The sequence below is a fragment of the Paraburkholderia sp. UCT31 genome (genome assembly GCF_014397655.1).
Taxonomy (GTDB): Bacteria; Pseudomonadota; Gammaproteobacteria; order Burkholderiales; family Burkholderiaceae; genus Paraburkholderia; species Paraburkholderia tuberum.
Genome location: NZ_VZQP01000055.1, coordinates 1 through 54,036, shown reverse-complemented (window position 1 = coordinate 54,036; position 54,036 = coordinate 1). Strand labels below are relative to the sequence as shown.

The window sequence follows — 54,036 nt, the reverse complement described above, 5'->3', positions numbered from 1 at the left end:
ATCCTCGCCCACCACCAGCCCCAACCTCACGAAGCCGGTCGCCGTCTCCCCGAACGCACTCGCGTCGAGCACGGCCACGCCTTGTGCGCGAAACAGCTGCCATGTGAACCCGGTCGTATCGAGCCCGGTCCCGCTGACGTCGACCATCATGAACATGCCCGCTTCGGGCAACAGGCACCGCAAGCCCGGCACACGATGCAAGCGCTCGAACACGACGTCGCGCCGCCGCCGGTAGATCTCGCGAATATCGGCGACGATCTCCGCCCTGTTCTCCAAAGCCGTCAACGCGGCCTGCTGGATGAAACCCGGCAGGCCGTACAGCATCGCGAGCGCGAGCCGCGCCATGTGCTCGATCAGCGTCGCGGGCCCGATTGTCCAGCCGACACGCCACCCCGCCATCGCATGCGACTTCGACAGGCTGCCGAGCGTGACCGTGCGCTCCGCCATGCCGGACAACGACGCAATGCTCACGTGATCGCGTTCGAACGTGAGTTCCGCATAGACCTCGTCGGACAGCACCCACAGGTCGTGCTTGCACGCGAGCCGCGCGATGCGTTCCAGATCGGCGCGCTGCATCACCACGCCGGTCGGGTTGCACGGCGTCGCGAAGAATATCGCCCTCGTGCGCGGCGTGATCGCCGCTTCGAGCGCGTCGCAGTCGACGTGAAACGCGCGCGCCGGATCGACCGGCACCGCGACGAGCGTCGCACCCGCCGCGCGCACGCAGGCCTCGTAGGTCAGGTACATCGGCTCGGGAACGATCACTTCGTCGCCCGCTTCGAGCAGGCACAGCGACACCGCGAACACGCCGTTTTGCGCGCCGGCGGTCAGCACCACGTTGGCGGCGCTCACGTCGCAGCCCGTCGTGCGCGCGTGCTCGGCGGCAATCGCGGCGCGCAGCGGCTCGCGACCGGCCATCGCCGTATAGTGCGTGTCGCCGGCCCGCAACGCATCGATGGCGCGCTCGACGATCGGCGCGGGCGTCGAGAACTCGGGATCGCCGACGCTCAGCACGATCACGTCTTCGCCCCTGGCAGCCGCCTGCTGCGCGACCCGATGAATTTCCCACGCCGACGTGCGCCGCCCTTGCAGTCGCTCGACCAGATTCGAATACTTCATTGCGCTCACCCGTTGTTGTGCGATCCGTTCCGCCGATCTCTTTCCAATTGACCCGCCAATGTAAAGGCACACCGGCGAAACGTCCAGATACGAAAAAGGGTCATGCGAGTGGATAACCTCGCATGACCCTGTGCGCAATGTACTGCTGTTTGAATGACTGTTGTGCTTCAAACCCCCGTTAAAACTTCGGCGCGTCAAAGCTGCCGGCGCAGTTCAGCCGGCGGTACCTTCATCAGATGCCGGTATTTCGCCACCGTGCGTCGCGCGACCAGCACGCCCTGATCCGCGAGCATCTTCGCGAGCGTCACGTCCGACAGTGGATCGCGTGTATTTTCCGCGGCGATCATCTCCTTGAGCAGCGCGCGCACCGCGGCGGCCGAGCAGGTTCCGCCGCTTTCGGTGCCGAGCTCGCGCGGGAAGAAATGCTTGAACTCGAAGATGCCGCGCGGCGTCGCCATATATTTGTTGCCCGTCGCGCGCGAGATCGTGGATTCGTGCAGGCCCAGCTCGTCAGCCACGTCACGCAGCACCATCGGCTTCAGCGCGATCTCGCCGTACAGGAAGAACGCCTTCTGATGCGCGACGATGCATTCGGCAACCCGCTGGATCGTATCGAAGCGCTGTTGCGCGTTGCGGATCAGCCAGCGCGCCTCCTGCAGCTGCTGCGCGAGCGGCGAACGGCTCGCGCCGGCCGACTGCGCGAACAGCTGCGCATACATGCGATGGATTCGCGCCCGCGGCTGCACCGCCGGATTGATCGACACGACCCACTTGTTGCGCACCTGACGCACGATCACGTCGGGCACGACATAGTTGTCCTCGGTGCGGCCGTAGCAATTGCCGGGCTTCGGATCGAGCTTGCGCACCAACGCGCAAGCCACACGCAATTCCTCCGCGCTGCAGCCGATCTGTTTTTGCAACTCGGCCTGCTCGCGGCGCGCGAGCCTTTCCAGATGATGCTCGGCGATCTGCCGCGCGACGTCACGTCCCGGCGTATTGGCGGGTAGCGCATTGATCTGCAGCGCGAGGCATTCCGATAGCGAACGCGCGCCGAGCCCCGGACGATCGAGCGCCTGCACGAGGCGCAACGCCACCAGCAGTTCTTCCTCGGTTAGCGTGGGTTCCAGATCGACGCTATCGGCCAGGTCGGCCAGCGATTGCCGCAGATAGCCGTCGTCGTCGAGCGCCTCGATGATGAAACGGGCCACCGCGCGATCGCGGTCGTCTAGCCGGTACAGGCGCAACGCGTCGTGCAACTGCTCGCGCAGCGTGGGTTGCGAGCGAGCCCAATCGCCCGGGTCGCTGCCGTCCGCGTCGCCGTTCTGGCGCGTCGAGTTGCGCGAACCGTAGTCGCCGGAAAAATCGGCGGGCATGTCGTCCTGGCCCGCGCTTTCGAGCGTATCGCTACCGGCGCTTTCCGCCGGCAGTCCGTCCGGCTCGGCGGCGGCAAGCGTATCGACGGCGGGCGGCGCGTTGGCGTCTTCACCTTCGCCTGGCGTCGTGCCGGCGAGCGCGACGTCTTCCGCTTCGGATGAGTCGTATTCGAGGAACGGATTGGTATCGAGCGCCGTGCGCAATTCCTGCTGGAACTCGAGAGCCGACAATTGCAAGAGCCGCACCGACTGCTGAAGACGAGGCGTCAGTGCGAGAGACTGCCTTGTACGTAGTTCGATTGAAGGCATTGGAGTGATCCCGTTCGTTAGTAGCCTCAGACTCAACGAGCCGAGTTCACTGACCAACGCAACGTCCGTACCAGTTCGCGCAAGACGCTGTTTTGATTGCGCTTTGTTTATTCAGGAGGATGAATTGCCCTGATCGGGCGCGCCGGTTTTTACAAACGGCAGGCAATTTCCGGTCCCTTTCTTCTCCTCTCCGGCGGCCTCGCGCATGGCCGCACTGCAACCGTATTCGTCAGTCGAAACTCCCCGGTGCATGCGGCTTTCGCGAGCGGCACGGATTGGCTCGCAGCCGGCAGGCACGATGGTTGCGGAGCAACGGTGTGTGGACGGACGCAGCCCTTCGCAAACGCCTCGATCGAGCGCGGATGCGAGTACAGCGTCCGGTGTCGAGAAACGGGCCCCTGACGGTACCGTAGCGGCGACGACCCCACGTGTCTCATCAGCGGCTTCGGCCGCGATCGGCCACCGGCCAACAAGACCGCCATTTTCATTACCACCTGATGGAGAGAACCATGAAGACGATCCAGCTTCTGAAGACCGCAGGCAGCATCGCCGTCGTCGCGTTCGCGCTGAACGCGAACGCCCAGACCAGCGCTTCGGCCCCGCCCGCGGCGTCGGAAAGCGTCGGCCAGCATATCGACGATGGCACCATCACGACCAAGGTCAAGGCTGATCTGCTTGCCGCGAAGAACGTCAAATCGACGCATATCCACGTGAAGACCCGCAAGGGCGTCGTGTGGCTCACGGGTTCGGTGCCTTCGGCCGACGACAAGTCCGCCGCCGAAGATGTCGTGCAAAGCGTGAAGGGCGTGACCAGTGTGAAGAACCATCTGAAGGTCGCGGCTGACTGATATCCGCGCGATCGGGTCGCACCGATTCGACTGAACAGAACGTAACAGAGCCGGCTGGCAGAGCCGGCTCTTCCTTATTGCACTGACGCGTCGATCAGCGCTTCATCGCCGCATACTGGTCGCGCAGATCGCGCACGCGGTCGTGCGTTTGCAGCACGCCCTGGTACTGCCGCTCGACGATTGCCCGCACGTCCGCCGGCAAATCCTTCTCCAGCGCGTCGTGATAGCGTTTCTTCGCGACGTCCTCGCCTTTTTCGCACTCGGCAAGAATCGCATGGTCGCTGCGATTCGCTACCGCCGATTTCACGTCGACCCAGCCGCGATGCAGCGCACCGCTCATGCTGCCGCCGGTTTCGGGCTTGCCGCCCAGAGTCTGAACGGCATCCTGCAACTCACGCGCGCCGCGCGAGCAGTCCTCGGCACTCGAACGGAACAGCATCTTCAGCTGGTCGTCGTGCGCATCCTCGGCTGCCTTCATAAAGCCCTTTTCGCCATCCTTCGACGTTTCGACCAGATCATTCAATACGGAAACAACGTTGGTAGCCATTCAATACCTCCAAGGGTTTCGTTCATCGCGGAATCCGCCGCGCGGGCCTTTTTATGTGCCTCGCGATGAAGCGGTTCGACGCGCGGCGGGCTGCATTCGATAGCACGCATCACGCGTGCCCGGCACCTCGCGCGAGCCGATGCGTAGCGAAAGGCAGCTCGAACGATCGCAGCCGCCGCGCGATGCGCGGCAACCGCGGGTGTCGCGCGACGTGGAAACAGCGCGGAAAACGGAAAACGGAAAACGGCCCGATGATCGTCATCGGGCCGTTTTTTGTTGGTCTGCCGAGTCGCTCATATCACGCGCGCTTCTCCGCGAATTCCTTGATCGGCTCGGGCGTCTTCAGCGGATCGAAATCGGCCCAGCGTCCCTGCTGCCAGCGGCCGGTCGCCTTCTCGATCGACACGCCGCCCGCCTCACGCAGCACGCGCGCGGCGTCCAGCTGATTGTCGGGCGACACGTGCACGGCGACGAGCACGCCCGAATCGCGCGCCTCCTCGTGATACGGCACGCGATGGTCCGATTTGCCGCGCTCCCTGGTGCGCGACATCGCGCCGACCAGCGAGCCGACATACGCGCCGACGCCGGCCGCGATCAGCGACACCAGCAGCGGCGCGGAAAACACCGCGAAGATCGCCACGCCAATCACCGCGCCAATCACCGCGCCGATCGTCACGCCCATGCCCGCACCTTTAGGCGCTTCTCGCGCGCCGGGGTCGGTATCGGTGTCGCCGCCGATCGGGAAACGCGCATGCTGGCCGCGCGGATTGACGAAAAACAGCGTGACGTCCTCTTCCACGAAACCCGCATCGAACAGTTTTTGCGCCGCGCTTTCCGCAGCGGGAAAAGTCGTGAAGCGTGCTGCGACGATGAGTGACATACGGCCTCCTTATCGTTAATTGCCGCTCGCGGACCATCCTGTCGCCGGTGGCGCGAGTCGGAAGCAGCGCGCCCAGTCAATGCGACACGCAGCGGCGCTACGCCGCGGCGCCGCGATCCGGTTCCATGCCTTCCACTCTGAACAGTCCGCTATGCAACACTACGCTTTCTCCGTCGTTCTGGTCGAGCGCTTCCGCGCAGACCGAGCGGATGCGCTGACGGCCTCTGTCGAAAGCGGCCATCAACGCCGCTTCAAGCGCGGACTCCGCGCCGAAATGATCTTCCAGAGCCTCGGCAGTGATCGCGCAAACCACGGGCTCGCCATCGACGCGCGCACGAAAGCGCACGGTCAGATTGGCGCCGTCGAAGGCCGCTTCGTCATCGGGGAAAGTGATCTGCATCAGAGAGTCCTCATAAGCAGGCCGTGGCAGGATCGCGTTCATGACGAGCCCTTCAATTTGCCGGCCAGTTGCTCCGCCATCTCGAGGTGATGCTTGATGGTCGGCAGCGCTTGCGCGGCCGCGGCCTTCAGTTGCGAGTCGGTGCCGCTCTCGCTTTGCTGCTGGAACAGGTCGACCGCGCGCTGATGCGCTTCCACGCCGACCTGCTCGACATAGGCCTGATCGAACTCGGTGCCCTTCAACGTCTGCAGTTTGCCGACCAGCGCGGAATCCGCGGACGGCGTCGGCTTGAAGCCCTTCTTCGCGACCAGCCCGGCCATTGCGTGCGACAGCTTCGTGTGGTCGGCGATCATCTGTTGAGCGAACTTCCTGACATGCGGATCGTTGGAGTTCTTCAGCGCGACCTTGCCAGCGGCGATTTCAGTGGCGTCCGACTTCGACGCTTCGAGCACGAACTGCTGATCCGCGGGTGACAGCGTCGTGCCGCCGGTCGGCGCTGCGCTCGCGGGCGCATCGCTCGCCTGCGCGCGGGCCGTGTCGATCGATGCCGCGCTCACGCCCAACACGGCCAGCGCGGCAGTCAACACTTGTAGGGAATACCGGAATTTCATGCATTTTCTCCCTGTCGAATCACCGATGCGCAGGCTCCGAAGCCAACCGGCCGCCCGCTATCAAGCCGCCTTGCGCTTCGTCAGTTGCGCGATCAGCGCCTTGTTGAACGCGGGAAGGTCGTCGGGTTTGCGGCTCGAAATAAGATTGCCGTCCTCGACCACTTCCTGATCGACCCACGTGCCGCCCGCGTTGCGAATATCGTCCTGCAGGCTAGGCCAGCTCGTCACCGTGCGCCCCTTGATGATCCCCGCCGATACCGGCAGCCACGCGCCGTGACAGATCACCGCGATCGGCTTCTTCGCGTTGTCGACCGCTTTGACGAACGCCTGCGCCTGCGGCAGCAGTCGCAGCGCGTCGCCGTTCACGACGCCGCCCGGCAACACCAGCGCGTCGTAGTCGTCGGGACTGGCCTTGTCGAAGGTCGCATCGACGTCGACGGAATCGCCCTTGTCGATGTGTTTGAAGCCCTGGATCTTGCCCGGCTTCGCCGAGATCACATGGACCGTCGCGCCCGCCTCGGTGAGCGCGCGTTTCGGCTCCATGAGTTCTGCCTGCTCGAAACCATCTACGGCGAGTACCGCTACCTTGTAGCCATTCAGTGCATCAGTCATGCGTGCTCTCCTTCGTGCGGCGCCGCGCTCATGCACTTGCCCGTGATGCATGTGCATAGGTCTGCGCCTTCGCTAAGCGTGGTTCAGCAAAAAACGTGCCTGCTTGAGGCAGTGTTCAGCGGGCTGACAGTTGGCGGTGCACCGACGCTGCGGTTGCACCGTTCAGCTCGAGCCGCCGCGCGTGCAAAAGCACCGTGGTCAGACGTCGTTTTCGTCTTCGTCGGAGCGTTCCGCGCCCGGCGGCACTTGCGGATCGACGACGTGGTCGGTGTCGATATCGCGGTCCATCTCCAACGTCGAATCGCCATCGGCCGACGCGCGCTCGCCCGTACCTGAGCGATCGGTATCGCTGCCGAGTGCGGCGTCGCCGGCTTCGAGCGCGTGATTGTCGAGCTCCGTATCGACGTCGAAATCGTGACGCTTTGCGCCCGCCACGTCGCTGCCGCTATCGGACGAGTCGCTGGGACCCAGCGCGCCCGTCGTGCCGGACGTTTGCTTGACGGTCTGCTGCGGCTCTTCATCGGGGTTGAGTGTGCTGCTCATGAAAGCTCCCTTTCCGGTTGGTCACGTCGACCTTTCCGCAAGGACCGTTCCGCCTCAGCGCGCTGGGTCACCTGTCGATGGCATCCCCCTTGCTTCCCGCCGATCACACGGCACACATCGCACCTACCCGGCGAACCGGTTCGAACCGGGTTTGAAACTTCTACCTGCAACAATGGCTACCGCGACTCATTCCACGACCGCATCACGCAGCCCGACCACCGCGAACGGCAACACCGCACCCCAACCGATGCCGCCGGGACTGCGCCACGCCGACGACACGAGGCCCGGCTACACACGCAAGCGCGACCGGAACGGCTTCATCTATTTCGACGTCGACGGCAAGCGCATCGTCGATGAGGACGAGATTCAACGCATCAATTCGCTCGCGATTCCACCCGCGTACGAAAACGTGTGGATCTGCCCCGATCCGCGCGGTCATCTGCAGGCGACCGGCCGCGACGCGCGCGGCCGCAAGCAGTACCGCTATCACCCCCGCTGGCGCGAAACGCGCGACGCCGACAAGTACGAACGGATGGCCGAGTTCGGCCGCGCATTGCCCAAAATCCGCGCGTGCGTGGCGCGTGATCTGAAGCTGCCCGGCATGCCGCTCGACAAGGTCGTCGCGGCCATCGTGCAGTTGCTCGACACGACGCTGATCCGCATCGGCAGCGCAGAATACGCGCGCGATAACCACTCGTACGGATTGACGACGCTGCGCAAGAAGCATGTGAAGATCAGGGCCGGTCAATTGCGCTTCCAGTTTCGCGGCAAGAGCGGCATCGAGCACGACGTGACAGTGGACAATCCGAACATCAAGCGCATCGTGCGACGTTGCGCGGAGCTGCCCGGTCACGACCTGTTCCAGTATCTCGACGAAGACGGCACGCGCCACAGCGTCGGCTCGACGGATATCAACGACTACCTGCGCCGCGTAAGCGGCGCGGACTTCACCGCCAAGGACTACCGCACGTGGGCCGGCAGCGTGTACGCGCTGGCGGCATTGCGCCGCTTGATGTGCAGCAGCGCGGCCGAAGCGCGTCGTCATATCGTCGCGACCGTGAAAGAAGTGGCGACGCTGCTACGCAATACGCCCGCCGTCTGCCGGCGCTGCTATATCCACCCGGCGATCATCGGCGCGTTCGAGGCGGACGAGTTGCAGAGCCTCGCGCCAGGCCAATCGCGCAGCGGACTCAAGGTAGATGAAGTGGCCTTTGCGGTGCTGCTCGCGCAGGCGGAAAAGCGTGCGGCGAAACTCGCGCGCGCATCCGGTGGCAAAGGACGCAAGACGCGGGAGTCGTCGGTCGACGACAGTATCAACGGTTCGTTGACGAGTCTGCTAAAAAAGTCGCGCGTGGTGCGCAAGAATGCCTCCGCCGCGAAAGACAAAAGCGCCGCGGCACATTTGCGAGCCACGGCACGCGTTCGTACGCGGCGCGCTGCGCGGCAAATGGCATCCGAACCGAAACCAAGGGCCCAGTGACGGGCTCAGCGCTGAATCGACGCCGGCGCGTTACGACGAACGCACAGGTGCATGGCCGCGCCCGCATCGATCCAGCGTTACTGTCCCTTCGTATCGCTGCTGGCATTGGCGCCGGGCGTGTTCGTCGTATCGGTCATCGGCTTGTTTGCGTTCGACTTCTTGTGATGATGTTTCATCGACGAAGTCGATCCCATGGTGCTGCCCGTGACATTCGACGCGGGCTCGTTGCCCGCCGTCGGCGCCGCGGTCGCCGCGCCATGCGCGTTGCCGCCGCCGGTGCCGCTATTGCCGTTACCGCCGCCCGCCTGCGCGAACGCGGCGCCCGACGCGACGGCGCCAGACGCGACCACACATGCCGCGAACAGCCATGCCTTCGGATACTTGCTCATCTGGGTTCTCCCTGAAGTAAAAGGACGGGTGCGATCCTTCGGTTCCCTGCTGCCATCACTGAGAGTCGAGCAAGGCCTATGCCGCGCTTCGCTGATCAGCGCTAGCGTCGGCACGGACGAAATAATTGCAAACGCGCTTGCATCCTTTACGTACGCGGTGCCTCGTCGCGCGGATGCGCCGCGCGCCACGGCGTAACGGCGCCGCATGGCTAGATGGAACGGCCGTTGCTAAATGCCTCGGTACATTCACCCCTTCAAAAGGAGCCCATCATGGTGATGCAGACCCAGACACAAGGTGCGAACATCGTCGGTAAAGGCGCCGCGACCGCGGAAGGCCCAGGTCCGGATGTAATGGCCGCGGCTACGCTCGACGGCAACAAGGTTATCAGCAGCGACGGCGAGCACATCGGCAAGATCAAGGACATCATGCTAGACGTGCGTTCGGGCCGCGTCGCGTATGCGGTGCTGTCGAGCGGAGGTTTTCTCGGCATCGGCGACAAGCTGCTCGCGATTCCGTGGAGTGCGCTGACACTCGATACGCAGGAAAAATGCTTCGTGCTGAACATGGTGGCCGAGCGCGTAAAGAACGCACCGGGATTTGATAAGGATCACTGGCCATCGATGGCGGATCAGACGTGGGCCACCACCGTGCATCAGTACTACGGCAGCGAACCGTACTGGGGCGGCGACGTCTATACGAGGCGCGACGACCTCGGCGCCGATGACATTCCCACGGGTTCGTCGGATGCGCCCGAGGCCGGTGGCGTGAAGCTCTGATCGCCAAATCGACCATTTTCGACGCGTGGCGAGTCCGACATTCCGCTTCAGGAGACCACACAATGGCGACCCGAAAGACCAGCAGCAAATCGAAATGCCCTGTGTCTCGTGGCAAGTCGGGACGGCCACCGCGTCAGCGCCACGCGCGGGCGCATGCCGCGCATCGCGCCAAAACCTCGAAGTCGAACGGCGCGTCCGGCGCGAAGAGATGGTCGCATCACGTAATGGAAACGAGCGACGCGATGGACATCCGGAAGGATATTTTCAAAACCGGCAGCGCGGAGTCCATCGCGCAATCGTTGAAGCACTCGTCGACGGTGAGCCGTCGACGCAAGGGCACGCCGTTTCAATCGGCGATGTCGATGCTCAATTTCTACACCAATCGAGCGGGCCGAAACCTGCCGAAGGAGCGGCGCGATACGTTGCAGCGGGCCAAGCGCAAGCTGCGCGAAGCGTTTGGACGAGAGCCGCGGTGAGGTGACCGGATGACGGCGCCATCACGCGGCACGGCGCTTCAGTCGGCTCCAGGCTGAATGCCGAAGACACTCTGCACGGCCTCGTACCGCGAATTGACGTTCAGTTTTTCGAACACGTTCTTCATGTGCCATTTGACCGTCTCGGGTGCCAGATTCAATGATCGTCCGATTTCCTTGTTGGACAGCCCGCGAGCGACGTAGCCCAGTATTTCGAGTTCTCGCGCGCTCAGTGTGCCCGGCGTTATCTTCGTGTCGGCATAGCTCGACGAAGAAGATGGCGTGTTATCCGCCTCGTCGAAAGCCGACAGCACCGTGCCGATAGACGTGGCGTGCCCGGTCGCGATTTCCGATGGCGTGCGGCGAAAGCGTTCCAGTAACGCACGCATCGGCGGCCCCTCGTCCACGAAGCTATTGATCATCCCCATCGCGCCGCCGATCCGCAGCGCGTTTCCCAGCGCGGCGAACGCCTGTTCCGAAGCACCGTTCTGCTCATGCGCGAGAGAAAGCAGCAGCGAAACGACGGCCTCGGCATAGCGCCAGCCCAGTGCAACCAGATTGTCGAGTGAGCGCGAGAGAAAACCAACGGCGTCGCCGGCGGCATTTTCAGCGAGCAGAACGCGGGCTTGCAGCACGCAGTAGCTTGCCCACGTTTCCATCGCCGAGCCCCGTCGCCCTTCGCACATCATCGGTACACTCGCGCTCAGTTCGTCGGTGACCTGTCGCGCCTCGACCACCCTTCCGTCGGCAAGCAGCTGTCTGACGGTTTCCGCATCGCACGCGAGCTTCAGACGCAACCATCGACGGGTTATCGCGAGCTGTCGACCGTCCTCGAGAACGGCGAGCGCCGGCCCTTTTTTGCCATCCCGCCACAGCAGGCGCGACGCGGTGAGCATATAGCGCATCAATGCGGCGAGCGGCGAAGTCTCCAGCGCGATGGTCATGCGACCGTCGATCAACTTCCGCGCCTTGGACAGCTCGTTGCACTCGTAGTAAATCGACGCAAGGCAACCGGCTACCGCGGCCGCGCCCGCCGACCACTCTCCTAGCTTGTCTTCGGAGTACCGCATCGCGACCTCCATCACCCGCCTCGCATCGGGAAGTTCGCCGTGTATCAGCGCGGCGATGCCGTACACCGCGTCGCGCAACATATCCGCGCTGTTCGGTTTCCGGCTGAGTCCCACCTGATCGACCCGCGCTCTCCATACGCGGGAGATGTAGGCGAACTGCCCTCTATACATCAAGCCGAAAATCTCCGCGCTTTGCCCGTAATGGCGTACCCACGGTTCCGCAGGCGCCGTCGATGCCTCAACGGCACGCCCGAGTTCCAGCGCATGTTCGCTGTCGTCGTTCACGCAAGCGATCATCGCGTGGATCGCGTTGATCTCCGCCCATGCGACCTCGTCGGCTACCGACCGATCATCACGGGCCATTCGTTCGAACTCGTCGGCAATCTCGCCGATCTCCTTCGACGCGCGCGCGGTCTCAAGCGACATCGCGAGAGCCCAGGCTTTCGCCAGACGCAAGCGCAGTCGACCCGCGATCACGTCCGGCGGCAGTTTGCGAATCCAGCCCGGCAGCCTGAACGGGTCGCCGCGTTGGAGCATCTCCATCGCACAGTTTTCGGCCCACTGCGCCGCCTGCCCGATGTCGCCCGCGGCCAGCGCATGTCGCACGGCTTCGCGCCACAGGCGAGCCCGCGCGAACCACAGGCTGGCCCGGCGATGCAGCAACGGAACCTGTCCTGGCGTCTGACGCATGAGACGGCGGCGAAGCGCATCGCTCAGCAATGCGTGATAGCGATACCAGTTCTGCGTCTCATCGAGCGGCCGGATGAACACGTTATGCCGCTCGAGCCAGTCCAGCTTTTCTCCGCTTTCCTCACCGCCCATGACATCGTCGCACAGCGTCGCCGTAAGCCGCTCGAGAATCGACGTGTAAAGCAAAAACGTCAGCATGGGCGGCGGCAAATGCGCAAACACCGTATCGTTCAGGTAGCGATCGATGCCGAAGCGGGAACCGGCGAGATGACTGGCGAGCGCGGCCACGTCATCGATCCGGTTCAGTCCGAGCGAAGCCAGTTGCAAACCGGCCACCCAGCCTTCCGTCGCGCTGTTCAACAACTCGACGCTGTTGCGGTTGAGCAGCGCGTTACCGGTGTGGTCGAAAAACGCCTGAGCATCGTCGAGCGAAAAGCGCAGATCGTCGACATTCACACGCGAAAGTTTGTCGGGCGAGCGCAGCCCGCTCAGCGACAGCGCCGGTTCGCCGCGCGCGCCGAGCAGCACGTGCAGGTTGTCGGGCGCGTAGCGCAGCAGGCGCGACACGATCGCGAGAACGGGTTTCGCGCTCAGACGGTCGACGTCGTCGAGCACCAGGAAAACACCGCGGCCGTATGCGGCGATGCCATTGAGCAGCACTGAAATGACCGTTCTGACCGGCGTGTGTGCATCGTTATCGAGAAGTTGCTGTGCCTGCCACGCGATCTCCTTCGACGCGCGACAAAGCGCCGTCACCAGATAGGCCCCGAGTTGCTGCGGATCGTCGTCTTCTTCATCGAGACTGAGCCACGCAACGGGACGCTTCTTTCTCGTTTGCGCGTCGCTCCACGCGGCAAGCAAGGTCGTTTTGCCGAAACCCGCGGGCGCGCTCACGAGCGTAATGTGACGCGGACGTCGTTCATCGAGTCGCCGGAGCAATCCCGGCCGTTGCACGCAACCCGCGGGAAGACGCGGCGGCATCATCTTGGTCTGGATCAGCGACACGATCCATTCACGCTCGAAACTATCAGCGGTTGTATTCATGAGGTGTCCTCTCACCGGCTATCCGTGAGAGGCATGGAGGGTCGTTGTGAATTTGCTTTCAAGATACGCCGAACCGTATGACGACTCAATGAGGATCCGCGCAACGAGGCGCGACCAGCGCAATCCGCTTCAGGTCGCTCATGGTCTCGTGTCGGATCGCTAGCGGAGATCGTTTTGCGCGCCCTGCTCGGACCTGTCCTTCTCCGCGACAGCGTCTTCCGGCTCGGCGCTCGCCGGCGCTTGCGCTTCCGCGCTGCCAGCAGCGACCTCGTCGAGCCGGTAGCCGTGCGTATAGACGGTCGTCAATCGCACGCCGTTGTCCGGATGCAGGGTCAGCTTGCGTCGCAGCCGGTAGATATGCGTGTCGATCGTGCGCGACGTACTATCCAGCTCGCGGCCCCACGCAAGCTTCGCCAGAAGCCGCTTGGAAACGACCCGTCCGAGGTTCGCGAAGAAATAGGCCGCCACGTCGAATTCCTTTTCCGTCAACAAGATCGATTCGCCGTGCAGAAAAACACTGCGCTGCGTGACGTCGAAGACATACGGCCCAACCGCGATTGCACTTTCCACCTTGATGCTGCGTCGTGTGCGACGCAACAGCGCGCCTACCCGTGCCCCCAGCTCTTTGGCCCGGAACGGCTTGACGACGTAGTCATCCGCGCCGGCGTCCAGCGCCTGCACGATGTCGACTTCCAGAAGCCGGCTGGTCACGAACAGCACCGCGGGTTCGCGGCCCAGGTGACGGCGTATCCAGTACAGCACCTCGAAGCCGCTCATGCCCGGCAATTCCCAGTCGAGCACCACGAGATCGACCTCGTTGGCCTGAAGAAAACTGATTGCGTCCTTGCCCCGCTCGACCTTGTTTATTCGATGCCCGGATTGCCCGATTTCCCTTTCGACCGAATCAGCTTGCGCGGGATTGTCTTCCACCAGCAGGATATTCATCTATCACCTTTTTTCTTTCGCCCTGGCGACTTGAAGACCGGCCCGCTCGACAGATGCGGCGAAAGACATTTGCATCTGGAATTTCACTCACACGAGCAACCAGTTCAAACAGGACGAAAAAGCCAACATAGAAAATCGCAGACGGCACCAGGTCGGCGTGAGCGGCCAGCGGCGCCGGCCCCGTATGCATTGTGAATTTCGAGAAGAACGATAGAGCCAGTCGCCTTTCAAATCGCCCCCCTTTGGGAGGGGGGGATGGTGTTTTCGAAGGGGGGGTCATATTGCACGATCCCCCCCCTTATCAGTGATTCGATCTGGCGCGCGAGCATCCGGCCGCGCGTCGGCGGCGGTAATGGATCGGGATCGTCGCGGACATACAGCCGGTTTCCCCGTCGCGCTCGTACCGACGCCGCCCTTGACCTTCAGGTTGGCGGTCACCCGCGCGGAAAAGCCGATTGCAACGGCCGTGTAGCCCTTGTAGTTGCCCGAGCCGATTCCAACCGAGAGGGTCTTGCCGGGGTCGACGTCCGGGATCATCGTCAACGCGGTCGCGCCGGCGATGCCTGAATAGGCCTGGCGCGCCACCGCGTTCACCCCCTGCTGAACCGAGTCCAACTGCTGCATGTTGACCGCGTCGGTCGGACTGACGCCCGGCGCGACGTTCGAGATCGTCCGTTCGTGACCGAGCGAGCCGATCGACACCGAGTTCGCGTCGCTGGCGGCGGAGCCCGCACCGAGCGCGACCGAGTTGGGCGCGGCCGCAACCGCATTCGCGCCGAGCGCCGACGAACCCGCGCCGCTCGCCTGTGCGCCCGACCCCAGCGCAACGCTGGCGCCGACACCGCCGAGCGTCACGCTTGCATGGGACGCGTTGTCGTACAGCACCGCGTCGTTGTCGATCGAGGTCACCGCCTGCAACTGGCTCACGTTGACCGCATCGGTCGGCGCTGTGCCCGCGGCGACGCCGGTCAGTTGGCTCGCGCCCGCGGTGCCCACGAAGTCGACGACGTTGCCGCCCGTGTTCGCGCCGACCGTTACCGTGCCATTGCCCGGCGCGCCGCCGACCTGCTGCACGAGGCCGACGGTGCCGTTGGCGATGCCTGTCGACAGTGCCGTCACACTGCTCGACGCCGTGGTGAGGCCGGTGGACAACGACGCGAGATTGCTGTTGGTGGTGTTGAGCCCGGTCGACAGTGACGCTACGCCGCTTTCTGCGGCGCTGATCGCCGTTGAAGTCGAGGTCGACAGCTGGCTCAGGTTGCTGTTGGTCGTGCTCAGTCCGGTCGATAGCAACGTAACGCAGCTTTGTGCGGTGCTGAAGCCGGTCGCGGTCGAGGTCGACAGCGAGGTCAACTGACCGGAGAGCGACCCCGCATGCATGTTCGTGTGGTTGCGCGTGCCGCCGCCGTGGCGCTCGGACGACTTCGCGGCAAACGCGCTCGCGCGCGGGGTCAACACGATGCCCGCTTCCGCGTTCGCGGTCGATCGCTCGACGGTCGAGCACGGCGTGCGCATCAACCTCGCTTGCGCCGAGTCGCGCGAGCAGTTGACGCGTGGCCTGCAGATTCTCGCGCACACGCTACGCGACCGGCCGCGCGCGCTGTTCGGCAAGATCTAGCTCGCGGTGAAAGCGTGAAGCGGAGCCGCTAGAATACGGGACCTCCTGCCCCGCCGAGCCGCCTTCATCCGATGACTCCGTCCGACGATTCAAGCCCTTCCTCACGCACGCACGCCGCCGATGCGCTGTTCGCTTTCCTGAAGACGCTGCCGCTCGGCGACCGCTTGATCGAGGGCGGCTTCATGGCCGTGCAGGCCGTGGCGGGCGCGAGCCTCGCGTTCGGCATCGGTCGCACGCTGCACACCGAGCAGGCGTTCTGGGCCGCGATCACCGCGATCGCGGTGAGCCAGCATAGTTATATCGACACCCGCAAGCTGTCGCGCGACCAGTTCATCGGTGCGATGGTCGGCGGTATTTGCGGGCTGATCGGCACGCTCGCGGGCGGCGGCCATTTTGCCGCGTACGCGGCGACCGTGGCGGTCGCGATCCTGATCTGCTGGGTCGTCAACGTCGGCAGCGCAGCGCGCCTCGGCGGCATCACCGCGACGATCATGCTGCTGGCGCCAGGCATCGGCCCGGCGTGGGACAAGGCCTTTCTGCGGCTTGCCGAAGTGACGCTCGGCACGGTCTGCGCGCTCGTGGTCGCGCGACTGATGGCGTCGTTCGAAAGGCGCGCGTTCAGCAAGGGCGGACCGCCCAGATAGAATCGCCCACGCGTTGAGTCTTTAGTCAGTCATCCAGAGCATCGTCCGTTGGTGTGCGGCGCCGGTAACGTCCCGGCGTCACACCGACGCTTTGCGCGAACGCCTTGCCGAACGCCGCCTCCGATTGATAGCCGACCGCCTCGCCGATGTCCGCCGCGCTGCGTTGTGTGCGCAACAGCAGATCGCTGGCGATCGCCATGCGGATCTGCGTCAGAAAATCCATCACGGTCACGCCCGCGCGCGCGTTGAAGTGGCGCGCGTAGGTCGCGCGCGACATCGCCGCGCGCTCGCCGAGTTCAGAGATCGTCCATGCGCGTTCGGGCGCGTCGAGCATGGCCTGCACCGATGCGCCGAGGCGTGCGTCCGTCAGCAACGCGAGCATCCCGGTGCCGTTCGCATTGCGCTCGCCGTGCACGCGCAGTGCCATCGCGAACAGCGCGTGGCTCAAGGCCGTCACGATCGCGAGCGCGCCAGGCTGACGCCGCTCCGCTTCGCCGCGCATCAGAGTGATCATCGTCTGCAACGCATCGAGCGTTTGCGCATCCCCGAGCGATACGTGCAGCGGATCGGGCAGCACATTGAGCAGCAACGCCGATGAACCGGGTGCATAGACGAAGCGGCCACACAGCAGATCGACGCCGTCATGAATCGCGGTGTCGTTGGGCGCGTGCGCGGCCGTGGCAGTGGTTTCGTGGCCATCGTTGCGCCGCACCGGCAGCATGCCGTCATGCCCGAGCGTCAACGGCAGGCCACCCGCCGAGCGCTTTACGTCGCGCATGCGATGCGCGGCGCCACGCGGAAACAGCATGAAATCGCCGGCCTGCAATTCGAGCGGCTCGCCGGCGGCGGTCTCGATCACACAGCTGCCGTCGAGCACCAGATGAAAGGGCGCAACGCCCGCCTCCAGCGGCGCGTGATCGATGTCGAATGCGCCTGATAGCAGGCAGCGAAGATCGAGACTCGCTTGCGGCCGGGCAAGGTCGATCAGGCGACTGAGCGTGTCCATGAGACGAGCGCGCTAAAAGTTGAGTCGAATGAGTATTCAGGATATCGCGGCGCGGCGCAATACTTTGTCGCGCGACGCCGGCGACCGCCGGCGCGCAACGGACCAAGGAGCACTGCCATGTTGAACTGGATCGATTACCGCAAGGAACTGTTCGGCCGTATCGGCGAAATGTCGAAGCTCGCGCCCGAAAGCGTGAAGGCGTATCAGGCGATGTCGAGCGCCGGTCAGAAGACCGACCTGCTCGGCGCGAAAATGCGCGAGCTGATTGCGCTCGCGGTAGCGGTCAGCCTGCGCTGTGACGGCTGTATCACGGTCCATACGGCCGAGGCGCTGAAGCACGGCGCGACCCGCGAGGAAATCGCCGAAGCGCTCGGCGTCGCGATGGCGATCAACGCGGGCGCGACGCTGGTGTACTCGGCGCGCACGCTGGACGCGGTCGCCGCGCATACGCAGGGGTAAGCGAGACTGATGATTAGACGCAGCGATTGCCAAGTCATCGTCCGTCCTTACGTGCCGCATCGACCGATCATGTCCGGCGATGCGGCGCGCGGCCCTTGTTGAAGCGATCGATCAAACGCGTACCAGCCTGATGACCGTTCCTCAGAACTGAATCGTTGTGCGCAAACCGGGAACTGCTTCGTTCTTGATGCGCTGGGACGTTACGCGGAAATCTTCTCGTACAACGACAAGACGGAGACTTTCAGTCTCGCGGACGTCGAGACCTGAGCGAGTGCCGAAACGAAATGGCCGCGGAGAACCTGAGAGCGGTGGATCGTCTTCACGAGTTGGCGTTTTTTCCGGTCGACCGCCTCAGGCCCGCGCGCGCGAGCATGAAACTCGCGCGGCCCATCGATGAAGATTCGGGCTTCCAGGGCGAACGCGAGTACGCCGTCGCGTTATCGCTGCACGACGTGCCGAACCTCGGCCAGCTGCTGCCGGCGTTGCTCGCCCTGCCGCTCCAGCATCCAGCCGGGGTACTCCGCCGGCAGCGCGCTGACTTCGGCCAGCTTCGCGAGCTCATCGGCGGATAGCGCGACGTTGGTCGCCGCGATGTTGTCGTCGAGCTGCTCGATTTTCTTCGCGCCGACGATGACCGTGCTGACGACACGCTGATGCAGCAGCCACGCCAGCGCGATCTGCGCGACCGAGACGTTTTTCGCTGCAGCGATTTCGCGCATCACGTCGATGCAGTCATACGCGCGCTCGCGATCGACCGGCGGAAAATCGAAGTTCGTGCGACGGCTGCCCGCTTCGGCCTGCTGCTCGCGTCCGTATTTGCCGCTCAGCAAACCGCCCGCGAGCGGACTCCACACCATCAGGCCGAGGCCTTCGCTTTGCAGCATCGGCACGAGTTCGCGTTCGAGATCCCGGCCCGCGAGCGTGTAATACGCCTGCAGCGTTTCGAAGCGCGCGGTGCCGAGCCGCTCGGCGATGCCGAGCGCCTTCGCGATCTGCCACGCGGCCCAGTTCGACACGCCGACGTAGCGCACGTGGCCGTGCTGCACGAGCGTATCGAGCGCGCGCACGGTTTCTTCGATCGGCGTGGCCGGATCGAAACCGTGGATCTGATACAGGTCGACGTGATCGAGTTGCAGACGCTTCAGGCTCGCCTTGATGCCGTCGAGGACGTGATAGCGCGACGCGCCGCGCGCGTTTGCGAACTCGCCGGTCTGGCCGAACACCTTGGTCGCGATCACGACCTTGTCGCGCGGTACTTGCAGATTCTTCAGCGCCTGGCCGGTGATCTGCTCGGACAGGCCGCCCGCGTAAACGTCGGCGGTGTCGATGAAATTGATGCCCGCGTCGAGCGCCCGGCCGACCAGCCGCTCCGCGTCGTTCTGCTGCAGATCGCCGATCTGCCGCCAGATGCCTTCGCCACCGCCGAAGGTCATCGTGCCCAAACACAACTCTGAAACAAACACACCGGTACGGCCCAACTGGTTATATCGCATCGTCGACGCTCCATCGTGGGTGCAGGAAGAGTCGTCAAGCGTACTGCAATCGGCGGAGGTTGGTAGGAGCGGCACACACGCCGCAAAAGACTACGAATTCCAACAGCGGCGCGAAGCCCGATGCGCCGCGCACGAGCGGCGAAAACCTGCGAGACTGACGGCTATTGCGCCGTCAGCGTGGAATGACCCACAACCACAAAACGGTCGACATTGCCCGGTGCCGACTGGATATCGCCCGCGCCGCCCTCATCTGCACAAGCATGACTTCGGCAAAGACTTCCGCCGCACTCGACGCGGCGCCCCGCTCCCGCAAGGCCCGCTCCACCGCGAGCGCGGCGCGCGCCGCCGCGCCAGCCTTACCGCCAGCCCAGCAGGCGCTCGACGGTTTTCACCCAGCCGTCGCCAACTGGTTCCAGCAAACCTTCGCCGCCCCGACCGACGCACAAGCCGCCGCGTGGCCGCAGATCCGTCGCGGCCGCTCGACGCTGGTCGCCGCGCCGACGGGCTCCGGCAAGACGCTGACCGCGTTCCTGTCCGCGCTGAACGACCTGGTCTCGCAAGGCCTCGCGAACGGCGGCACGCTGCCCGACGAAACGCTGGTCGTCTACGTGTCGCCGCTGAAGGCGCTTTCGAACGACATCCGCCTGAATCTGCAACTGCCGCTGCAAGGCATCGCCGCCGAACTCGACAGGCTCGGCCTGCCGCCGCTCGACATTCGCACCGCGGTGCGCACCGGCGACACCACGCAGCAGGAACGCAATGCGTTGAAAAAGCGCGCGCCGCACATTCTCGTGACGACGCCCGAGTCGCTGTACGTGCTGCTCGGCTCGGATTCTGGCCGCCGCATGCTGGCGACGGTGCGCACGGTGATCGTCGATGAGATTCATGCGCTCGCCGGCAGCAAGCGCGGCAGTCATCTCGCGCTGAGCCTCGAACGGCTCGACGCCCTCTGCGCCCGGCGCCTGCCGCGCATCGGGCTGTCGGCGACGCAAAAGCCGGTCAGCGCGGTCGCGCGGTTTCTGGTCGGCGGCGCGAGCCTCGAGAGCGACGTACCGGCCGAGTGCGCGGTGATCGACGTCGGCCACGTCCGCGCGCGCGATCTCGCGCTCGAGATCCCGCCGGTACCGCTCGAAGCGGTGATGGCCAACGAAGTGTGGGAGCGCGTCTACGACCGGCTCGCCGAGCTGGTCGCGCAGCACCGCACGACGCTGATCTTCGTCAACACGCGCCGGATGGCCGAGCGCGCCGCGCGTCATCTGACCGAGCGGCTCGGCAAGGACGCGGTCGCCGCGCATCACGGCAGTCTCGCGAAAGAACATCGTTTCGACGCCGAACAGCGCCTGAAACGCGGCGAACTGCGCGTGCTGATCGCGACCGCTTCGCTCGAACTCGGCATCGATATCGGCGACGTCGACCTCGCCTGCCAGATGGGTTCGCCACGCGCGATCGCGCCGTTCCTGCAACGCGTCGGCCGCTCGGGCCACCACGTCGGCGGCATGCCGAAGGGGCGGCTCTTTCCAGCCTCGCGCGACGACCTGCTCGAATGCGCGGCGCTGCTCGATTGCGTGCGGCGTGGCGAACTCGATGCGCTACGCATCCCGCGCGCGCCGCTCGACGTGCTCGCGCAACAGATCGTCGCGGAAGTGTCGAGCGCCGAGTGGAGCGAGGATGCGCTGTTCGACATGCTGCGGCGCGCAGCGCCGTACGCGGATCTGTCGCGCGAGCAATACGACGCGGTGCTGCGCATGCTCGCCGAGGGCTACACGAGCCGCCACGGTCCGCGTGCCGCGTACGTGCATCGCGATGCGGTAAGCGGCACGCTGCGCGGCCGGCGCGGCGGCAAGCTGGTCGCCGTAACGTCGGGCGGCACGATCCCCGAAAACGCCGATTACGCCGTCGTGCTCGAACCGCAGGCGATCAATATCGGCACCGTCAACGAGGACTTCGCGGTCGAAAGCCTCGCCGGCGATGTGTTCCAGCTCGGCAACGCGTCGTACCGGATTCTGCGAATCGAGAGTGGCCGGGTGCGGGTCGAGGACGCACAAGGGCAACCGCCGAACATTCCGTTCTGGCTCGGCGAGGCGCCGGGGCGCAGCGACGAGCTGTCTTTCGCGGTCACGAGATTGCGGGAGCAGGTCGAGCGTTTGCTGACGGAGGGCGAGCCGGCGTCACACGCGGTTGCGTCGGTGCCAATCGCCGCGGCGCAATTCGAAGCAGCCGCAACGCCCGCGAAATCCGCGGCAAAGAGAGGACGCAAAGCGAAAGCTGCCGTGGCGCAGAGCGCGACGCAGACCACAACGGCGTCCGCAACCGCCGCAGCCACGCTGCCCGCGAGCGAAGCCGAACCCACGGCCGCGCGCCTCGACCGCGCCATCGCCTGGCTCGCCGACGAGCTCGCGCTCGACGAGTCCGCCGCGCGCCAGATCGTCGAATACCTGGCGCGTGCGCGCGCCGCGCTCGGCGTACTGCCGACGCAGAGCACGCTGGTGATGGAGCGCTTCTTCGACGAATCGGGCGGCACCCAGCTCGTGATCCACTCGCCGTTCGGCAGCCGCGTGAACCGCGCGTGGGGGCTCGCGCTGCGCAAGCGCTTCTGCCGCGGCTTCAACTTCGAGTTGCAGGCCGCCGCCACCGAAGACGCGATCGTGCTGTCGCTGACCGGCAGCCACTCGTTCGTGCTCGACGAGGTCTGGCGCTATCTGCACTCGAACAGCGCCGAACATCTGCTGATCCAGGCACTGCTCGATGCGCCATTGTTCGGCGTGCGCTGGCGCTGGAACGCGACGACCGCGCTCGGCCTGCCGCGCTACACGGGCGGCCGCAAGACCGCGCCGCAACTGCAGCGCATGCGCAGCGAGGATCTGCTCGCGAGCGTGTTTCCCGAGCAGGCCGCGTGTCTGGAGAACGTCGTCGGCGAACGCGAGGTGCCGCGCCACCCCTTAGTCGACCAAACCATCGACGACTGTCTGCACGAGGCGATGGACAGCGAACGCTGGCTCGCGCTGCTGCGCCGCATCGAGCGCGGCGAGTTGCGGCTCGTCGCGCGTGATCTGCCGGCGCCGTCACCGCTCGCCGCCGAAATCCTGACCGCGAAGCCCTACGCGTATCTCGACGACGCGCCGATCGAGGAGCGCCGCACCCAGGCGGTGCTGAACCGCCGCTGGACGGACCCTGAAAGCGCCGACGACCTTGGCGCGCTCGACGCCGCCGCGATCGACAGCGTGCGCGACGAGGCGTGGCCGCAGGCGCGCAACGCCGACGAAATGCACGAAGCGCTGACGGGCCTCGCGTGCATCACCGGGGCCGAGGCGCTCGCGCACGAGGATTGGCCGACGCTGCTTGCGGCGTTGGCGAAAACCGGCCGGGCGACGCGCTTGCCGCTGGCCGCGCAAGCCAACGCGAGCACGGGCAACGACAACGCCAGCGACAGCGACAGCGCACTGTGGCTGCCCGCCGAACGCCTCACCTGTTTCGAAGCGCTGTACCCCGGCATCGCGCGCAATCGCTACACACCGCCGCTGAGCGCCCCGAAGGGCTACACCGAGAGCTGGAGCGCCGACGACGCGCTCGTCGACGTGTTGCGCGCGCGGCTGACCGGCTTCGGCCCGCTGACGGTCGAGGCGATCGCGCGTCCGCTCGGTTTGCCGGCCGACCGGATCGAACAGGCGCTGATCCGGCTCGAAGCCGAAGGCTATCTGTTGCGCGGCCGCTTCACGCCGCACACGAGCGACGAGCAATGGTGCGAACGACACCTGCTCGCACGCATCCACCGCTACACGGTGAGGCGGCTGCGGCGTGAGATCGAGCCGGTCGAGCGGCACGACTTTATGCGCTTCCTGTTCGAATGGCAGCATCTGACGCCGACGTCGCGCGCCGAAGGCCGCGACGCGCTCGCCGCCGCGCTCGACCAGCTCGAAGGCTTCCAGGCCGCGGCCGGCGCGTGGGAGGAAGACATCCTGCCCGCGCGCGTGCGTGCCTACGCCAGCAGTTCGCTCGATGAGCTATGCCGCGCCGGCAAGATCGTCTGGACCCGCCTGACCGAGCGGGCGCGCGGCGCCGCCGGTCCGGTCCGCGGCACGCCGATCGTGCTGCTGCCGCGCGTCCAGCTGCGTGCGTGGCGCGCGCTGCTCGATCCGGCGCGCCAGGTCGAGTTGTCGGCGCTCGCGCAAAGCGTGCACGACACCCTCGCGCAACACGGCGCGATGTTCTTCGACGAACTGCTCGCCGAGGTGCGCGTGCTGCGCATGGAGCTCGAAAACGCGCTCGGCGAGCTGGTCGCGGCCGGCCTCGCGAACTCCGACAGCTTCGCGGGCTTGCGCGCGTTGCTGAAGCCGGTCGCCAAACGCAACGCGTTTTCCAGCAGCCGGCGCGCGCGAGCGAGCGCGCTGATCGGCGGCATGGACGACGCGGGGCGCTGGGCGCTCGTAAGCCGTCCGTCCGCCGGCGCGCCGGAAAATCCCCCCGAACGGCGGCGCCAGTTGCCGCCCGAGGCGCTCGAACACGTCGCAATGACGTTGCTGCGCCGCTACGGTGTCGTGTTCTGGCGCGCGCTCGAACGCGAGGCCGAATGGCTTCCGCCGTGGCGCGATCTGCTGCGCGTTCTGCAGCGGCTCGAGGCGCGCGGCGTGATCCGCGGCGGACGGTTCGTCAACGGACTCGCGGGCGAGCAGTTCGCGCTGCCCGAGGCGATTCCGCTGCTGCGCGAGGTGCGCCGGCAGCCGAACGACGGTGCTCTTATCTGCGTTGCTGGGACCGATCCGCTGAATCTCGTCGGCACGCTGCTGGTCGGCGACAAGGTGCCGGCCGTGACCGGAAACCGCGTGCTGTATCGCGACGGCGTGGTGGCGGCCACGCTTGTGGCCGGCAAGTTCCGGTTCGACGCGGCGCTCGACGCCAACCCGCCCGAACGCGAACGCGCCCGCGCGCTGCTGGCGCGTCGCCTCTAGCGACGTCGTCGTGGCGTCGTAATAATCGCGCCGCGCGCGGCCGCGCCGGCCCATACTCATGGTTAGCAAAACGTTAATGATTCTTCGCTCGAATTGTCACGCTTAGATACAATGAGGCAGTTTCACTTTAGTATGAGGAAGACTGTCTGCCGCCGCCCGCCTTGATTGGGACCGCCGGCACACTCCGGGGATTTCATGAGCGACCAGCTACACGACCAGGTGCTTCACGCGCGGTTCGGCACGAGCAGCCCTTGCTGGCGCCTGGCGGCCGCCAGCGACATGCTGGAACTCGTGCCTGCGCACGGCCACGCGGCTGTCGGCGTCGCCATTTCCCTCACCTCTTCTCAAGCTTCCCTGGTCCGCGCGCTGAGCGGCGTGACCTCCCACGTCGTCGTCGACGTTCAGTTGGACGCCGCGCCGCTGCGGCTGCATCTGGTCGGCAAGAAACTCGATTGTCATCGCTGGGGCGGCACCGCGTCGGCCGATGGCGACACCGAATCCGTCGCGCGAGCGCTGCTGCACGGTCTGTCGTTCGCTGAACAGGTCGTCTCGGAGGTCAATTCGGTCGTCGTGATCGTCGACCGGAACGGCCGGATACAGCGCTTCAACCGGCTCGCCGAGGAGCTGACCGGACTCAGGGAAGAGGACATCATCGGCCGCAGCGTCTGGACGTTGTTCATGTCGTCCGACGACGGCGGGGTCTCGAACGAGGTCAGCGCGAACTTTTTCAATCGTGGCGAACCGTACGAGATCGAACGGCGCATCAAAACGGTGCACGGCGAACGGCTGTTCCTGTTTCGCAACAAATTCGTGCGCAGCGGCAGCGGCATCGAAGAGCAGTTCCTGATCTGCTCGGGCACCGACATCACCGAGCAACGGCTCGCGCAGGACCGCCTGATCGAACAGGCCACCACCGACCCGCTCACTGGCCTCGCCAATCGCAACGCAATCCAGGAGCGCATCCAGATCGCGATCGAACTGGCCGCGCCGGGCGAAACTGTCGGCGTCCTGTTTCTCGATCTCGACAACTTCAAGAAGGTCAACGATCACTACGGCCACGTGTTCGGCGACCGCCTGATCTGCGACGTGTCGGACGCGATCCGCGACTGCCTGAATCCGGGCGACTCGCTCGCGCGTCTGGGCGGCGACGAATTCATCGTGCTCGCGGCGAAGGGCTCCGCGCATGACCTGGAAAACACCGCGCAGCGCATTCTCGATCGTATGCGCATGCCGTTCGCCGTCGGGCTCGTCGAGGTCTATACCGGCTGCTCGATCGGCATCGCGCGTTCGCCCGAACATGGCGAAACCCTCGAATCGCTGATCCGTTCGGCCGACACGGCGATGTACGTCGCGAAGGACGAAGGCAAGCGCACGCATCGCGTGTTCTCGCCGGACATGAATCGCCGCGTCGCGGAGTTCATGTGGCTCGACACGAATCTGCGCCGCGGACTCGAGGAAGGCCAGTTGGCGCTGCACTATCAGCCGAAGCTGAAACTCGCGACGGGCGCCGTGCAAGGCGCCGAAGCGCTGGTGCGCTGGAATTCGCCGGAGCGCGGCCAGATCATGCCGGCGGAATTCATCCGTTATGCCGAGGAATCCGGACTGATCGGCGTGCTCGGCCGCTGGGTGATGGAAACCGCAGCGAAACAGGCGGCCCGCTGGAAAGCGGCCGGCTATGACCTGCGCGTCGCGATCAACGTGTCGGCGCGACAGCTCACGGATACAGCCGTGGTCCGCCATTTCACCGAGGCATTGCAGCACGCGAGTCTCGATCCATGCCTCGTCGACCTCGAACTGACCGAAAGCTGCCTGATCGAAAACGAAGCGGCCGCGATCGAGCTGATCAAGCAGTTCCGCCAACTCGGCGCGCAGGTGCATCTCGACGATTTCGGCACCGGCTACTCGTCGCTGTCGCAACTCGGCCGTATTCCGCTCGACGTGATCAAGCTCGACCGCAGCTTCACGGGCTCGATCCACGCGGATATGAAGGCACAGGCGCTGGTGCGCTCGATGGTCGCCGTCGCGCAGGAGCTCGATTTCCAGGTGGTCGCCGAAGGGATCGAAACCGAGGCGGAAGAAGCCTTCATGAAGGGGCTCGGCGTCGATTACGTGCAGGGCTTCCTGTACGCGAAGCCGATGCCCGCCACCGAGTTCGAGCGCTGGCTGCTCGATAGGCGCAGCAAGCTCAGGCTGATCGCCTGAGCCCTGCTGTCGCGCGCTTCAGCCGAGGCGCGCGGACCAACCACCCACTTCGTCTTCATCCATCCCGACGGCGCGCGCCGCGCAGTGGATTTGCGTCCACGTAGCCGCGTCGATCGGAATGCCGGCGGCCTCGCGCTGCGCGCGCGTCACGCGCTCGGGCTCGCCGGGTTCGTAGATGCGCTCCGCGCCCGCCGCGAGCGGCGACGCCTTCACCCACGCGAGGAACGCATCGGCTTCGGCTTGCGCATCGGGCGCGTCGAATGCGGTGGGATCGATGATCACCGATAGCATGCAATTGATGATCGCGTGCGTGGTACCGAGCGTGTCCGCATGCGTCGTGAAGCCGCCCGACAGCGCGCCGCCGAAAATCTCGCAGATCGCCGCGAGCCCGAAACCCTTGTAGCCGCCGAACGGCGTCAGCGCGCCGAACGGCGCTTCGTGCATCACTTTCGGTTCGAGCGTCGGCATGCCTTCGTGATCGATCAGCGCGCCGGGTGGCGTGTGCTTGCCCTGGTTATAAGCGACCCGCGTCTTGCCGAACGCGATCGTGCTGGTCGCGAAGTCGAGCACCAGCGGCGGTTTGCCGGGCCGCGGATAAGCGGCGCAGAACGGATTCGTGCCGATGCGCCGGTCCGCGCCGCCGAATGGCGCGACGAGCGGATCGCCCGCCACGTTGACGAAGTGAAACGACACCAGCCCGGCGCGCGCGCACTGCTCGGCCCAATGCCCGATGCGGCCGATATGATGCGCGCCGCGCAAGCCCACCGCGCAGACGCCAAGCCGCCGCGCGCGCTCGATGCCCCGCTCCATCGCCTCGAACGCGATCACCTGACCGAAGCCCTTGCCGCCTTCGACGGTCAGTACCGCGCCCGCGTCCTTCACGACGTCGGCGTGTCGATTCAGTTGCAGTTGCTGTTCCGCGAGCGATTCGACATAGCGCGGGATCATGCCGACGCCGTGCGAGTCGTGCCCGGTCAGATTCGCGGCCACCAGATGATCGGCTACCAGCTCCGCTTCGCGCGGCGTACTGCCCGCTCGCTCCCAGATCGCCCTGACGTAGGCATGCAGTTGATCGGCCGGAATCCGGGGCGTGGTGGTTTGGGCAGTCTGGGAGTCGGTCATTCAGCGTGTCGGTGAGGTTCGAACGGAAGGAATGAAACGGCGGGACAAACAGCTGCATCAAAGCAGCATCGATAAACAGCGGGCCCGGGTCACGCCCGAGCCCCACTCAAACGAAACCAGAACTCACGGCGCCGCGGCAATCACTTCGGCAACCGCAGCCGTCAGCTTCTTGCCGTACGGCACGTGCAGGAACTCGTTCGGCCCATGTGCGTTCGACTTCGGCCCAAGCACGCCGCACACCATGAACTGCGACTTCGGGAAGCCCGCCTTCAGCACGTTCATCAACGGGATCGTGCCGCCGAGACCCATGTAGGCCGCGTCGGCGCCGAAGTGCTGACGCGACGCATCGTTGAGCGCGGTGGCGAGCCACGGCGCGACCTCCGGTGCGTTCCAGCCGCTCGCCGCGCCCGCATCCGGCTTGAACGTGACCTTCGCGTTGTACGGCGGATCGAATTCGAGCAGCGCCTTCAGTTCGGCGACCGCCTTCTCCGCTTCGATGGTCGGCGGCAGTCGCAGCGACAGCTTGAACGCCGTGCGCGGACGCAGCACGTTGCCGGCGTCGGCGAGCGCGGGCAAGCCAGCCGCGCCCGTGACCGACAGCGACGGACGCCACGTCGAATTGAGCAGCGCCTCGCGCGGATCGGTCGTGGTGGGCAGCACCTGACGGCCGTCCTGGCCGCACGCCCACGGCATCTTCTTCCAGACGTCATCGCCGAGAACCTTTGCGGCGGCCTCCGCTTCGCGCAGACGATCAGCCGGCACCGTGCAGTGGAAGCCCTTCGGCAGCAGCGTGCCGTTGGCGGAGTCTTCGAGACGGTCGAACAGTTGCCGCATGATGCGGAAACTCGACGGCACGATGCCGCCGTATACGCCCGAGTGGATCCCTTCGTCGAGCACCTGCACTTCGAGATCGCCGCCGACGAGGCCGCGCAGCGACGTAGTCAGCCACAGCTGATCGTAATTGCCCGCGCCCGAGTCGAGACACACGACCAGCCCGACGTTGCCGAGCCGCTCGCGCAGCGCATCGACGTAGGGCAGCAGATCGTAGCTACCCGACTCCTCGCAGGTTTCGATCAGCCCGACGCAGCGCGGACGCTCGACACCCTGTGCATCGAGCGCGGCGAGCGCCGTCAGGCTCGCATAGATTGCGTAGCCGTCGTCCGCGCCGCCGCGGCCGTAGAGCTTGCCGTCTTCGAACTTCGGCGTCCACGGACCGAGGTCGTTGCGCCAGCCATCGAACTCGGGCTGCTTGTCGAGGTGGCCATAGAGCACGACGGTTTCGTCGCTGCCCGAGCGCGTCGCGGCCGTCTCGAAGAAGATCACCGGCGTGCGGCCCGGCAGGCGGACCACCTCGAGCTTCAGGCCGCGCACCGGTTGCTGCTCGGCCCATTGCGCGGCGTCGGTGATCACGCGCTCCAGATAACCGTGTTTCGCCCAGTCGGGATCGAACGCCGGACTCTTGGCCGGCACCGCGATGTAGTCCGTCAGCGCGGGCACGATCTCGTCGTTCCACTTGCGCTCGACGAATTCTCGTAGCGTGTCCGGGTTGAGTTGAGCCTGCTGGGTCGTGTCGTCGGTGATCATGATCGGGTCCGTGAAGTACTGTTCGGTCGAAACGATCATGATAGTCCCGATGCGTGTCGGGCTGAACCCCTTGCGGTGATTGGGGTGGAGACTGGAACGCGCAGGTGCGAGGCGCGCGGCCGCCATTCGCGCGACAATCGCTACATGCATCGCGCATCAGGAGCTTGTATGGGTGGCAACGTGGCCGTTCAGGCCATCGGCGCGACGTTCGCGCTGGCCTTGTATTTTCTGCCGGCGATCATCGCGGACCGGCGCAAGCGCCGCGACGTGCTGACGCTCGCGCTCTTCAATGCCTGCCTCGGCTGGACCATACTCGGCTGGGTGCTCGCCCTGTATTGGGCGCTACAGCCGAATCCGGCGGAGAGCCTCGCGCGGGACGTCGTGGAGACACGCAAGGTGTCGACCTTGCGCGCGTTTTCATCGGCGCTGACGCTGCGGGTGCGGCGACGCGAGGCCGCGCGCGACCGGCCCGAGCGCTGAAACGATTCGGGCGGCTCGAGCAATACGAGCAACAAACGAACAACAGGAAACCGATTGATTGACGTGCACGGGCGTCACTCAGGGGCGTCACTCAGGCCGCGCGCCCGATGCGACTCCCCTGTACCGAGCCCGCCGGAATGGAGCGCGGCTCCGCACGCACGGCTTGCGCGGCAAAGCTTTCGTGACGCAGTTCGCCGTGTTCGTCGAACCACTCGCAGATCACCCAGTCGCCGGGATTCAGCGCGACCGGACCTGCGTACGTCACGGTCATGCGCGGGCCCCCTTCTTTTAACTTCACGACGTCGCCCACATTGAAGGCGGCGGATGTTGTCTGGAATGCGTCAATGGTAGCGGTCAGCATATTGGGTCCCCCTATCTTGAGCGTTTATTAAGTTGAGCCCGGCTTTATCGACTCCGACCTGTTGAACGTACACTCTAAAGTTAAGACAGATTAACAATCGAATTTAAACGCGGCAAGCGCTTTTTTATTGATACCGTTTTCATTGAACCCGCAGTTCATGCTCGCGGGCTAAAGTTCCGTGCATTACCGAAAACAATCATCGCGACACCTTGCGGCTAACCCTATGTGCGCTACCGCACAAACGCAACACTTACTGCAGGCCATTTGCAGGCAGGTAGAAAATGCGAGGTCGGTTTCATCTGATTAGAAAAGCTGACGCGATGTCGTCGAGCCGTTAATCGGATGAGCCAGTTTGATCTAAATCAGAGTTACCTGTGAACGAGTAGATCGCCGGTAAATACCATGCAGTTCGTTATACCGCTTCGTTCAAATTGAACGGTTTTTTCAGCAAGCTAACAAATGAAAGCGATTACCAGCGGATTAACTTCAAACTGCCGGGGCGACCGGGCGCCGCACGCCTTGCTGATGACGCACCAGCAGCACGCTAAGGCCGATACACACGAACATCAGCACGGCATTGATAGCGAGGCTCAGCTGGAACGCGTGCGCATAAGAGGCGGGTGTCGAACTGCCGCCGAGCGCCCCGAAGAACGCGCCGCTGATCGCCGCGATGCCGAACGCGGAGCCGATCTGCAACGTCGACGAGACCACACCCGATGCAAGCCCGGCCTTCTCCGGCACCACCTCCTGCAGCACGATGCGCATGATCGACGGCAACAGCAGACCATGTCCGACGCCCGCGCACACTAGCCCGCAGTAGAACAGCAGATCGGGCGTCGCGGATTGTGTCGCGGACCAGCCGGTCACCGTGAAGCCCAGCGTCATCATCGAGAAACCGAGCGTCAGCACATGGGCGCCGATGCGCTTGACCACGGCCGGCGACGTCAACGGCCCGATCACGAAGCCGAACGCGAACGGCATGATCGCGATGCCCGACGCGAGCGGCGTCCAGTGCAGGCCGGTTTGCAGAAAGATGCCGTAGGTCAGGAAGAACGCGCTATTGCAATAGAACAGGAACGCGAGCACGAGACCAAGCGCGAACGCGCGATTGCGGAACAGTTGCAGATCGACGAGCGGATGCCCGCCAGCGCGCTCGACGCGCCGCTCGGTCGCGACGAACAGCGCGAACACCGGCACCGCGAGTGCGAACATGGCGAAGGTCCACGCGGGCCAGCCGGCTTCACGGCCATGCGTCATCGGATAGATGACGAGCAGCAGCACCGCCGACAGCAGCGCGACGCCCTTCAGATCGACGCCGGTATGCGTGGCCGGCTGGTTCTCCGGCACGAACTTCCATGTGCCGATGAACGCCGCGATGCCGATCGGGATGTTGATCAGGAAGATCACGCGCCAGTCGAGCCCGAACGGGTGATACGTGATCAGCGCGCCGCCGCCGAGTTGCCCGACGATCGACGACAAGCCGAACACGAAGCCATACAGACTCATCACGCGCGTCTGCTGATGCAACGGCACGACCGCACGAATCGTCGCGAGCACTTGCGGCGCCATCACCGCGGCCGCGATGCCTTGCACGATGCGCGAGATCACGAGCATGTGGCCGCTCGTCGCGAAGCCGCACAACGCCGACGCGATCACGAAAGCCGCCATGCCCGTCATGAACATGCGACGGCGGCCGAACAGATCGCCAAGGCGGCCCCCCGTGATCAGCAGCACCGCGTAGGCGGACGCATAAGCCGACACGACGAGCTGCAGTTGCGCGTCGCTCGCGTTGAGGCCCGTGTGAATCGACGGCAGCGCCAGATTGACGATGAAGTAATCGAGCGGCGCGAGAAAGGCGCCGACGAACAGCACGGCGAGCGCGAGCGCCTGGCGCTGAAAGCCGGGCGCCGACGCTTTGGCGGCGACAGCCATGCCGGCCATCGCCGGGCCGGGACCGGTCACGGCTGCGCTCGCCGCGCAGCTGACGGACCCACCGAATGACGCCGGAGCGGACTTGATTGCTTCGCTTTTCATGACCGATCGTTCAAAAATTGGTTAAAAAATTTTGCGCCAAGACTCGCGGACGAGGCGTTACACCAGCGCGCGCATCGCCACATCGACGATGCCGATCAGCGCATCTTGCTGATGCGCGACCCGCCCCATGACCCGCAAGCCCTGCATCACGCATAGCAGGAAATCGCCGACGGCTTGTTCGTCGAGCGTCGAATCGAATGCGCCGCTCGCCTGACCGCGGATCACCGCCGCAGCGAGCAAAGTCGCCATGCGGCGCTGAATCGCGGCGACGCGCGCGCGCAGCACTTCGTCATCGGGCTGCATTTCGAGCGTCGTATTCGTAATGAAACAGCTGCGCCGGCCGCTCAATGCGCAGGACACCCTCGCGTAGTGCAGCAGCGCGTCGCGCAGCGCCTGCTCCGGTTCGGCCGTCGCGCTCAGTCGCTGCGCAAGCCGCGCGACCGCGCCTTCCGAGTAATGATCCAGCGCGGCGAGCATGATGCCGTGCTTGTCGCCGAATACGCCGTACAGGCTGCCGCGCAGCAGGCCGGTGGCCTTGCACAGATCGTCGATCGACGTCGCGTGGTAGCCGTGATCCCAGAACACCTGGCTCGCGTTCGCCAGCACGGTGGCCGTGTCGAACTCGCGCGGACGGCCGCGCTGACATGTTTCGCCAGCTTTTTTCGCGGCTTGCTTTGAATGACTCAATTGCGATGACCTTGTTGCCTGGTTGCGTCGGTCCGTTGATATTATGACTGGATGTTCAATAAATCAAGGATGGCATTCCGTAGGCCTACTCGCGTCGGGGTCATCCGTTCATTCGACAACCGGCATCAAAAAACCGGCGGCGGACATGGCCCGTCGCCGGCTTCGTTGCGCGCTCACAGTGACAGCAGGGGCTCAGGTCTCGAGCTTCGCATCCATGGTAATCGTCGCATTCAGCACCTTCGACACTGGGCACCCGGCCTTCGCGTCCGCGGTGGCTTTGTCGAACGCGGCCTTGTCTCCGCCCGGAATCTTCACGGTCACGTCGAGATGCACTGCGGTGATCGCGAAGCCGCCGCCGTCCTTGTCGAGCGTGACGGTGGCCGTGGTGCCGATGCGCTCCGGCGTGATGTTGGCCTTGCCCAGCTCCGCCGACAACGCCATCGAGAAACATCCCGCATGCGCAGCCGCGATCAGCTCTTCCGGATTCGTGCCGATGCCGTCCGCGAAGCGCGTCGCGAACGAGTACTGGGTGTCCTTCAGGACGCCGCTGTCGGTGGAAATCGAGCCCTTGCCGTTCTGCAGACCGCCTTGCCAGACTGCCGATGCCTTGCGCTTCATTGCTCTCTCCTGTTTGTGCCTTGCCGCGCACGCTGCTCGACCAAAGATGATGCCCGCCGCGGCGGTCCGCCCGGATGTGTCCGCGCCTGGGCATCGGTCGCAGGTGCCGCGCGGCTTGCAGGCGCGGGCGTGGACCGGATTTCATCATAGGCGCTTCCGCGTCCCGGCGCGGAAAAGCGCCTTTTTCACTATTTCAAAACTGGCAACAATATTTCGCCAGAAAGCCGCTTTTTTGCTGACCTCGTAAGAAATAGACTGCGTTCAACGGATCGGGGAACGCGGTTCACACCGATCCACCACACAATCAATTGGAGGTCGTCATGAAATCGCTTCTTTCCGCAGTCGTCGTCGCATCCGCTCTTATCGTTCCGGCACTGTCGTTCGCCCAGCAGGCAAACGGTCCGGTCACGCGCGCTCAGGTGCGCGCCGAACTCGTAGCCGCGCAAAAAGCAGGCCTCCTGAACCAGAACGACACCACCTATCCGAAGGCCGTGCCCCAGGACTCGACGATCGTCACCGCTTCGGCGCAAGGTTCGCAAGACGTCGGCGGCGCGAAGGCCAGTTCGTCGGACGCGGGCGCGCCGGCGACGGTGCAGCAACGTCTCTTTTCGACGTATCGTGGTAACTGATCGTGATAACTGAGCGCGCAAGTCGTTAATGCAGCGCGCAGTAAAAAGCCCCGGTTGCGAAGTTCGGCAACCGGGGCTTTTCGTTGGCGCGCGCGGCGCTGCTGCGCAGCCGCTCGTTGGCAAAAGCGCTATTCGGGAAACGGCAGGCTTTGCTGCCCCAATGCGCGCATGTCGAACACGTTCAGCGTCATCGCGACCAGCGCGTAGTAGCCGAGCAGGCCGACCAGGTTGATCACGACCTGATGCCCGAAACGCCCGACCGCCTGCGCATACGTCGCGGCCGTCACGCGCTTCGTCTCGTACAGTTCGCTCGCGAAGTCGTAGATCAGCGCGTCGTCGGCATCGGCGAACTCGGGGCGGCGCCCCTGGCGGATCGCCTCGGCGTCCGCTTCGCCGACGCCCGCCTGCAGCGCGATCGGATAGTGGATGTACCACTCCGCCTGGGCCTGCCAGCGCGAAGCGGTCACCAGAATCGCGAGTTCCGACAGCCGCAGCGGCAGCCCGGTCTGGTAGCGGCAAAACGCGCCGAGGCGTTGCGCGTGCTGCGCGAGTTCGGGGCTGTGAATCCAGCCGAGGAACGGCCCATTCAGGTTGCCGCGCGGGCCGGACAGGATTTCGTCGAGCACCGCCTTCTGTTCGGGCGTGGCAGTGGACATGTCGAAGTGAGGCAAGCGCTCGGTCATCATCGTTCTCGCAAAAGGCGGTGGGTCGAATCTCAGAGGGCGGCGAGCGACGCGCCGATCGCATCGCTGAGGCGGCTGACGATCTCGTCGATGTCGCGCTCCGTGCAGATGAACGGCGGCGCGAGCAGCACGTGGTCGCCGCTCTTGCCGTCGACGGTCCCGCCCATCGGATACACCATCAGGCCGCGCGCGAACGCTTCGCGTTTGATCGTCGCGTGCAGTTTCAGTTTGGCGTCGAACGGCTCTTTGGTAACCCGATCCCTGACGAGTTCGACGCCGACGAACAAGCCGCGCCCGCGCACGTCGCCGATATGCGCATGTTGCGCATAGTGCTCGCGCAGCCGGCCGCGCAACTGCTCGCCACGCGCCTGCACGTTCGCCAGCAGATCGTCTTCCGCGATCACGCGCTGCACTTCGAGCGCGGCCGCGCACGCGGTCGCATGGCCGATATAGGTATGGCCATGCTGGAAGAAGCCGGAGCCGCCGACGATGGTCTGATAGATGCGGTCGCTGACCAGCGTCGCGCCGATCGCCTGATAACCCGCGCCAAGGCCCTTGGCGATGGTCAGCATATCGGGCGCCACCCCGTCTTCGTCGCACGCGTACAGATAGCCGGTGCGGCCCATGCCCGACATGATCTCGTCGAGAATCAGCAGCACGCCGTAGCGGTCGCACACCGCGCGGATCTTGCGGAAGTATTCGCGCACCGGCGGCACCGCGCCCGCCGTGGCGCCGACCACCGTTTCCGCGACGAACGCCGCGACCGTGTCCGCACCGAGCGCGAGAATCTTCTGCTCGAGTTCATCGGCGAGACGCTGAGCGAACGCTTCTTCGGTTTCGTCCGCGCGCTGCTCGCGATATGCGTAGCACGGGCTCACGTGATGCGCTTCGATCAGGATCGGCAGGAACGGCTCGCGGCGCCATGCATTGCCGCCGATCGCGAGTGCGCCGAGGGTGTTGCCGTGATAGCTCTGCCGACGCGCGATGAAATGGCGCCGCTGCGTCTCGCCCTTCTCGACGAAATACTGACGCGCGAGCTTGAGCGCTGCCTCGATCGCCTCCGAGCCACCCGACACGAAGTACACGTGCTCGAGTCCGGCCGGCGCGCTCGCGACGAGCCGGTCGGCCAGTTGCTCGGCCGGCTCCGTCGTGAAGAACGACGTGTGCGCGTACGGCAACCGTTGGGCTTGCCGCTTGATCGCGTCGATCACGCGCTGGTTGCTGTGACCGAGGCACGACACGGCTGCGCCGCCCGACGCGTCGATATAACGCTTGCCCGTGGAGTCGATGATTTCGATGCCGTCGCCCGCGACGGCCACCGGCAAGGATTGCTTCGGAGAGCGATGAAAAACGGTGGACATGATGTTCAGTTCCTGGTGAGGGCGGCGGGCGCTGAAACGCGGGCCGGTTCGGGCGTCGCGCATGCGACGAAAGTGTCGAACGCGCATTGCCTCTGGCGATACGCTTTCATCGACACACCAGCGTTGCCGATTTCGAACAGCGCGGTGGCGAGGGTGTTTTCGTCGTCGGGATCGTGAGGATCGTCGCGATAGATCGGCAAGCCCGACGGCGCGCGATCGTGCAGTACGTCGAGCAGGGCCGCCGGTTGCAGCGGGCCGGCCGCGGCGAGCGCGATTTCGCCGAGCCGGTAGCCGATGTCGTACGGCTCGCCGCTGACCTGAAAAACACTGAATTCCTGCATCGACGCCACGGGTCGCACCATATTCAACAATCGGTACGTATTTATACGCCAATACAACATTTGTTGTCAAATGCCTTGAACGATATCGAGTGGAGCGCGGCGTGGCCTCACGCAATCGCTCAAGGCACGTACGCGCCCTTCGCATGCAACGATTGTTCGGCGAGCGCAAGCTGCTCGAGCGCATCCGCGCCTTCGAGCGCGAGCAAATGCGCGACCAGCGCTTCGGCGATCGCTGTGGCGGCCACCAGCGACGGAAAGAACGATGGGCTTTCGTGCGAGAAGATCAGTACCTTGTCGGCGTTCAACGCGATCGGCGACACGGCGCTGTCGGTGATGGCGATCAGTTTGCTGCCTTTGTCGAGCGCGGCCTCGGCGACGCGCGCGGCTTCGACCGAATACGGCGCGAAGCTGATGACGATGGTCGCGCTGTCGCGCTCGATCGTGCGCAGTTGCATTTCGAGCGTGCCGGCCTCGCCGTTGAGCAGCGACACCGACGGACGAAATAGCCGGTAGCCATAGACGAGACCGAACGCCACCGCGTAACACGAGCGGAAGCCCGCCACGTGCACGTGCGACGCACGCCGCAACACGCGCGCGGCCTCGACGATCACGCGGCCGTTATGCGCGGCGGTCGTTTCGAGATTGTGCTGCTGCGCGACGAGAAGATCGTTCGCGAGCGCATCTTTCGATTTGACCATCGAGCGCGCCCGGCTCGTCAACGGCTCGGGCCGCGTGCGCACGCGCGCGACGAACAGATCGCGCAATTCGTTCCAGCCGGGAAACCCCAGTTGCTGCGACAGCCGCACCAGCGACGCGGGCTGCACCTGCGCGCGCTCGGCCACCTTGCGCATCGACGACACCGCGACCTCGTCGGGATGATCGAGCAGGAAGCCCGCTCCCATCTGGAACTGCGGGCTCAGTTCGGGAAAGCGCGCCCGGATCAGGGCGACGAGCTGATCGAAGCTGTCTGGCATGGTGAGGTGGGTCGGGGCCGGAGTGAGAGATGACAACAAATGTTACCACCGGGCAGGCGCGTTTCAACGGCGCGAAGATGCTCAGTTCACCAGCGCTTCCCGATGCGCGTCGACGAAGTCCGCCATGCTGTCGAAGCGGAAGTCGATGTCAGGCTGCGAGCCCGGGTTCATCGTCGCGCCAAAGCCCGGCTGCGAATGACGCCGGTAAATCCAGCACGATGCCAGGCCGAACTCGTTTGCGGCCTTGTGGTCATGGAAGAGGCTTTCTGCCGTGTGAAGGATTTTTTCCTTCTTGATGCCGCGCTGATCGAGCTTCTGAAGCATGTACTCGAAGTTGCGCGGCGACGGCTTGTAGGACCCGACGTCCTCCGCTGTGATGATGGCGTCGAACTCAACCTGCAGCCTGGCGTTGCTGAAGGTGAAACTTTCGTTGTCGATGTTCGAGAGGATGACCAGCTTGTAGTGCTTCTTCAGATATTGCAGCGCGACCGCGGAATCGGCGAATGCCGGCCAGTTTCCGATCGACTGGCCGTACGCCACGCATTCTTCGTGTGTATAGGGCAGGCCCCACTCTTCAGCCATGCGCTTATATACGATGGGAAGCAGTTCCTGATAGCGCTTCGCAGGGGTGAAGTTCTGCTGCGACGACTCGTGGCGAGCGTGCGCTTCGAGAACCTCGTGACGCGTGAGCGGTGTCCTGGCTCGCTCCAGCAGAGGCCTCAGGCCTTCAAGGATGCCACTCTCCCAGTCGATCAAGGTGCCGTAGCAGTCAAAAGTCAGTGTATCGAAATCGGTCAGTTTCACGACTCCTCCTGTCGGATGGCGTGCTCAAAGGTTGAACCCATGCCGAAGCGGAGCTAATCTGGCCAACACGGGTCCAATACCTGGAGACTATATGCGTCACCCTACGGGCAGTGACGTTCAATCGAGTAACCCCCAAACGCACACATGAAAATCACTCGCACTATTTCGACAGTCGAGGTCCATACCGGCGGCGAAGCGTTCCGTATCGTGACGAGCGGGCTTCCTCGTCTTCCCGGCGACACCATCGTACAGCGTCGAGCGTGGCTGAAGGAGAACGCCGACGAAATTCGTACCGCGCTGATGTTCGAACCACGCGGTCATGCTGACATGTACGGCGGATACCTGACCCAACCCGTTAGTCCCACGGCAGACTTCGGAATCATCTTCGTCCACAACGAGGGTTATAGCGACCACTGCGGACACGGCGTTATCGCGCTGTCTACCGCGGCGGTCGAGTTGGGCTGGGTTCAGCGCCAGATTCCCGAGACCCGAATCGGCATCGACGCTCCATGTGGCTTCATCGAGGCGTTCGTGCAATGGGATGGTGAACACGCCGGCAACGTACGCTTCGTCAACGTTCCGTCGTTCATCTGGAAACGGGATGTCACGGTCGAGACGCCGTCGTTTGGCACGGTAAAGGGTGACATCGCCTTCGGCGGTGCCTTCTACTTCTATACGGACGGTGCGCCGCACGGTCTCGCAGTCCGGGAGTCTTCGGTCGAGGAACTGATCAAGTTTGGGGCCGAGGTCAAAAAAGCTGCAAACGACGCGTACCCGGTTGAGCATCCCGATATCCCGGAAATCAACCACATCTACGGGACCATCATTGCGAACGCACCGCGGCACGAAGGCTCGACGCAAGCCAACTGTTGCGTCTTCGCCGACCGTGAAGTGGACCGTTCGCCCACCGGCTCAGGGACGGGCGGACGCGTCGCGCAACTCTATCTGCGCGGCGAACTGGCGAGCAACGAGACGCTCGTCAATGAGTCCATCATCGGCACGGTCTTCAAGGGGCGTGTACTCAGTGAGACGACCGTCGGCGACTTCGAGGCCGTCGTCCCCGAGGTCCAGGGCAACGCATACGTTTGCGGTTTCGCAACCTGGATCGTGGACGAGCGTGACCCGCTGACTTACGGTTTCCTCGTCCGATAATCGGTTCCTTGCAGTCGCTTTTAGCGCGGAACGCTGTGACAGGCATTCCGCGTTGTTTGATTGGCGAATCGCGCGGCCCGACCAGTAGGTCAAAGTGCGGCTTCGTGCGCGAGGCCAGCGCGTTGGCATCACCTCATCGCCCGTTCTTACCTTGCGTCTTCTTTGCGGTCGCTCTGCTTCGGTTCCGAAGCGCGAAGAACACACCGGCTCCGAGCGCGACGAGGAGAACCACGATCAGGCCGCCACTGATGTCGCTCATGCCGGTCATGCCACGAGATTCGCTCTGGCTGGGCGCCGCCGAGGCAGCCACGGGCGCGGAAGCCTCCGCCGCGACGGGCTGCGGAAGCGCCACACCGGCGGCACTCCCTTGACGCACCAGAGAAGCCTCCGATGTCGGCGAGGCCTGGGACACCTGAGATGCATCAGACGCGGATACGGCTGAAGGCGCTTCGGGATTGGGACCGACAGGTGCCATCGCCGTTTCCGAGGCCGTCACGACAGGCGCGGCCGGCTCAGGCGCGGCCGCCTGAGCGACGTCGACGGACCGGGCCATCGCCTTCCACTGCGCGAACACCCCATCCACGCAGTGCACATCGATACAGGCGTTGCGCGCCTGCCGCCACTTCGCCAGTTGCGCGGACGAGAGTTTCCCGCTGCTCAGAAGAGCCTGTTGCTGCGCGAAGATGTCGTCGTACTCGTTGTTCAGGATCGCGTGATCGCAAATGACGCGCTCGGCGGGTTGCTGCGAGGTTGCACACTGAATGTCGTTCGCCGATGCCGCGGTCGAACCCAACGCCGCCATGGATAGCAGCAATACTCCGAATCGTCGTGCCAGGTGCACCCGTCCGTCCTCCCAGAATGTGAGTGTCAAAGTCCAGGCACCACGATGAATCCGCCTGGCTCGTCACCGTATGTATCGACTCTGCCTTCCAGCAGATAACGTGCCGCCAACGCGCATAGCGCCGCGTCGACGTCGTCGATCGAAGTCAGCGACGCTGTTGCGATACCTTCCCGTTCGAGGATTGCCCGGCGCTGCGGACCCTTTTGCTTCGCGGATGCGACGTCCGTCCCGAGGAAAGCGCACGTGATCGCGTGGGGGAATGTCTCGAAGCACACGCGGCCATTGATTTTTTCGCCGCCGCTGAAAAGCGGAAAGTGCGCGACGAATGCGTCGTAGACGCGCTCGCCGTTGAACATCCATCCGTAGAAGCCGCTCTTGCTGGCGATCGCCGTTTCGCGAGCCGGTGTCGCAAACGAAAAGATTCGCTGCCGCGCGAGCGCCTTCTCGGCTAGTCGTCCCGCGGCGCCTGTTCGCCAACGACACGGCGCATCGATGCCGACCGCCGCCACCCCGAATGCGCGACACCGTTCCAGCATCTGTTCGGGGGTCGCGTTGCCGAGACGGCTCACGATCTCGGTGCCGCGCAGGACGACCAGATGGTTTCCCTTCCGGTCGCCGCCAACATCGATGCCCGCTACCGTGGTCGGCGTCAAAGCAGCGCCACCACCCTCACATCGCCCTGCTCCGCCGACGCCACCACCTTCTCGCCGATTCGGCGGAACGTGATCGACACCGACGCATCCCCGACCCGCAGATCGCTGACCTCGAGCCAGTCGATACCTTCGGGCAGCATCGGCTGTTCGATCAGCACTTCGCGGCGCTCGGCGTCGATCGTGATGCCCAGACACGCCTCGAGCATCATGAACGGCGAGCCCGCCGCCCATGCCTGCGGCAAACACGCGACCGGATAGGCCGTGGGCGGCTCGCCGCGGCGTCGCGGGAAGCCGCAAAACAGCTCGGGCAGGCGCATGTCGAAATTGACCGCGGCCTGGAACAGCGCCTGCAGCAGCTTCACGGCCGACGCCTTGCCGCCATAGCGTGACAGCCCGCGCGCGCACAGCGCGTTGTCGTGCGGCCAGACCGAGCCGTTGTGATATGCCATCGGATTGAAGCGCGCCTGGCTCGCGGCCAGTGTGCGCACGCCCCAGCCGGTGTGGAACAGCGTCGAGTCGAGCGCCCGCACCACCGCCTCGCCGCGCTCGCGCGTGGGCAGGCCGAACGCCAGCAGATGCCCCGCGTTCGATGCCATCACGCGACACAACTCGCCATGACCGTCGAGCGCGATGCCGTAAAAGCCGACCTCGTCCATCCAGTACTTTTCTTCGACGCAGCGGCGGATCTTCTTCGCGCGCTCCGCGTATTGCGCGCCCGCGTCGCGCAGGCCGCGCAGCTTCGCGTAGTGAGCCATCGTGTCGAACGCGGCGCTCGCATAGGCCTGCACTTCGACGAGCGCGATCGGGCCGTCAGGGAAGCGCCCGTCCGCATGGAACACCGAATCGTGACTGTCTTTCCAGCCCTGGTTCGCGAGGCCGCCATCCGATTCGCGCTGGTAATCGAGCAGCCCGTGCCGGTTTTTGTCGCACACGCCCGCGACCCACTGCGCTGCGCGTTCGAGCGCCGGCCATAGTTCGTCGATCAAGCCGACGTCGCCGGTGCGGGCCGCGTAGGCGCCGGCCAGCACGATGAACAGCGGCGTGGTGTCGACACCGCCGTAGTACAGCGCGAACGGGACTTCGCCGGCCGCGGCCATTTCGCCCTTGCGCATCTCGTGCATGATCTTGCCCGGCGCGGCGTCGCGAAACGGCGAGTTCTCGCGCGCCTGATGCTCGGCGAGAAAGCGCAGCACGCCGGCTGCGAGATGCGGTTGCAGCCACAGCGTCTGCAGCGACGTGATCACCGCGTCGCGGCCGAACGGGGTCGAAAACCATGGGATGCCCGCGTACGGGTACGGGCCGGTCGCGAGATCCGTCGTCAGCAGGCCGAGGTCGGCGAACGAACGGTCGATCCACGCGTTGAACAGCGGATTGCTCGAACGCACGCGCGCGCTCGCGTTGCGTCGCTCGCGCATCACCAGGTGCGCATCCACCATTGCCGCGCGTACCGCCGTGCGGCCGACGCGCGGGCGCTCCGCATCGATCTGCGAGAGATGCGCTTCGCTCAACGCATGCATCGGCTGCGACACGTCGGCGCCGGGCTTGCCGGTCATCGGCACGACATGCACCGCTATCGACAGATAGATCGACACGCAGGCCTGCGCGGGCAGCTTGACGGTGTAGTCGGCGCGGTCGGCGAACAGCTTGTCCGGCTGCGGCGAGAACGCGATCCGCACGTTGCGCGCCACGTCGTCGAGACCGATGTAGCCGAGCAGCACCTCCTGATTCTCGATGCGCGCGGGCTGCACGCGACCCTGTTTGTCGCGCTTCAGGCCGCGCACTTCGAACATGTCGCGGAAATCGCTGGAAAACGAAATCGACAGCGGCACGGTCGCATCGTGCGTGCCGTAGTTCGTGAGCTCGATCGCCTCGTTGAGCACGGTGCCCGACAGCACACGCACACGCTCGACGTGGATCACGCCTTCGGGTGTGCTGTCGCCGCCGAGCGGCGGCAGCGGGCGGTTGGTCAGATGCGCGGTGAAACTGGTGTTGTCGCTGCTGACGCTGCCCGACAGCAGCGACGGCGCGCGGCCGCCGAAGGTCAGGCGCAGTTGCGACATCACGCGCGTATCGTTGACGAACAGGCCATCGTCGTGGCCGGTGATATCGCCGAGCGGATCGTTGACGATGAAGGTGTCGCCCGACTTGAGCACGTGCTGCGTAGCGCTCGCGACGTTAAGGTTTTCCGTCGGGATGAAAACGCCGTCCTGCTCGGGCTCGCGATGATCGACGCCGCCCGAGTGGGTCAGCCCGCCGAGGGCTTCTGGCTGCTGTATCAAGGTCGCTCCTATGGATTCGCTGCTGCGTTTGGTTGCACTTCGGGTCTCGCCTCGGATCGGCCGCCGGATTGCCCGGTTGCCCCGTCACCCGGCCCCCGGTTGGCCGGCCCCCGGTTGGCCGGCCCATCCGATTGTAGAGGCTCTTTCCGCGTGAGACGAGCTTATCGCCTCGGAGTTTCGGCTTTTTGGGCCGTTTTTTGACGGCGTTTTCGGTGGCACGGGATGTGCAGGCGGCAGGATGCACGGAACGTAAAAAAACCCACGGCCTCGTGAGCCGTGGGTTGGCGACCGTCGTTGAACGCGTTGTCGGGCGTCTATCCGGCCTGTTACCGCTTCGCGACCGGCTTCGCTTCACGCAGCGTCTCGCCGATGAACAGCTGACGCGGACGGCCGATCTTCTGCTCGGGATCGGCGATCATTTCGTTCCACTGCGCGATCCAGCCGACCGTGCGTGCCATCGCGAAGATACAGGTGAACATCGACGTCGGAATGCCCAGCGCGCGCTGCACGATGCCCGAGTAGAAGTCGACGTTCGGGTACAGCTTGCGCGACACGAAATATTCGTCTTCGAGCGCGATCTTTTCCAGCGCCATCGCGAGCTTGAACAGCGGGTCGTCGTGCAGGCCCAGCTCTTCGAGCACTTCGTGGCAGGTTTCGCGCATCAGCTTCGCGCGCGGATCGTAGTTCTTGTACACGCGGTGGCCGAAGCCCATCAGCTTCACGCCCGAATTCTTGTCCTTCACCTTCGCGATGAAGTCGGGAATGTTGTCGACCGAGCCGATCTCTTCCAGCATGTTCAGCGCGGCTTCGTTCGCGCCGCCGTGCGCCGGGCCCCACAGACACGCGATACCCGCCGCGATACACGCGAACGGATTCGCGCCCGACGAACCGGCGAGACGCACGGTCGACGTCGATGCGTTCTGCTCGTGGTCCGCGTGCAGGATCAGAATGCGGTCGAGCGCGCGCACCAGCACGTCGTTGACCTCGTACTCTTCGGCCGGATTCGAGAACATCATGCGCATGAAGTTCGCGCTGTACGACAGGTCGTTCTTCGGATACACGAACGGTTGACCGACGCTGTACTTGTACGCCATCGCGACCAGCGTGGGCAGCTTCGCGATCATGCGGATCGCCGATACGTCGCGATGCTGCTGGTTCGTGAAGTCGAGCGAGTCGTGATAGAACGCGGACAGCGCGCCGACCGCCGCAACCAGAATCGCCATCGGGTGCGCGTCGCGACGGAAGCCGCGGAAAAAGAAGTGCATCTGCTCGTGCACCATCGTGTGCTGCGTGACGGTGTTCTCGAACCCGGCTTTCTGCTGGGCGTTCGGCAGTTCGCCCTTCAGCAGCAGGTAGCAGGTTTCGAGGAAGTCGGCGTTCTGCGCGAGGTTGTCGATCGGGTAGCCGCGGTAGAGCAGTTCGCCCTTGTCGCCGTCGATATATGTGATCTCGGAGTTGCATGCCGCCGTCGACATGAAGCCAGGATCGTAGGTGAATTTGCCGGTCTGGCCGTACAGCTTGCGGATGTCGATGACGTCGGGGCCCAGCGAGCCCTGATAGATCGGCAGATCGATGGTCTGGTCGCTGTCGGAAAAGCTCAGCGTTGCGTGTGACTTCGAGTTCATGTACGTCTTCCTTTTGCTTGATACCGCACTCGCGCCGGCATGCATCGCAGTCGTACGGCGAGGCGCGACATCGGCGCTCCCGAAGAAGTACGGGCATGCTCAGGCTCCGCTGCGCATTCTACGGGTCGGCGTGTCGTTGATTGCGTCGATTGATCGCAACAGTCCATCTCCTTGGGCGCAACATTCGTTGTCGGCACGCGGCGGGTGCATCGCGATGCCGATGAAAGTTGCACGAAGGTCGGAACACCAGCCGCAACAATGTTTTGCTGCCAGCACACTGCGTCGGCGTGGATCCATCTGCGATACTCAATCCGTGCATTGATGCTTGCGGCCCGTGATTCGAAGCGGGCTTTTTTGATCACACAGAAAAGCAGGACGAATACAAATGAATGTCTCTCTCGAAACGCTGTTTCCGGATCATGTCCATACCGAAGACCACACGGTCACCGCGCTGAATCATCAGGATATCGTCGTCGCGTTGTCGGCGGCGCTGAAGACGCAGGACGTCGCGGTGCTGCACATGCTCTATCCGCGCACCGACGCGCGCACGCATCGCAGTCTCGACACGCTCGTCGACGTACTGCATGGACACGGCCTGCATGAAGTCGCGGATCTGATCGCGCAGGAAGCGCACTATCTGTTGTTCAAGGACCCGGTGAAGGCGTGGAAGGTGTTCCACGAAATCCGCAACGACTCGCTCGCGATCGGCGTACATCTGTACTATCACGGGCTCGTCGGCGAGGCGGCCGAACGCGCGCTCGACAAGGACGCGCATCGCAAGGCCTGATGCAGTAACGGGCGATCGGCGGTGCGCGCCGGCCGATCGCCCTTGATCTTCGCTTCACTTGCTCAGCGCGCGCTCATCGCCTGAATGAAATCATCCACGTAACGATTGAACGCGGACGGATGCGCGAGGTTCATGCCATGCGACGCACCGCGTACCGTTTCGCGGCGCGCATCGGGCAACCATCCCTGCAACGCCGTCACCGTGCGGTGGAACATGTCGGGACTCTTCTCGCCGTCGATCAGCAGGACCGGGCAGCGCAGATCGGCCGCGTCCTCGGGCATGTAGGCGGGCAGCGGATCGCGGAATTGCCGCGCGAGCGTGTGCGCGTTGTCCGTCGCCATGCGGCGAAAACCCGGGGTGCTCATCGCCCAGAAGCCGGGGCGGCTCACCGAATCGACGAACAGTTGCAAGCCTGCTTCGACCTCGCCGCTTTCGATCAACCGAGCCGCTTTCGCACGCAATGCGTTGACCGTCTCCGGCACGCTCGCGGGTGGACGTCCGGCGATCTGCAGCGGGCCGCCCGGATCGGCGAGCGTCAGCGTGCGCACGTGTTCGGGATGGCGTCGCGCGAAATGATAGGCGACGCAGCCGCCGCGCGAATGCCCGATCACATGCGCGGGCCCCGCGCCGAAACGCGCGATGAACTCCGCCACTTCATCGGCGTGGCTGCTCCAGCTGAACGGCAGGTCCGCCGCGCTATCGGTCACTGGCCAGTAATGCGTGAGACTGACCGCGACGCAGCGATAGCGCTTCGACAGGCCGGCCAGTTGCGGCTGCCAGTAGCGGTAGTCGCACAACGAACCGTGCACGAACAGCAGCAAGTCGCCGTCGCCGGCCTCGACGTAAGGCATGCGCAAGCCGCTGCGTAGTCCGATGAAGGATGGCGATGACGACAGCGACGAAGCGGAAACGGATTGATTCACGGGTGAGCTACGGACAGCGGCATCGGCGCGCGAATGCGCGCGGAGCCGGCTACAGGCATTGGGAAATGAGCGTACCGGTGTCCCTGAAAATGGGACGCGATGCGTATTGTCACATAAGCGTCAGCGACGCGTTGGGCAGGCGTCTTCATCAAACCACTGACGGGTGGCGACAAGGATATTACTCGCCTGGAGAGAACTTCATCAGTCAGGCCGTTTCCTAAAGATCAACATAACCGGTGCGCCCCATAAAGCACCGTATATTGGGTTTCCCGATATTTTTTAGATGTTCGACGACCTCTTTAAACAGAGGCTCATGTTTGTCTGGCTCCATCATTATTCGCCAATCCTGGTCGCCGTCTCCTTTCATCTTTAAGAAGTGTGCGTCGCCTGGTTCGTCCATATAGGCCCTGACTATATAACTGACATTTCCCTCGACAAATTCATAGATATCGTACTCGTAATAATATTCATACATTCCATTTTCATCGCGGTCACTGCAGTCGATGTGGTGGCTCACAATTACTTTCATTAACTTCTCCTGCCGGTCAAGAATTTTGGCATCAAAGCTCAAGATACGCTGTGAGAATGTAGTACGGCATGCCATTGTGGGGTTCGCGCTTTATAAACATTTTAACCTTGCTCAACGGCACGAGTTTCCCTGTTGATCGAGTCATTCCATACCCTGCAGGGGACCCTACGTCATGAATCAGACATAGACGTATGTCATTTGTCGCCGCCCATGCCTTCACCCTCGCAGAGTTGAATTGCATAACCTTTGAAACTGCACTTTCAGCGGCGCGCAAATTCGTAAATGAGGATGCGATGTCAATGCGACTTTCAGCAGCCAGCCTGGCGCGCAATTGCGCCTCGGTTCGTCCCACATGCTTTGCGATTGTATGCCCACCAATCCGGCTGCCAGCTTGCGCCTCATGCTCAATCAGATCGATCCGGCCCATCGTAACGCTGGCGGCGCGTACCGCCCTGATCGAACCGGCAAAGCCGAACGGCACGACCATATCAACTGACAGGCCGATGTTGTTCGCCAAGTCAGGACTGGCTTTCATCGCCTCGGCCAGTTTCGTCGTACCTTGCTGTATCAGCGTGGCCGTATCGCGGCCTGTCCAGATTTGGCGTAGACCGGCCGACGCCGTATCTGAGCCATGCACGCCGAACACGACACACGCGGCCTTGCTGGCCATCGTCGGTTCCGGCAGCACGCACAGAGCCGCCGCCCCGACCATTTCCAGCACCCCGCCGACCACCTGCAAACCGCCCCATAGCCGGTTGGAAAGCATCTCCGTGGGGCTGATCGACTGGCGGGAGAGCACTGCCGCCAGTTGCGGCGCACTGAGCACCACTCGCACGCCGTCCGAATCCTGTTGATACGACATTCCGGTGTCCTCTGTAGTTGTTGGGGCTGCTACGCTAGCAGGCATCCACAGGGGTACGGAATGGGCGATGGATGATTTTTGGATTCCGCTTCGGTGAACGAAATGTCAATATTTTTCCGCGTCGGAGGGTCTCAGTTCACTGGGAAGCGCGTGCGCGGCATTCTGAAACGGGAGCGCTGCGGCGGCAACGCTGGCCGCTTCCTGTTCGCGGTCGCATTCGTTAATTGAGTGTTTGCCAGCGTCGATCGAACGGCCCATCGCAAGCGCCTTCACATGCGTCCGCAATAGAGACCTCGGGAGACACGCCGGGCCCGCATCGCGTCGCTTGCCCGTCACAGGGCCGGTAACGCGCAGCGTCCATTTGCAGCCCGCCTTGCCAAGGGTGAGCAGCAACCCGGTTACCTTGCCACCGAATGCCGGGTTTTTGCCGAGCTGTAGTGAAGCCCTTATCCACCGCTCACGCGTCCCCGGCTTCGTCCACCCACCCCGCCGCGGCCGCCGCTCCCGCGCCACGCACCGCGCAGGTCAGCGGTTCGTCGGCGACGTGCACGTCGAGGCCGATTTCCCGGCTCAAACGCCGCCCCAGATTGCGCAGCAGCGCACCGCCACCGGTCAGCACGATGCCCTTGTGCGCGATGTCCGTCACGAGTTCGGCGGGAGCCAATTCGAGCCCGCGCTTCACCGCGCCGATCACCTGGCTCAGCGGCCCTTCGATCGCCTCCGAAATGTCGCGGTTGCTCAACTGCACCGTGCGCGGTAGCCCATCGTCGACGCTGCGGCCGGTTGCGTTCATCTGCTCGAGCGGCACGTCGTGCACGGCCGAGCCGATGGCTCTCTTGACGTGCTCGGCGGTCTGCTCGCCGAGCAGCACGCCATACAGATTGCGCACGTAGCCGATGATCGCCGCGTCGAAATTGTCGCCGCCGACGCGCACCGAGCCGCTATACGCGGTGCCGCCCAGCGCGATCACGCCGACCTCGGTGGTGCCGCCGCCGATGTCGACCACCATCGAGCCGGTCGGGTCGCCCACCGGCAGGCCCGCGCCGAGCGCCGACGCGAGCGATTCGCCGATCAGGCTGACCTTCCACGCGCCAGCCGCCTCGGCCGCTTCGCGGATCGCGCGGCGCTCGACGTGGGTCGCGGAGGCCGGCACGCACAGCGTGAATGCCGCGCGTCGGCTGAAGAGCGGGCGCGGCCGCGCCATGTCGACGAATTGCTTGATCATGTGTTCGGCCGCGGAGAAATTGGCGATGACGCCGTGGCGCATCGGCCGCACCGCTTCGAGATTGCGCGGCACGCGGCCGAGCAGCTGGCGCGCCTCGGCGCCGATCGCGGCGATCCGCTTCGACCCGCTCGCGGGCTGCGTCTCGAAGCACACGACGGACGGCTGGTTCAGCACGATGCCGCCGTCGTCGGTATAGATAAGGGTGTTGGCCGTGCCGAGATCCACCGCTACGGCGTGGCGGAACAGTCGCTCAAAGAGCGGGTAATGCGGCGTCGGTCTGGCCATATGCAGGCTCTGATGTGTCGTTATGCGCCGTCCAAGGCGGTCTGGAAATGCGCCCCCGGTACCCCGAAGCCGCGCGACACGCCCCGCTGGGCGTTGCGCTTCCCGCACGGCGGGGGTGATTTTCAAGCTATTGCCCGTATGACGGCAAGCCCATCAGAATCTTTAGGGCCACTTTCTAGTGGGTTTGTGTCAATCGCGCGACAGCTCGCCCAGCGCGCGTTCCAGCGCATCACGGCCGAGCGCGACGCCGTCGGCGGTGATCGTGTGGCCGACGCCGGGCAGCACGTAGGCGTCGACCGCATAGCCGGCGGAGTTGAAAGCGTCGGCCGCGGATTCGAGTTCGCGCACCGGGATCACCTCGTCGTTCTCGCCGTGGACGAGCGTGAGCGGCGTCGCGCGGTTCGACGACACGATCGGCGAGGCGAGCCGCCCCGAATACGCGACGACGCCCGCCGCGCCCTCAACGCTCGACGCGACGTGATGCAGCGCCATGATCGAACCTTGCGAGAAGCCAACCAGCGCAAGCCGATCGAAAGACAGCTGCCAATGCGCGAGCTCGGCGTCGAGCACGCGGCGCAGCGCCGGATAGGCGGCGGCGACGCGCGCCTCGCGGTTCGCCGCGCCGACGTCGCGCAGGTTGAACCACTGGCGGCCGCCGAAGCCGCCGTCGAACGGATCGGTGCCGTCGAGCGACACGAACGCCGTGTCGGGCAGGTCCTCGCTCCAGATGTCGGCGAGCGGCATCAGATCGCGCGCGTTGCTGCCGACGCCGTGCATCAGCACGACGAGGCTCGTCGCGGGCGTGTTTTGCGGCGAGCGCCGCCAGCCGTGTTCGAATTGTTGCCAGCTCATGGTGGGGTCCTTTTTCCGTGGGATTGGGTGTACGTTTCGGCCTTTGCTGACGCAGCCTCAGCCGCGAGCATACGCCGCGTGCCGCGTTCGCGCCGTCGGGCGCCGCATCGGCTGCTGCCGTGGCCGACGCCGGCCGGCGATTGCGGGTATGCTTTTGCGCATCGACGGACCCGCCGCCGCGGTGCACGGTCCACGGCATCCTGCGCCGAGCATGCATTGCGAATCGCGCGCCCTCGCCGTCCGTCCTCACGCCGTTCGCGCCGTCCGCCGCAAAACCTCCGGAGAACGCCTTTTGAGCCAGCCCAACGCCGCGCCTGATTCCGCGTCGTCGCCGCCTCAGCCACCCGCGCCACCGTCGCCGCCCGCGCCTCTCGAAGGCGGCCGGCTGGTTCTCGCGACGATCGCCGTCGCGCTCGCCACGTTCATGAACGTGCTCGACACGTCGATCGCGAACGTCGCGATTCCGACCATTTCCGGCAACCTCGGCGTCTCGGTCGACGAAGGCACGTGGGTGATCACCGTGTTCGCGGCCTCCAACGCGGTGGCGATTCCGCTGACCGGCTGGCTCACGCAGCGCATCGGCCAGGTGAAGCTGTTCGTCGGCGCGATCCTGTCCTTCACGCTCGCGTCATGGCTGTGCGGCATCGCGCCGACGCTGCCGATCCTGCTGCTGGCGCGGGTATTCCAGGGCGCGGTGGCCGGGCCGCTGATTCCGTTATCGCAGGCGATCCTGCTCGGCTCGTATCCGAAGGAGAAGTCGTCGACCGCGCTCGCGCTGTGGGCGATGACCGCCACCGTCGGCCCGATCGCGGGCCCGGCGCTAGGCGGCTGGATCACCGACAGTTACAGCTGGTCGTGGATCTTCTACATCAACATCCCGGTCGGCCTGTTCGCGGCCGGCGTCACGTGGATGATCTACCGCACCCGCGAATCGCCGACGCGCAAGCCGCCGATCGACGTGGTCGGCCTCGGCCTGCTGATCACGTGGGTCGCGTCGCTGCAGATCATGCTCGACAAGGGCAAGGATCTCGACTGGTTCTCGTCGCCGGTGATCACGATTCTCGGCCTCGTCGCGCTGATCAGCTTTGCGTTTTTCCTCGTATGGGAGCTGACCGAGGAGCACCCGATCGTCGATCTACGGCTCTTTCAGCAGCGCAATTTTCTCGGCGGCACGATCGCGATTTCGATCGCCTACGGGGTATTTTTCGGCAATCTCGTGCTGCTGCCGCAATGGATGCAGGAGTACCTGAACTACCGTTCGATCGACGCCGGCCTCGTCACCGCACCGCTCGGCATCTTCGCGGTCATTCTTGCGCCGATACTCGGCCGCGTGCTGCCGCACTCGGACGCGCGCGTGATCTCGACGGTCGCGTTCGTCGGCTTCGCGATCGTGTTCTACATGCGCTCGAAGTACGTGATCGAGATCGACACGTGGCACCTCGTGCTGCCGACGCTGCTGCAAGGCATTCCGATGGCGCTGTTCTTCGTGCCGCTGACGGCGATCATCCTGTCCGGCCAGCCGCAGAGCCGGATTCCGGCGGCGGCGGGGCTGTCGAATTTCGTGCGGGTGTTCTGCGGCGCGGTGGGCACGTCGATCGCGGGTACCGCGTGGAACAACCGCACGATACTGCATCATGTGCGGCTCACCGAGCAGGCGTCGGTCGACAACCCGTTGTTCGTGCAGCAGATCGACAACACGCAGTCGGTGCTGCATCTGAATCCACAATCGGCGAATGCGCTGTTCGATTTCACCGTGAACACGCAGGCCGCGATGATGGGCCTGAACGACGTCTTCTTTGTGTCGGCGATCATCTTCCTGCTGATCATTCCGCTGATCTGGATCACGCGGCCGGCCAAGGGCGGAGGTGGACCGGATGCGGCCGGCGCCCATTGAGGCAGATTCGTTTTCGCGCGACGGCGACGCTCGCGCGGTGGCCACGAAGCGGCGTCAGCGGAAATAGCGCGCCGGCGTGTCGCCGAACGCATCGCGAAACACCGCGATAAACGACGACACGTCGTTATAGCCGACTTCGAGCGCCACCTGCGTGACGCTCTCACCGGCGCCCAGATGTTCGAGCCCGGCCAGCAGACGCAACTGCTGGCGCCATTGACCGAAGGTCTGCCCCGTTTCCTTCGCGAACAAACGCGCGGCCGTGCGCGCGGTCACGCCCGCGGCCGCGGCGAGTTCCTCCAGCACCAGCGATTGCGCGGGATTCGCGCTGAGCGCCTCGGCGATGCGCCGCGCGCGCGGATCGGCCGGCCAGTTCAAGCCAAGCGGCGCGGCGGGCAAGCCGGCGACGCGATCCAGCAGCACCTGCAGCAGACGGCGGGCGGGTTCATCGGGCGCGCGATCGTGCGGCAGATCGGCCGCGGCGGCGAGCAGCGCCTGCACCAGTGTGTCGGGGATCAGCGCGCCGGTCTGCGCGGGCAGCGGCGCGGCGTCGGCGGCGGCGGCGGAGTCGTCGGTGGCGTCCATTGCGGCATCGGTTGCGACGTAGAGCGAATACGACTGCACCGGCCGCGTCGCGTGCAGGCAGTGCAGCGTATTCGCGGCGATCCACAGCGCGCGGGCGGGCGGCACGACCCAACGGCCGGATGCCGTGCGCACGGTCAGCACGCCTTCGCTAACGTAAATCAGACGCGCGCGCCGATACGCGCGCCACGGCTCGTCCAGCGTCGCATGGCGTTCGCCGACCACGAAGACCGCTTGCTCGATGCCGTCCGGATCGAAGGCTTCCGTCATGGTGTCTGCTCTGACGCGGGACGTCCGCGAAGGGAGCAAGATTAGCACGCGCGCGGGGCGCGGCTGCGAGGCGGGCTAACAGCGTCCGGCCACCGTGAGCGCGCATCCCGCCTAAGGCCTGGTTACCCCGCCCGCTTCACCAACTCCTCCAGCACCGTCCGATACGACGTCATGCCAATCACCCGCTCGTTCACCCCCTGCTCGAAATCGATCCACCCCGAGTTGAAGCCGTCGAGCATCTCGATACGCGGCGCGGGCCACTCCGTGCCTTGCGCCTGAAACAGCGCCTCCCACTGCTCGCGCGGCACCGTCTGCGCTTCGACGGGCCGCCCGAGCGCCTCGGCGAGCAGCGCGGCAATCTCGTGCTGCGTATAGCGCCCTGGCCCCTCGATCTCGATCACGCGCCGCCCTTGCCACGACTGCGTGAGCGCCTGCGCGACCACGCGGCCGATATCCGCGGTCGCGACCATCGGATACGCGCGATCGAGCGGCTGCAGAAAGCTCGGCATCACGCCGGCGTTGCGGGCCGGTGCGATATCCCACAACGAGTTTTCCATGAACCAGGCCGGCCGCAGGAACGCGGTCGGAATCGGCAGATCGGCGAGCGCCTGTTCGAGAATATGCACCTGCGTGATGAGGCCGAGCCCCGCATCGCGCTGCCCGCCCACCGACGACAACGCCGCCACCCGCCCCGGCCGCGCCTTCGACAACGCCTCCTTCAGTATCGCGGCCGCCGCATGCACGTTCGGATAACCGGGCTGCGGCGCGAAATTCGGCGCAATCATCACGAATACGCCGGCCGTGTCGCGAAACGCGGCGCTGAGCGAGTCGGCGTCCTCGAACGACGCGATCGCCACCTCCGCGCCGCGCTCGCGCCACGGTGCCGCCTTGCTTTCGTCGCGCAGCACGGCGCGCACCGCGTGCCCCGCGTCGAGTAACGCGCGTGCCGCCGCGCCGCCCACCTGTCCTGTCACACCGGTAATTGCAAACATGCTGTTCTTATATGGACGCCTCCCGGTTTGCCAGGTGATATTCGGTGTGTGACGGACAGGATGAGGTTGCAGACTTATATCCGGCCTGTGGTGCGGATGGTGATCCGCTGGCCCTGATGGAATCTGCCGGGG

General features: G+C 64.7%; 50 protein-coding genes and 1 pseudogene. 14 read left to right on the top strand and 37 right to left on the bottom strand.

The window, feature by feature from the left end; all coding sequences use genetic code 11:
- On the bottom strand, window positions 1-1,119 hold a 1,119-nt coding region (locus F6X40_RS33250; protein ID WP_187630743.1), incomplete at its 3' end, for a pyridoxal phosphate-dependent aminotransferase.
- 194 nt (window positions 1,120-1,313) lie between these two features.
- Window positions 1,314-2,801 carry an RNA polymerase factor sigma-54 gene (locus tag F6X40_RS33245; RefSeq protein WP_184062450.1) on the bottom strand — a complete coding sequence of 496 codons (1,488 nt, stop codon included), beginning with the start codon at window positions 2,799-2,801 and terminating at the stop codon, window positions 1,314-1,316.
- Between the two features lie 509 nt (window positions 2,802-3,310).
- Here F6X40_RS33245 and F6X40_RS33240 point away from each other — a divergent pair.
- Window positions 3,311-3,649 carry a BON domain-containing protein gene (locus tag F6X40_RS33240; RefSeq protein ID WP_018425284.1) on the top strand — a complete coding sequence of 113 codons (339 nt, stop codon included), beginning with the start codon at window positions 3,311-3,313 and terminating at the stop codon, window positions 3,647-3,649.
- Between the two features lie 94 nt (window positions 3,650-3,743).
- Here the strand turns inward: F6X40_RS33240 and F6X40_RS33235 are convergent, their stop codons facing one another.
- The 6 genes from F6X40_RS33235 to F6X40_RS33210 all read right to left on the bottom strand — a co-directional run bounded on the left by F6X40_RS33235 (window position 3,744) and on the right by F6X40_RS33210 (window position 7,242).
- Window positions 3,744-4,196: a PA2169 family four-helix-bundle protein gene (locus F6X40_RS33235; RefSeq protein ID WP_184039760.1), complete on the bottom strand. Its 453-nt coding sequence runs from the start codon at window positions 4,194-4,196 to the stop codon at window positions 3,744-3,746.
- A gap of 298 nt (window positions 4,197-4,494) precedes the next feature.
- A complete protein-coding gene (locus tag F6X40_RS33230; protein WP_187630742.1) occupies window positions 4,495-5,076 on the bottom strand; it encodes a hypothetical protein in 582 nt (193 codons plus the stop codon).
- 97 nt (window positions 5,077-5,173) lie between these two features.
- A complete protein-coding gene (locus F6X40_RS33225; RefSeq protein WP_187630741.1) occupies window positions 5,174-5,518 on the bottom strand; it encodes a DUF1488 domain-containing protein in 345 nt (114 codons plus the stop codon).
- On the bottom strand, window positions 5,515-6,087 hold the full coding sequence (locus F6X40_RS33220; RefSeq protein ID WP_184062459.1) for a DUF4142 domain-containing protein: 573 nt from the start codon (window positions 6,085-6,087) through the stop codon (window positions 5,515-5,517). Before F6X40_RS33220 ends, F6X40_RS33225 begins: the two co-directional genes overlap by 4 nt.
- Before the next feature lie 60 nt (window positions 6,088-6,147).
- Complete coding sequence (locus F6X40_RS33215) at window positions 6,148-6,699, bottom strand: type 1 glutamine amidotransferase domain-containing protein (RefSeq protein ID WP_187630740.1); 552 nt, start codon at window positions 6,697-6,699, stop codon at window positions 6,148-6,150.
- 198 nt (window positions 6,700-6,897) lie between these two features.
- Window positions 6,898-7,242 (bottom strand): chemotaxis protein, encoded by a 345-nt coding sequence (locus F6X40_RS33210; RefSeq protein ID WP_184062462.1) that lies wholly within the window; start codon window positions 7,240-7,242, stop codon window positions 6,898-6,900.
- A gap of 172 nt (window positions 7,243-7,414) precedes the next feature.
- On the opposite strand from F6X40_RS33210, the gene F6X40_RS33205 reads away from it, so the two are divergent.
- Window positions 7,415-8,722: a DNA topoisomerase IB gene (locus F6X40_RS33205; RefSeq protein ID WP_187630739.1), complete on the top strand. Its 1,308-nt coding sequence runs from the start codon at window positions 7,415-7,417 to the stop codon at window positions 8,720-8,722.
- Window positions 8,723-8,799: 77 nt separating this feature from the next.
- On the opposite strand, the gene F6X40_RS33200 is transcribed toward F6X40_RS33205, so the two are convergent.
- Window positions 8,800-9,111: a hypothetical protein gene (locus F6X40_RS33200; protein ID WP_187630738.1), complete on the bottom strand. Its 312-nt coding sequence runs from the start codon at window positions 9,109-9,111 to the stop codon at window positions 8,800-8,802.
- A gap of 270 nt (window positions 9,112-9,381) precedes the next feature.
- Between F6X40_RS33200 and F6X40_RS33195 the strand changes: the two genes are divergently transcribed.
- Both F6X40_RS33195 and F6X40_RS33190 read left to right on the top strand, forming a co-directional pair.
- Window positions 9,382-9,888, top strand: coding sequence for a PRC-barrel domain-containing protein (locus tag F6X40_RS33195; protein ID WP_187630737.1), 507 nt, complete (start codon window positions 9,382-9,384; stop codon window positions 9,886-9,888).
- A gap of 62 nt (window positions 9,889-9,950) precedes the next feature.
- Window positions 9,951-10,364 carry a DUF3175 domain-containing protein gene (locus F6X40_RS33190; RefSeq protein ID WP_187630736.1) on the top strand — a complete coding sequence of 138 codons (414 nt, stop codon included), beginning with the start codon at window positions 9,951-9,953 and terminating at the stop codon, window positions 10,362-10,364.
- A gap of 38 nt (window positions 10,365-10,402) precedes the next feature.
- Here F6X40_RS33190 and F6X40_RS33185 read toward each other — a convergent pair whose 3' ends face one another.
- The 3 genes from F6X40_RS33185 to F6X40_RS33175 form a co-directional block, all read right to left on the bottom strand.
- Window positions 10,403-13,165, bottom strand: a complete 2,763-nt coding sequence (locus tag F6X40_RS33185) for a LuxR C-terminal-related transcriptional regulator (RefSeq protein ID WP_187630735.1) — start codon at window positions 13,163-13,165, stop codon at window positions 10,403-10,405.
- Window positions 13,166-13,324: 159 nt separating this feature from the next.
- Window positions 13,325-14,110 (bottom strand): response regulator transcription factor, encoded by a 786-nt coding sequence (locus F6X40_RS33180; RefSeq protein WP_187630734.1) that lies wholly within the window; start codon window positions 14,108-14,110, stop codon window positions 13,325-13,327.
- Window positions 14,111-14,386: 276 nt separating this feature from the next.
- A complete protein-coding gene (locus F6X40_RS33175) occupies window positions 14,387-15,490 on the bottom strand; it encodes a YadA family autotransporter adhesin (RefSeq protein WP_262421645.1) in 1,104 nt (367 codons plus the stop codon).
- Between F6X40_RS33175 and F6X40_RS33170 the strand changes: the two are divergent.
- Window positions 15,471-15,728: pseudogene (locus F6X40_RS33170) on the top strand (PLP-dependent aminotransferase family protein); the annotation flags it as partial. The gene F6X40_RS33175 and the pseudogene F6X40_RS33170 overlap by 20 nt on opposite strands.
- A gap of 71 nt (window positions 15,729-15,799) precedes the next feature.
- The gene (locus F6X40_RS33165; protein WP_184062478.1) at window positions 15,800-16,372 is read left to right on the top strand and encodes an FUSC family protein; all 573 of its coding nucleotides are present in this window, start codon (window positions 15,800-15,802) and stop codon (window positions 16,370-16,372) included.
- A 25-nt stretch (window positions 16,373-16,397) separates the two neighbouring features.
- On the opposite strand, the gene F6X40_RS33160 is transcribed toward F6X40_RS33165, so the two are convergent.
- Complete coding sequence (locus tag F6X40_RS33160) at window positions 16,398-17,378, bottom strand: cupin domain-containing protein (RefSeq protein WP_187630732.1); 981 nt, start codon at window positions 17,376-17,378, stop codon at window positions 16,398-16,400.
- 117 nt (window positions 17,379-17,495) lie between these two features.
- Between F6X40_RS33160 and F6X40_RS33155 the strand changes: the two genes are divergently transcribed.
- The gene (locus F6X40_RS33155) at window positions 17,496-17,837 is read left to right on the top strand and encodes a carboxymuconolactone decarboxylase family protein (protein ID WP_090809722.1); all 342 of its coding nucleotides are present in this window, start codon (window positions 17,496-17,498) and stop codon (window positions 17,835-17,837) included.
- Window positions 17,838-18,274: 437 nt separating this feature from the next.
- On the opposite strand, the gene F6X40_RS33150 is transcribed toward F6X40_RS33155, so the two are convergent.
- Complete coding sequence (locus F6X40_RS33150; protein ID WP_187630731.1) at window positions 18,275-19,330, bottom strand: aldo/keto reductase; 1,056 nt, start codon at window positions 19,328-19,330, stop codon at window positions 18,275-18,277.
- Between the two features lie 260 nt (window positions 19,331-19,590).
- Between F6X40_RS33150 and F6X40_RS33145 the strand changes: the two genes are divergently transcribed.
- Together F6X40_RS33145 and pdeR are read left to right on the top strand one after the other, a co-directional pair.
- Complete coding sequence (locus tag F6X40_RS33145; protein WP_187630730.1) at window positions 19,591-24,276, top strand: DEAD/DEAH box helicase; 4,686 nt, start codon at window positions 19,591-19,593, stop codon at window positions 24,274-24,276.
- Window positions 24,277-24,471: 195 nt separating this feature from the next.
- A complete protein-coding gene (gene pdeR / locus F6X40_RS33140) occupies window positions 24,472-26,478 on the top strand; it encodes a cyclic di-GMP phosphodiesterase (protein ID WP_184062492.1) in 2,007 nt (668 codons plus the stop codon).
- Between the two features lie 18 nt (window positions 26,479-26,496).
- Here the strand turns inward: pdeR and F6X40_RS33135 are convergent, their stop codons facing one another.
- A complete protein-coding gene (locus F6X40_RS33135; RefSeq protein WP_187630729.1) occupies window positions 26,497-27,600 on the bottom strand; it encodes a malate/lactate/ureidoglycolate dehydrogenase in 1,104 nt (367 codons plus the stop codon).
- A gap of 123 nt (window positions 27,601-27,723) precedes the next feature.
- On the bottom strand, window positions 27,724-29,184 hold the full coding sequence (locus F6X40_RS33130; protein WP_187630747.1) for a M20 family metallopeptidase: 1,461 nt from the start codon (window positions 29,182-29,184) through the stop codon (window positions 27,724-27,726).
- Between the two features lie 168 nt (window positions 29,185-29,352).
- Here F6X40_RS33130 and F6X40_RS33125 point away from each other — a divergent pair, with 168 nt between their 5' ends.
- Window positions 29,353-29,664: a superinfection immunity protein gene (locus F6X40_RS33125; RefSeq protein WP_187630728.1), complete on the top strand. Its 312-nt coding sequence runs from the start codon at window positions 29,353-29,355 to the stop codon at window positions 29,662-29,664.
- Window positions 29,665-29,755: 91 nt separating this feature from the next.
- On the opposite strand, the gene F6X40_RS33120 is transcribed toward F6X40_RS33125, so the two are convergent.
- The 4 genes from F6X40_RS33120 to F6X40_RS33105 form a co-directional block, all read right to left on the bottom strand.
- The gene (locus F6X40_RS33120; protein ID WP_187630727.1) at window positions 29,756-30,025 is read right to left on the bottom strand and encodes a YodC family protein; all 270 of its coding nucleotides are present in this window, start codon (window positions 30,023-30,025) and stop codon (window positions 29,756-29,758) included.
- Between the two features lie 486 nt (window positions 30,026-30,511).
- Complete coding sequence (locus F6X40_RS33115) at window positions 30,512-32,059, bottom strand: MFS transporter (RefSeq protein WP_187630726.1); 1,548 nt, start codon at window positions 32,057-32,059, stop codon at window positions 30,512-30,514.
- A gap of 57 nt (window positions 32,060-32,116) precedes the next feature.
- The gene (locus F6X40_RS33110; protein WP_187630725.1) at window positions 32,117-32,746 is read right to left on the bottom strand and encodes a TetR/AcrR family transcriptional regulator; all 630 of its coding nucleotides are present in this window, start codon (window positions 32,744-32,746) and stop codon (window positions 32,117-32,119) included.
- A gap of 192 nt (window positions 32,747-32,938) precedes the next feature.
- Window positions 32,939-33,364: an OsmC family protein gene (locus tag F6X40_RS33105; protein WP_184039692.1), complete on the bottom strand. Its 426-nt coding sequence runs from the start codon at window positions 33,362-33,364 to the stop codon at window positions 32,939-32,941.
- Window positions 33,365-33,684: 320 nt separating this feature from the next.
- Here F6X40_RS33105 and F6X40_RS33100 point away from each other — a divergent pair, with 320 nt between their 5' ends.
- Complete coding sequence (locus F6X40_RS33100; RefSeq protein WP_184039690.1) at window positions 33,685-33,993, top strand: DUF4148 domain-containing protein; 309 nt, start codon at window positions 33,685-33,687, stop codon at window positions 33,991-33,993.
- Window positions 33,994-34,121: 128 nt separating this feature from the next.
- Here F6X40_RS33100 and F6X40_RS33095 read toward each other — a convergent pair whose 3' ends face one another.
- The 5 genes from F6X40_RS33095 to F6X40_RS33075 all read right to left on the bottom strand — a co-directional run bounded on the left by F6X40_RS33095 (window position 34,122) and on the right by F6X40_RS33075 (window position 38,156).
- The gene (locus F6X40_RS33095; RefSeq protein ID WP_187630746.1) at window positions 34,122-34,676 is read right to left on the bottom strand and encodes a carboxymuconolactone decarboxylase family protein; all 555 of its coding nucleotides are present in this window, start codon (window positions 34,674-34,676) and stop codon (window positions 34,122-34,124) included.
- 32 nt (window positions 34,677-34,708) lie between these two features.
- Window positions 34,709-36,037 carry an aspartate aminotransferase family protein gene (locus F6X40_RS33090; RefSeq protein ID WP_187630724.1) on the bottom strand — a complete coding sequence of 443 codons (1,329 nt, stop codon included), beginning with the start codon at window positions 36,035-36,037 and terminating at the stop codon, window positions 34,709-34,711.
- 5 nt (window positions 36,038-36,042) lie between these two features.
- On the bottom strand, window positions 36,043-36,399 hold the full coding sequence (locus F6X40_RS33085) for a hypothetical protein (protein WP_410452555.1): 357 nt from the start codon (window positions 36,397-36,399) through the stop codon (window positions 36,043-36,045).
- A gap of 98 nt (window positions 36,400-36,497) precedes the next feature.
- Window positions 36,498-37,352: a MurR/RpiR family transcriptional regulator gene (locus tag F6X40_RS33080; RefSeq protein ID WP_187630723.1), complete on the bottom strand. Its 855-nt coding sequence runs from the start codon at window positions 37,350-37,352 to the stop codon at window positions 36,498-36,500.
- 81 nt (window positions 37,353-37,433) lie between these two features.
- The gene (locus F6X40_RS33075; RefSeq protein WP_187630722.1) at window positions 37,434-38,156 is read right to left on the bottom strand and encodes a haloacid dehalogenase type II; all 723 of its coding nucleotides are present in this window, start codon (window positions 38,154-38,156) and stop codon (window positions 37,434-37,436) included.
- A gap of 144 nt (window positions 38,157-38,300) precedes the next feature.
- On the opposite strand from F6X40_RS33075, the gene lhpH reads away from it, so the two are divergent.
- Window positions 38,301-39,308 carry a trans-3-hydroxy-L-proline dehydratase gene (gene lhpH, locus F6X40_RS33070; RefSeq protein ID WP_187630721.1) on the top strand — a complete coding sequence of 336 codons (1,008 nt, stop codon included), beginning with the start codon at window positions 38,301-38,303 and terminating at the stop codon, window positions 39,306-39,308.
- A 133-nt stretch (window positions 39,309-39,441) separates the two neighbouring features.
- On the opposite strand, the gene F6X40_RS33065 is transcribed toward lhpH, so the two are convergent.
- The 4 genes from F6X40_RS33065 to gltA all read right to left on the bottom strand — a co-directional run bounded on the left by F6X40_RS33065 (window position 39,442) and on the right by gltA (window position 44,706).
- Entirely contained in the window at window positions 39,442-40,110 is a 669-nt protein-coding gene (locus F6X40_RS33065) for a hypothetical protein (protein ID WP_187630745.1), read from the bottom strand.
- A gap of 65 nt (window positions 40,111-40,175) precedes the next feature.
- A complete protein-coding gene (locus F6X40_RS33060) occupies window positions 40,176-40,802 on the bottom strand; it encodes a DUF429 domain-containing protein (protein WP_187630720.1) in 627 nt (208 codons plus the stop codon).
- A complete protein-coding gene (locus F6X40_RS33055) occupies window positions 40,799-43,078 on the bottom strand; it encodes a glycogen debranching N-terminal domain-containing protein (protein WP_187630744.1) in 2,280 nt (759 codons plus the stop codon). The genes F6X40_RS33060 and F6X40_RS33055 overlap by 4 nt, the downstream gene beginning before the upstream one ends.
- A gap of 329 nt (window positions 43,079-43,407) precedes the next feature.
- Window positions 43,408-44,706 (bottom strand): citrate synthase, encoded by a 1,299-nt coding sequence (gltA, locus tag F6X40_RS33050; protein ID WP_187630719.1) that lies wholly within the window; start codon window positions 44,704-44,706, stop codon window positions 43,408-43,410.
- 385 nt (window positions 44,707-45,091) lie between these two features.
- Between gltA and F6X40_RS33045 the strand changes: the two genes are divergently transcribed.
- Window positions 45,092-45,493 carry a hypothetical protein gene (locus F6X40_RS33045; RefSeq protein WP_184031255.1) on the top strand — a complete coding sequence of 134 codons (402 nt, stop codon included), beginning with the start codon at window positions 45,092-45,094 and terminating at the stop codon, window positions 45,491-45,493.
- 62 nt (window positions 45,494-45,555) lie between these two features.
- Here the strand turns inward: F6X40_RS33045 and F6X40_RS33040 are convergent, their stop codons facing one another.
- The 6 genes from F6X40_RS33040 to F6X40_RS33015 form a co-directional block, all read right to left on the bottom strand.
- A complete protein-coding gene (locus tag F6X40_RS33040; protein WP_187630718.1) occupies window positions 45,556-46,416 on the bottom strand; it encodes an alpha/beta fold hydrolase in 861 nt (286 codons plus the stop codon).
- Between the two features lie 217 nt (window positions 46,417-46,633).
- Complete coding sequence (locus F6X40_RS33035; RefSeq protein WP_184062515.1) at window positions 46,634-46,945, bottom strand: hypothetical protein; 312 nt, start codon at window positions 46,943-46,945, stop codon at window positions 46,634-46,636.
- A gap of 31 nt (window positions 46,946-46,976) precedes the next feature.
- Window positions 46,977-47,807: an RNase A-like domain-containing protein gene (locus F6X40_RS33030; RefSeq protein ID WP_187630717.1), complete on the bottom strand. Its 831-nt coding sequence runs from the start codon at window positions 47,805-47,807 to the stop codon at window positions 46,977-46,979.
- A gap of 105 nt (window positions 47,808-47,912) precedes the next feature.
- Window positions 47,913-48,200, bottom strand: a complete 288-nt coding sequence (locus F6X40_RS33025; RefSeq protein WP_184062519.1) for a hypothetical protein — start codon at window positions 48,198-48,200, stop codon at window positions 47,913-47,915.
- Window positions 48,201-48,264: 64 nt separating this feature from the next.
- The gene (locus F6X40_RS33020; protein WP_187630716.1) at window positions 48,265-49,317 is read right to left on the bottom strand and encodes a rod shape-determining protein; all 1,053 of its coding nucleotides are present in this window, start codon (window positions 49,315-49,317) and stop codon (window positions 48,265-48,267) included.
- 189 nt (window positions 49,318-49,506) lie between these two features.
- Window positions 49,507-50,169: an alpha/beta hydrolase gene (locus F6X40_RS33015; protein ID WP_187630715.1), complete on the bottom strand. Its 663-nt coding sequence runs from the start codon at window positions 50,167-50,169 to the stop codon at window positions 49,507-49,509.
- A gap of 292 nt (window positions 50,170-50,461) precedes the next feature.
- Here F6X40_RS33015 and F6X40_RS33010 point away from each other — a divergent pair, with 292 nt between their 5' ends.
- Window positions 50,462-52,063, top strand: a complete 1,602-nt coding sequence (locus tag F6X40_RS33010) for a DHA2 family efflux MFS transporter permease subunit (RefSeq protein ID WP_184062525.1) — start codon at window positions 50,462-50,464, stop codon at window positions 52,061-52,063.
- Window positions 52,064-52,117: 54 nt separating this feature from the next.
- Here F6X40_RS33010 and F6X40_RS33005 read toward each other — a convergent pair whose 3' ends face one another.
- A complete protein-coding gene (locus F6X40_RS33005) occupies window positions 52,118-52,912 on the bottom strand; it encodes an AraC family transcriptional regulator (RefSeq protein WP_187630714.1) in 795 nt (264 codons plus the stop codon).
- A gap of 122 nt (window positions 52,913-53,034) precedes the next feature.
- Complete coding sequence (locus tag F6X40_RS33000) at window positions 53,035-53,904, bottom strand: NmrA family NAD(P)-binding protein (RefSeq protein WP_187630713.1); 870 nt, start codon at window positions 53,902-53,904, stop codon at window positions 53,035-53,037.
- Window positions 53,905-54,036: the final 132 nt, after the last annotated feature.

Coding starts and splice junctions, on each gene's coding strand:
- F6X40_RS33135 (WP_187630729.1), bottom strand. CDS start 27,600: ATGACCGACTCCCAGACTGCCCAAACCACCACGCCCCGGATTCCGGCC.
- F6X40_RS33235 (WP_184039760.1), bottom strand. CDS start 4,196: ATGGCTACCAACGTTGTTTCCGTATTGAATGATCTGGTCGAAACGTCG.
- F6X40_RS33165 (WP_184062478.1), top strand. CDS start 15,800: ATGACTCCGTCCGACGATTCAAGCCCTTCCTCACGCACGCACGCCGCC.
- F6X40_RS33030 (WP_187630717.1), bottom strand. CDS start 47,807: ATGTCGTATCAACAGGATTCGGACGGCGTGCGAGTGGTGCTCAGTGCG.
- F6X40_RS33020 (WP_187630716.1), bottom strand. CDS start 49,317: ATGGCCAGACCGACGCCGCATTACCCGCTCTTTGAGCGACTGTTCCGC.
- F6X40_RS33155 (WP_090809722.1), top strand. CDS start 17,496: ATGTTGAACTGGATCGATTACCGCAAGGAACTGTTCGGCCGTATCGGC.
- F6X40_RS33080 (WP_187630723.1), bottom strand. CDS start 37,352: ATGCCAGACAGCTTCGATCAGCTCGTCGCCCTGATCCGGGCGCGCTTT.
- F6X40_RS33185 (WP_187630735.1), bottom strand. CDS start 13,165: ATGAATACAACCGCTGATAGTTTCGAGCGTGAATGGATCGTGTCGCTG.
- F6X40_RS33015 (WP_187630715.1), bottom strand. CDS start 50,169: ATGAGCTGGCAACAATTCGAACACGGCTGGCGGCGCTCGCCGCAAAAC.
- F6X40_RS33145 (WP_187630730.1), top strand. CDS start 19,591: ATGACTTCGGCAAAGACTTCCGCCGCACTCGACGCGGCGCCCCGCTCC.
- F6X40_RS33130 (WP_187630747.1), bottom strand. CDS start 29,184: ATGATCACCGACGACACGACCCAGCAGGCTCAACTCAACCCGGACACG.
- F6X40_RS33035 (WP_184062515.1), bottom strand. CDS start 46,945: ATGAAAGTAATTGTGAGCCACCACATCGACTGCAGTGACCGCGATGAA.
- F6X40_RS33000 (WP_187630713.1), bottom strand. CDS start 53,904: ATGTTTGCAATTACCGGTGTGACAGGACAGGTGGGCGGCGCGGCGGCA.
- F6X40_RS33230 (WP_187630742.1), bottom strand. CDS start 5,076: ATGTCACTCATCGTCGCAGCACGCTTCACGACTTTTCCCGCTGCGGAA.
- gltA (WP_187630719.1), bottom strand. CDS start 44,706: ATGAACTCGAAGTCACACGCAACGCTGAGCTTTTCCGACAGCGACCAG.
- F6X40_RS33005 (WP_187630714.1), bottom strand. CDS start 52,912: ATGACGGAAGCCTTCGATCCGGACGGCATCGAGCAAGCGGTCTTCGTG.
- F6X40_RS33175 (WP_262421645.1), bottom strand. CDS start 15,490: ATGCATGCGGGGTCGCTCTCCGGTCAGTTGACCTCGCTGTCGACCTCG.
- F6X40_RS33205 (WP_187630739.1), top strand. CDS start 7,415: ATGGCTACCGCGACTCATTCCACGACCGCATCACGCAGCCCGACCACC.
- F6X40_RS33120 (WP_187630727.1), bottom strand. CDS start 30,025: ATGCTGACCGCTACCATTGACGCATTCCAGACAACATCCGCCGCCTTC.
- F6X40_RS33225 (WP_187630741.1), bottom strand. CDS start 5,518: ATGAACGCGATCCTGCCACGGCCTGCTTATGAGGACTCTCTGATGCAG.
- F6X40_RS33105 (WP_184039692.1), bottom strand. CDS start 33,364: ATGAAGCGCAAGGCATCGGCAGTCTGGCAAGGCGGTCTGCAGAACGGC.
- F6X40_RS33200 (WP_187630738.1), bottom strand. CDS start 9,111: ATGAGCAAGTATCCGAAGGCATGGCTGTTCGCGGCATGTGTGGTCGCG.
- F6X40_RS33195 (WP_187630737.1), top strand. CDS start 9,382: ATGGTGATGCAGACCCAGACACAAGGTGCGAACATCGTCGGTAAAGGC.
- F6X40_RS33180 (WP_187630734.1), bottom strand. CDS start 14,110: ATGAATATCCTGCTGGTGGAAGACAATCCCGCGCAAGCTGATTCGGTC.
- F6X40_RS33045 (WP_184031255.1), top strand. CDS start 45,092: ATGAATGTCTCTCTCGAAACGCTGTTTCCGGATCATGTCCATACCGAA.
- F6X40_RS33220 (WP_184062459.1), bottom strand. CDS start 6,087: ATGAAATTCCGGTATTCCCTACAAGTGTTGACTGCCGCGCTGGCCGTG.
- F6X40_RS33160 (WP_187630732.1), bottom strand. CDS start 17,378: ATGGACACGCTCAGTCGCCTGATCGACCTTGCCCGGCCGCAAGCGAGT.
- lhpH (WP_187630721.1), top strand. CDS start 38,301: ATGAAAATCACTCGCACTATTTCGACAGTCGAGGTCCATACCGGCGGC.
- F6X40_RS33245 (WP_184062450.1), bottom strand. CDS start 2,801: ATGCCTTCAATCGAACTACGTACAAGGCAGTCTCTCGCACTGACGCCT.
- F6X40_RS33065 (WP_187630745.1), bottom strand. CDS start 40,110: ATGGCGGCGTTGGGTTCGACCGCGGCATCGGCGAACGACATTCAGTGT.
- F6X40_RS33085 (WP_410452555.1), bottom strand. CDS start 36,399: ATGGTGCGACCCGTGGCGTCGATGCAGGAATTCAGTGTTTTTCAGGTC.
- F6X40_RS33125 (WP_187630728.1), top strand. CDS start 29,353: ATGGGTGGCAACGTGGCCGTTCAGGCCATCGGCGCGACGTTCGCGCTG.
- F6X40_RS33240 (WP_018425284.1), top strand. CDS start 3,311: ATGAAGACGATCCAGCTTCTGAAGACCGCAGGCAGCATCGCCGTCGTC.
- F6X40_RS33100 (WP_184039690.1), top strand. CDS start 33,685: ATGAAATCGCTTCTTTCCGCAGTCGTCGTCGCATCCGCTCTTATCGTT.
- F6X40_RS33190 (WP_187630736.1), top strand. CDS start 9,951: ATGGCGACCCGAAAGACCAGCAGCAAATCGAAATGCCCTGTGTCTCGT.
- F6X40_RS33215 (WP_187630740.1), bottom strand. CDS start 6,699: ATGACTGATGCACTGAATGGCTACAAGGTAGCGGTACTCGCCGTAGAT.
- F6X40_RS33210 (WP_184062462.1), bottom strand. CDS start 7,242: ATGAGCAGCACACTCAACCCCGATGAAGAGCCGCAGCAGACCGTCAAG.
- F6X40_RS33095 (WP_187630746.1), bottom strand. CDS start 34,676: ATGACCGAGCGCTTGCCTCACTTCGACATGTCCACTGCCACGCCCGAA.
- F6X40_RS33115 (WP_187630726.1), bottom strand. CDS start 32,059: ATGAAAAGCGAAGCAATCAAGTCCGCTCCGGCGTCATTCGGTGGGTCC.
- F6X40_RS33150 (WP_187630731.1), bottom strand. CDS start 19,330: ATGCGATATAACCAGTTGGGCCGTACCGGTGTGTTTGTTTCAGAGTTG.
- pdeR (WP_184062492.1), top strand. CDS start 24,472: ATGAGCGACCAGCTACACGACCAGGTGCTTCACGCGCGGTTCGGCACG.
- F6X40_RS33090 (WP_187630724.1), bottom strand. CDS start 36,037: ATGTCCACCGTTTTTCATCGCTCTCCGAAGCAATCCTTGCCGGTGGCC.